Source organism: Lysinibacillus sp. OL1, assembly GCF_004332175.1.
Classification (GTDB): domain Bacteria; phylum Bacillota; class Bacilli; order Bacillales_A; family Planococcaceae; genus Lysinibacillus; species Lysinibacillus capsici.
In genome coordinates this window covers 403700-461370 of record NZ_SJDS01000002.1, presented here as the reverse complement: position 1 = coordinate 461370, position 57671 = coordinate 403700, and the positions used below count along the sequence as shown (strand labels likewise).

Genomic DNA, 57671 nt, shown 5'->3' with positions numbered 1-57671 from the left:
TTTAATCATTAGTGACGAATAGGGGGACTTCTGCGTGAAAAAAGGCATTTTAACACTTATTCTTTTTTTTCTCATCGCTATGATCACCATTCCATTGACCACGAAGGCGAAAACGGTGAATCAGGATAAAGTCGAAGTTGAAATTGGTCTTATAGGTAGTGATCATCATTTTATCTATAAGATTCCGAAGCACCTACATAAGGATATGCCCTATACAGAAATGAAAAATGGTATTCAAGCTTCCTTAGCTAATCATTGGAAAATTGGTGAGACTCGTTATGAGGCCAATAAATCCGATGTTGCCTATACCTTTTATATTCAGGATTTATTTCAAGAAAAGCAGGATGGTCAGTTAAAAGTAGCCATACCCTATCGTCATCTCGTAGGGATGTTTGGCGAGCAAGATCCTATTCAATTGCGTATTTTAGCGAGTAAATTATCCAAGTGGACTGTCAATACAAAGGATTGGACAGCGCTTGGCTTTATGGAGCCCTTTACTTTTTTAAGTGAACGTGAATATGTCTATGAGGGAGCGGTACAAGAGTTATTAAATCAAAGAGTGGGCCATTTTGATGGCACCATTCAAAAAAGTCAGTTGCTTGTATACAGTGTCATTTATTTTTGCTTTATGGCTATCCAACTGCTTGCTTGTCTTATTTTATCCAGACGGTTAAAAAGAAAAATCATTAAAAACCCAGACAATATGCATCAGTTCCGTAAACTCAATTACCTGTATCAATTGGTGCCGATCTTAATCATTGTCGCACAAATCGTGTTTCTTGTATTATCAGGTCTGATTACAGCATTTGGATTATATTTTAGTCCTGGGATTGATTTATTAGTAATCGTTGGACCTGTTTTATTAAATATCATCTTGCTGCCCACTTTTTTCGTCACAACGGAGAGTGAAATTTCGAGGGAGCTCAACAATAATTCGTTGTGAAATGGTATAATGGTCAACAGCAAACTTGAAGGAGCTGTTGAAGAAAAATGACGCATCCAGAATTAGCGTACTTAAATTTACTACAACATATATTAGAAAATGGCACAAAGAAAGAGGATCGTACTGGGACAGGTACATACAGCGTCTTTGGGTATCAAATGCGTTTTGATTTAAGCAAAGGGTTTCCTCTTCTAACGACAAAGCGTGTGCCCTTTAAGCTTGTAGCAAGTGAATTATTATGGTTCATTAAAGGGGATACCAATATTCGTTACCTGTTGCAGCATAATAACCACATCTGGGATGAATGGGCATTTAAGAAATGGGTGGAATCTGATGAGTATACAGGCCCAGATATGACAGATTTTGGTCGACGCTGTTTAGTAGACGAGTCATTTAACGCATTGTATCAGAAAGAGCTTGCTTCATTTTGTGAACGTGTCTTAACAGATGATGACTTTGCACAGCAATATGGAGATCTCGGAAATGTCTATGGCAAACAATGGCGCCATTGGACAACCTCTGATGGCGAGAGCCTTGATCAGCTACAGGATGTCATTCATCAGATTAAGCACCAACCTGATTCACGCCGTATCATTGTCAATGCATGGAATCCTGAGGATGTCATTAATGCGGGCGCAAAGGGCAGTAAAGCTGCATTACCACCGTGCCATGTGATGTTCCAATTTTATGTAGCAAATGGTCAATTAAGCTGCCAGTTAATGCAAAGAAGCCTTGATACATTATTAGGCTGTCCATTCAATATTGCGTCTTACGCCTTATTAACACATTTGATCGCACATGAGTGTGGCTTAGAGGTTGGCGAATTTATTCATAGCATTGGGGATGCCCATATTTATGCTAACCATGTGGAGCAAGTGAAAGAACAGCTATCACGTGAGCCAAGAAACCTACCAACATTGCACATCAATCCAAATAAAGCATCCATCTTTGATATAGAGCTTGAGGATTTATCGATTGAAGGATATGATCCACATCCTGCGATAAAAGCACCGATTGCCGTATAATGCCAACAGCAGCCTTTTTGGTTGCTGTTTTTTCAAACGAATAGCTAGGTCTAACTATTTGTTTTACGAAATAGGTAAGTAGTTGGATGACTGGATGAAAAGAAATTGATTATAGTTATTATGGTGTAATTAGCATTATTTGGTATAATGGCAATAGTCCATTATATTGTAGGGGTGATAGTTGTGAAAAATACAATGGTACTTCTAGTAGATGAATATGATCGACAGCAAAGCGAGCCAGAACAAAGCATGGGTTCTGTTCAACATGCATATTCTTGTAACAAGATCGAATTGTCGCAGCAACAAATTCAAGAAATGATGCAAATCATCGAAGAGATTCGTTTGAAAGGTTATAAAGATACACTATAAATGTAAGCGCCTCCTAAGCTATAATGGCTATGGAGGTGTTTTTTTTATGAACGTTATTTTTATCGATTCTTATTCTGGGGAAGAGCTGCTACATATGGTGTCACAAGATGTAGCAGGCATTTTGGCAGCAGCGCAAGGAGAAAGTGTGACATTTCCTGTAGGTCACTTTAAATATGAATTTCATAATTTAGATTTTTATGAGGACAACGGTCAAATACGACAGGAATTAGTCATTTACGTAAAAAAAATATAAGCGATACATTAGCAACAGCTTAACCGGGAACAATATATACAGGTGACAGTGCTTGACTTTTTTCTGCACCTGTAACTATAATAGTTACAACAGGTGGTGATACATATGGTGAACAGTCGATTTTCGGTGGCGATCCATATTCTTTCGCTCATTGCTACAACCTCTGATAAAAGTCTCCTTACGTCCGATTTTATAGCTGGAAGTGTGAATACCAATCCAGTAGTCGTAAGAAGAATGATTGGTGTGCTAAAAAAAGCAGGCTTACTTTCTTCTCATTCTGGCATGGCTGGCTATGAGCTATTAGTAGCGCCAAAGGATTTAACACTGCTAGCGATTTATCAGGCAATTGATGGGCCAGAGCAGCTATTTGCCATTCATGATGAGCCAAATCCAGCGTGTGCAGTAGGTCAAAAAATCAAGCATACATTGGAGGGTGTCTATACATCTGTGTGGCTGGCAATGGAAGAGCAATTACAAGCACAGACGCTACAGGATGTGCTAGATCAGCTTCGTACTTAGACGGAGATGGTCTTCTTGTATCTAACCTGTAACTAAAATGGTTACAACTAAACCTTAGGAGGAATAAATCATGAAAATTGCCGTAATTGGTGCAACAGGAAAAGCTGGACAAAAAATAGTAGAGGAAGCGGTACAACGTGGTCATGAGGTCACAGCCATCGTTCGTTCCGCAGCAAAAGTGACAGCTGCTATTCCAGTAATTGAAAAAGATGTGTTTGATGTAACGCAAGATGATGTAAAAGGCTTCGATGTCGTTGTCAATGCATTCGGTGCTCCAGCTGGACAAGAAGATTTACATGTCAAAACTGGTCGTCATTTGATCTCAATTTTCCAAGGTATTCCTACAAAATTAGTGGTTGTAGGGGGAGCGGGCAGTCTATTTGTGGACCCAGAGAAAAAAGTGCGTGTGATGGATACACCAGATTTCCCAGCCATGTATTTAGCAACAGCGCAAAATCAAGGACAAAACCTACAGGATTTACAACAATCACCCATTACTTGGACATTTATTAGTCCATCTGCATTTTTCGATCCAGAAGGACCACGTACAGGTCACTATACAGCAGGCGTCGACCACTTATTAGTAAATGATGCGGGGGAAAGCTATGTCAGCTATGCCGATTACGCAGTGGCTGTCGTCGATGAATTAGAAAACCCACAGCACGTTAATAGCCGTTTCACAGTAACGTCAAATAAATAATAAAATGCAACCGAGCGTAGGAAATGCGCTCGGTTTTTTGTGATTTTTTTGCTTTTCTGAAGGATTTTTTTCGTTTACAGAAAAATGACTGTTTACAATACGACTTTTATTAGCTACTATCAAGTGTGAGTATTACATAAAAGGAGACGACAATAATGTCAACACAACGAATAGAAAAAGATTTTTTAGGTGAGCGCGTATTACCAGCAGAGGCGTATTACGGAATTCAAACACTACGTGCTACGGAAAACTTCCCAATTACAGGCTACACAATTCACTCTTCACTTATTAAAGCAATGGGGATTGTGAAGAAGGCAGCTGCATTAAGTAATATGGAAGTACACCTATTATCAAAAGAAATTGGTGAGGCAATTGTCGAAGCAGCACAAGAAGTGATTGATGGCAAATGGGATGCTGAATTTATCGTAGACCCAATTCAAGGTGGAGCAGGTACATCCATCAATATGAATGCCAATGAAGTCATCGCTAACCGTGCCCTAGAAATTTTAGGGAAAGAAAAAGGTGACTATCACACAGTAAGCCCAAACAGTCATGTCAATATGTCACAATCAACAAATGATGCTTTCCCAACAGCTATTCATATCGCTGTGTTAAATTTAATAGATGAATTATTAGTAACGATGGATTATATGCAATCCGTTTTCCATCAAAAAGCAGAGCAATTTGCTCATGTCATTAAAATGGGACGTACGCATTTACAGGATGCTGTGCCAATCCGCTTAGGACAAGAGTTTGAAGCTTATTGCCGCGTGATCAACCGTGACATCGTACGCATTCGTCAAACACGTCCAAATTTATATGATGTGAACATGGGTGCAACGGCTGTCGGTACAGGCTTAAATGCCTTCCCAGACTACATTAAATCTGTTGATGAGCATCTTGCTGAAATTTCTGGTTTACCATTAAAAGGTGCAACGCATTTAGTGGATGCAACACAAAATACAGATGCCTATACAGAAGTATCAGGCGCTTTAAAAATCTGTATGATTAATATGTCTAAAATTGCTAATGACTTGCGTTTAATGGCTTCTGGTCCTCGCGCAGGCTTAGGAGAAATCCTGTTACCAGCTCGTCAACCAGGTTCTTCAATTATGCCAGGTAAGGTTAACCCAGTTATGCCTGAGGTGCTGAATCAAGTAGCCTTCCAAGTAATTGGGAATGACCATACAATTTCTCTAGCATCGGAAGCTGGTCAATTAGAATTAAACGTAATGGAGCCTGTATTAGTGTTCAACCTAATCCAATCGATTAGCATTATGAATAATGTATTCCGTGCGTTTACAGAAAACTGCTTAAAAGATATTGAAGCAAATGAAGAGCGCATGAAAGAATATGTAGAAAAAAGTGTAGGCGTGCTAACAGCAGTTAACCCTCACATCGGTTATGAAGTAGCTGCTCGTCTAGCACGTGAAGCTATTTTAACAGGTCGTTCAATTCGTGAGCTTTGCATTGAAGAAGGCGTCCTAACAAAAGAACAATTAGACTTGATTTTAGATCCATATGAAATGACACACCCAGGTATTGCGGGTTCTAGTATCATGAAATTAAAATAAAACGAGCAATAATGGACTGTAGACATGCCCTAAAAGGCTGTCTATAGTCTTTTTTTGTAGACCTTTTCTCATATAAAATAGAGCGTATCCTTATGTATTTTAGGATTATTCAACTATAATAATGGTATGGAAGACATATTTTAGTTGGGGGAATTTGTAATGAGTTTACGAAAAAAGAGTTTACTTGGCTTTTCCGTTTTAAATGTTTTAATGATCGTTATTTTATTTATCGATTTAGCCAATGTAACGACATTGGATTGGTTTTCTACCGTGTTAACGATTGTAGGAATTGCTATTACACTATCTTACACAGTGTATGTCCACTACAAAGTGATACAGCCTATCAAACAAATCACAGAGGCTGCACAAGGAATTACGGCAGGTCAATTAGATACCGTTGTCATTGAGGTTCGTGATAATGGTGAAATTTCTCAACTAGCACAATCCTTTTTAGAGATGCAGGAACAATTACGAACAATGACACAAAAAATTGCGCACAGCTCTACAGATTTATCGGCAAGCATCGAGGAATTATCTGCGAGTACGAATGAAATTACGCTTGCTGTGGAAGAAGTAGATCAACAAATGGAGAAGACGTCAGAGGGCTTGAAGCAAGCAGCACAATCGGCTAATGATAGTGCTAAATCTATGCAAGAAACCGTTGATGGCATTGAGCGAATTACAGTAGCCACACAAGATGTGTTTGTGCATGCGAAAGATGCTAGCGAGATAGCAGGAAATGGTGCAAATATTTTACATGTGGCAAAAGAGCAAATGCAATTTATTTCCTCTTCAACAGAAAAAACAAGTGGATTGATGCAGCAATTATCCCTTAAAATGTCAGATATTAAATCAATGACAGATATGATTACTACCATTACAGATCAAACAAATCTACTAGCATTAAATGCGGCCATAGAAGCAGCACGCGCTGGGGAGCATGGTAAAGGCTTCGCCGTTGTAGCTGAAGAAGTGCGTCAATTAGCAGAACAATCAAAGCACTCTGCTACGCAAATTGTGGATTTAGTTGTAGGAATAGAAAGTGATACAAAACAAGTAGCCTCATCAGTAGAAGATGATTTGAAAAATGTTCAACAAGGAGTGTATGTCATTGACGAAGCGACAAAATCATTTGGCACAATTTCACAGCATGTTAGTCAGATGACAAGTCAGCTAGAGGATATTTCGACGACAGCTGAGCAGCTTTCAAGTAGCGCCAATGAAGTGGCATCCACTGTGACAACCATCGCAGCTGGCATGGGCAAGCTATCGAATTATACAGAAGCTGTTTTACATTCAATGGATGAGCAAACAGCCTCAATGCAAGCAGTTAATCATGTCACACAGGATTTAAGTGTCCAAGCGGATAACTTACAAAAGTTAACAAATCAATTTCATGTCTAGGTAAGAAATTGATATTTTCAAGATTTTTTAGCCCTGAAATAACTATCACATATTAATAATTTTATAAGTTTTTTAGTATAATTTTTATCTTCCTGTCACACATTCGAGAAGAGGCTTTTTTACAGACGACCAATTTTCTGTAAAATATGCCTCTTTTTTTATTATTTATTTCGTAAACTTGTAAATTAACAGATAAATAAAAATGTTGAATTTTCTAATCGAGTTTCTTATAATGGACTAGCTGTTACCTCTATTACTCACTTCAACTATTGCAACCCGCACTCGCCGGGTCAACAAGTCATTTCTATTTCTCTTCGCATATCCCTTGCGAAATTATAATTTGTAAGACAACAACTAAATGTAACTAAAACTGAATCGTAAGACCATTACAAAAAATTGAAAGGAAGTCATGCCTCGAAAAAATATTATTGAAAGATAATTCTGAATAAAAGAAAGAGAGAGATTGGATTGAAGCTATCACCAGTTGAACAAGAAAAATTACTCCTCCATGTGGCAGGAGAACTTGCGCTGAAAAGAAAAGCTCGGGGCTTAAAGCTGAATTATCCAGAAGCTGTCGCTCTAATTAGCAGTTTTATTATGGAAGGTGCTCGAGATGGTAAAACGGTAGCACAGCTTATGAGTGATGCCAAGCATGTACTGACAGCGGAAGATGTGATGGAAGGTGTCGGGGACATGATTTCAGATGTGCAGGTTGAATGTACATTCCCAGATGGGACGAAGCTGGTCACAGTTCACCGTCCAATTCAGTAAAAGGAGTGTTTGTGGATGATTCCTGGAGAAATTAGACCGAAAAACGGAGTGATTGAAATCAATGTGGGACGAGCAACGAAAAAGGTATTGGTGGCGAATACAGGTGACCGCCCGATACAAGTAGGTTCCCATTTTCATTTTATTGAAGTTAATAGATTTCTAGCGTTTAATCGACAAGATGCGATTGGTATGCACCTCAATATTCCATCAGGTACAGCCGTGCGTTTTGAACCTGGGGAAGAAAAAGAGGTGGAGCTTGTCGAATTTGGTGGTAAACAACATGTCTTTGGCTTAAATATGTTAACAGAGGGCTCTACCCACCATAAGGACGAAATTTTGGACAAGGCAATTGAAGGTGGCTTTAAAGGAGCGGAAGAAAAATGAAGGTAACACATGAAGCTTACGCAAAAATGTTTGGTCCCACTGTGGGGGATAAAGTCCGTTTAGCCGATACGGATTTATGGATTGAAATTGAGAAGGACTATACTTCATACGGTGATGAGGGGGTCTTTGGTGGTGGTAAATCACTACGTGTCTCAATGGGGCAAAATGGTAAAAATACACGCAATGAAGGTGTACTGGATACAGTTATTACCAATGTTATGATTATCGACTATACAGGGATTGTAAAAGCAGATATCGGTATCAAAGATGGTCGTATTATCGGTATAGGGAAAGCAGGCAATCCGAACAGTATGGATGGTGTGGATCAGGATATGATCATAGGTGTGGGAACAGAGGTTTATGCAGGCGAAGGGCTTATTGCAACAGCAGGAGCAATCGACACGCATATCCATTTCATCAGCCCTGATCAGGTGGAAACAGCATTATTAGCAGGGACAACGACATTTATAGGCGGTGGAACAGGTCCAGCAGCAGGCTCAAAAGCGACAAGCTTAACGGCTGGTGAATCGCATCTGCATCGCATGCTACAGGCTGTGGAGGGATTCCCCATCAATGTTGGTTTGCTTGGAAAGGGTAGTGCATCTGATCCTGCGCCTATTATCGAGCAGGTTCGTGCAGGTGCGATCGGGTTGAAAATACATGAGGACTGGGGTGCCACACCAGCTGCACTCGATCAAAGTCTATCGGTGGCAGATGAATATGATATTCAAGTTGCCCTCCACTCCGATACATTGAATGAAGCAGGGTTTGTAGAAGATACAATCAATGCGATTGATGGCCGTGTCATTCATATTTTCCATACGGAAGGTGCGGGTGGCGGTCATGCTCCAGACCAATTAGTGATGGCATCCTTACCTAATATTTTGCCAGCATCGACGAATCCTACGAAACCGTTTACGACAAACACGATTGATGAGCATTTAGATATGCTGATGGTTTGTCACCATCTAAAGCATGATGTACCAGAGGATGTGGCATTTGCAGATTCACGCATACGCCCAGAAACAATTGCAGCAGAAGATATTATGCAGGATTTAGGGATTTTGAGCATCATGTCTTCCGATTCACAAGCGATGGGACGTGTTGGTGAGGTCACAATCCGAACGTTCCAAACAGCAGACAAAATGAAAAAACAGCGTGGTCCATTACCACAGGATGAAGGCAAGGATCACGATAATTATCGCGTTAAGCGTTATATAGCAAAACTAAATATTAACCCAGCTATTGCCCATGGCATAAGCCATGAAGTAGGCTCGCTGGAAGAAGGTAAATTAGCGGATATTGTCTTATGGGACCCAGCGTTCTTTGGGGTGAAGGCGGAAGTTGTCATTAAGGCTGGTATTGCTGTGTATGGCATAACAGGTGATCCAAATGCTTCCATTCCTACACCGCAGCCAATGAAAGGTCGTCCAACATATGGCTTCTACGGTCAAGGGCCACAACATTGCGGCATGACATTTTTACCGAAAATTGCTGTGGAAGAAGGCTTGCCAGAAAAATTAGGCCTAAAACGAATGATTGGCACGGTTTCAAATTGCCGAAATATTCGTAAAGCTGACATGAAGCTTAATAATGCCACTCCGCAGATTGATGTTAATCCAGAAACCTATGAAGTGAAAATTGATGGGGAGCTAGCAACATGTGAGCCAGTGGATGTACTTCCAATGGCACAACGCTATTTCTTATTCTAAGCACATGATATGAGTGTAACAGCGAATACAAAGAAAAAGAGGAGCTAAACCATATGTTAATAGAAAAAATTATTGGCAATATAGCGAATGAAGAAGAACATCCACAAAAGGCAACGGAATGGATTGAGCTAGAGTGGGAGGAATTAAGCAAACGCATTCTTCGCACAGCAACGGATCAAGGAACAGATATCGCTTTACGTATAGAGGGTGAAGAGCCTCTACAATATGGTGACCTATTATTCGAGGATGAGCAACGACGAATTGCAATTCGTACAAAATTGGAGCCAGTTATCGTCATTACACCAAAAGATATGTATGAAATGGGGAAAGCTGCCTTTGAATTGGGCAACCGTCATACTCCTAGCTTGATTGCAAACAATGAAATCATCGTACGAGCAGATCATACGATTAATCCATTATTAGATGAAATTGGGGTGCACTATGAAACAACTGAACGACGCTTCAAGCAACCGTTCAAATACCGTGGACACGCTCACTAATTTATCCTTATTACAATTATTGCAAATTCATGACTCCGCATTTCCAATCGGTTCCTATACACATTCCTATGGTATGGAAACGTATATTCAGGAAGATATCATTCGCACAAAGGAACAATTAGTTGAGTTTTGTCAGGTCTATTTATTTCACAATGTAGTTTACGGTGATGCAATTCTCATGCAAGAGGCATTCCATGCAGCTAAAAGAAGAGATGTTGCTCGTCTTATTGAGCTCGACCAACTTTGTGGGGCAATGAAGCTAGCGAAAGAATCTAGAGATGCTAGTGTCAATGTAGGGAAGCAATTTATGCGAACAGTAGCCCCTCTAATGGAGAGCCCTTTTTTATTGCAATGGAAAGAGAAGATTGACCATGAAGAAGTAAAAGGCCATTATGCAGTTCTCTATGGGATTTATTGTGAAGCACTAGGTGTGAACGTTTTTCATGCAATCATGACCTTTATGTACGCATCAATTAGTGGTTTAGTGCAAAATGCTGTCCGTGCTGTACCGTTTGGTCAAAATACAGGTGTGCAAGCATTACATGAGCTATTAGCCTCTGTGGAGGAAGCAGCCGAAACGGTGTTGACGTTAACAATGGATGATCTAGCCAATAATGCACTAGGTATTGAACTGGCGTCCATGAAGCATGAGTTTTTATTTTCGAGATTATTTATTTCATAGAAAGCGAGAGGATATACATGAAACCAGTACGTATTGGTATCGGTGGGCCTGTTGGATCAGGCAAAACATCTTTAGTCGATCAATTAACACGGGTAATGCATGAACACTACAACGTAGCTGTCATTACCAACGATATTTATACAAGAGAAGATGCACAGTATTTAATCACAAACGGTGTGTTAGCAGAGGAGCGAATTATTGGAGTAGAAACAGGTGGTTGTCCACATACAGCCATTCGAGAGGATGCATCCATGAATTTTGCTGCCATTGATGATTTGAATAAGCGCTTTCCTAATTTAGATATTATATTTATTGAAAGCGGTGGCGATAATCTATCGGCAACATTTAGTCCTGAGCTCGTGCATGGCTATATTTATGTGATTGATGTGGCAGAAGGACAGGACATCCCACGTAAGGGTGGTCCAGCGCTAACGCGTTCAGATTTATTGCTAATTAATAAAACTTCGCTAGCTCCTCATGTTGGGGTTGATCTGGAGCTCATGGATCAGGACGTGAAAAAAATGCGTAGTGGACGTCCATATATTTTTGCGGATGTTCGCTCCCAAACAAATGTAGATAAGGTGGTTGAATGGATTCAGCACCATTTGTTACTTGAAGGTGCCGAAGCAGTTGAAGAAGATGTTTAACCCTAGCAAAGTTAATCATTTTGGCAAATTAGAGATGGCCTTTGAACCGAGACGGGGCTATACACGACTTGTTCATGTGTACCAGCAACCCCCATTAAAGGCCAGTCGTGAATTATACGAAGGCAATCATCCAGCAGCCACCGTTTTTATCATGGAATCCTCAGGGGGCATGGTTGCAGGAGATCGCAATGAAATTACGGTTACACTAGCGCCAGATAGTCAGGTGAAGCTAAAGCAACAATCAGCATTAAAAATTTACCCTTCTCACAATGGTGAGTTTTGTACACAAGCTATAACGGTGGAACTTGCAGAGCAGGCGAGATTAGAATGGCTCCCTGAAGTGACGATTCCATTTGAACGAGCAAAATTTCAGGTACATACAACCATTCGTATGAAGGAAAGCTCGACATTGATCTGGGGAGAAATTGTTGCTCCAGGTAGAGAAATGCGAGGAGAAATCTTTGACTATCAAACATTCCAATCCAAATACAAGATCTATGTAAAGGATACTTTGATAGCTTATGACTCGTTGCAGTTTAAGCCGGAGGAGATGAATTTTGCCAAAATCGGCTTGCTTGAAAAGGCACGCTATATTGGTTCTTTGTGGATTGTCTCTCCATCGGTTAACAAACTTCAAATAAGGGATTTACAGGATCAAATCCAACAGGAAAAGTCCCTTCAGGCGAGTGTGACAAAATTGACAGATCAAGCCATTCATTGTAGATGGCTTGCCAAGGAGCAACGAACACTTCACAAAGAAATAAACCGCATGTTCGAGTACATCGCAGCATTGCTGTAATTTCTGTTGTGATAAAGGAGATAGTAAATTGAAAAAGTTTTCCGTATTGATACTTTTGATGGTGCTAGCGGTAGTTTTTGTGGGCTGCTCGTCTAATCAAGGAGGAGAGAAACAACCGACACCTACATCATCTGCCCAGGCAAATGAGCTTGTTTTTGCCTCAGAGTCTGAGTTTTCAGGCTTAAATCCTCTTTTGGAGGAAACCAATTTAGATGCCTTTTTATTTAGAGGTCTGATGCGCTTTGATGAGCATAATGTACCCATCAATGATATTGCTCAAAGTATTAAAATATCAGATGACCAGATGATTTATACCATTTCGATTCACAGGGATGTAACCTTCCATGATGGGCACCCATTAACGGTGGACGATATTATGTTTACCATTAACAGTATTTTGGATGATGCAAACGGTTCTTATTTAAAGTCTGATTTTAGCCATGTTGTGTCAATGGAAAAGGTCAATGACATGACGATGACTATCCAATTAGATGAGCCATTTACACCGCTATTAGACAAATTAACGGTGCCAATTTTACCAAAGCATGCCTTTGAGGGGCAAGAGATGAGAACCGCTACATTTAACCAGCAGCCAATCGGTGCGGGTCCGTATATGTTTGAACAATGGGACAAAGGGACAAGCCTGACACTAAAGGCATATCCATCTTTCTTTGGCACAAAAGCTTCTATCGAGAAAGTAATTTTTAAATTTATCCCCGATAGTAATGTGCGTGCGCTCCAGCTAAAATCGGGTGAGGTCGATATAGCGTTACTAGACCCGAATCAGGTAGAGGAGCTATCGAAGGTCGAGCATTTAAAGCTATATGAGGTGGAATCAGCAGATTATCGTGGTGTTCTCTTTAATATGAAGTATCCTATTTGGCAAGACGTTGCTGTTCGCAAGGCCATTAGCTATGGGACAGATCGTGCAGGTATTGTCAAAGGCATTTTATATGGATACGGTACAGAAGCATACTCGCCGCTACAAAAGCATGCCTTTGTAAACGCCAACATTGAGCATTATAAATATGACCTTGATAAAGCAAGCGAGCTACTCGAACAAGCGGGCTGGCAACTAGCTGAGGATGGTTTCCGCTATAAGAATAATCAAAAATTAGCATTTACTATTACGGCACCTATTACTGACACAGTGCGTGTGAACATGGCTAATTATGTGGCAGAAGGCTATAAAGAGATTGGGGCAGATGTGCAAGTAGCTGCACTCGATTGGAGCAATATTGTCATTGAAGAAACAGAAGCCTTTATGGTTGGCTGGGGAAGCCCGTATGATGCTGACCATCATACGTATAGTCTCTTCCATTCTGGTGAATCCAGTCTCACAAGTGCTGGCTACAATTACGGTAGCTATAACAATCCGAAAGTGGATGCATTGCTAGAGGAGGGGCGTACAACCGTTGATCCTGAAAAACGTAAGGAAGTCTATGGGGCATTACAGGAGGAGCTAGCACAAGATCCACCATTCGCCTACTTTGCCTATGTGGATGCTGTGTATGGTATTAATCAGCAGATTAGTGGCGTCAAAGAGCGCATTTTAGGTCATCATGGGGCAGGCTTCCTCTGGAATGTCGAGGAGTGGAAATGGCATGATCGCTAAATGGATCGGGAAGCGCGTGATAATGGGGACAATTGTCCTCATTATCGTGAGCTTCCTCTCTTTTTTCCTGATGCATGCGGCTCCTGGTAATCCAGCTGCAGCATATTATGGTGGCAATGCCCAAACGTTATCGACAGCGGAGAAAGAACGCATTGAAACAGCTTTTGGTCTGGATCAACCGATACTCTATCAATATGGTGTGTGGCTCCGTGAAGCGATGCAAGGAAATTTAGGCTACTCGGCAAAAGAAGGCAGACCAGTAGCGACAATTATACAAGAACGTTTACCAAATACATTACAGCTCGTTGTTGGAACTTTAGGCATCGTAGCCATTGCCTCAACATGGCTCGGCTTACAGGCAGGCATGAAGGAGGGTTCGTTATTAGATCGCGGACTTTCCTTTGTAAGTATTGCTAGCTCAGCCATTCCTCCATTTTGGCTTGGCATTTTATTCATCATGGTGTTCTCTGTACAACTAGGCTGGTTTCCTTCATCGGGGATGAAGGATGTACGAGGGGATGGCGGCCTTGTGGACCGACTATACCATATGGTTCTTCCTTTATCGGTCCTTGTACTGGCACATGTAGGGGTATTCGCACGTTTTTTACAGGAAAATGTGAAGGCAGAGAAGCATCGTTATTATGTAGAGGTGGCACGTGCCAACGGAGTACCAGAGCGAGCTATTCGTAGGATGATTTTACGCAATGCCATTATTCCATATATCAATTATGTCGGTGTGACCATCCCATCATTTTTTGGAGGATCCATCGTGGTTGAAACATTATTTGGCTGGTCAGGCTTAGGTCAGCTTTTAGTGAAAGCAGTGATGGTAAAGGACTTTCCTGTGCTGATGGGTGCCATTTTAATCACTGGCGTAGTAGTCGTTATCTGTTTATTTGTGATTGATGTCCTCATGATTTGTCTCAATCCCCGCTTAAGAAGAGGGGGAATCGTATGAGAAAAGAGCAAAAAATGCTCATCTTTTGGCTAGTGATTCTTGGTCTTTTAGTAGGCTTCACCCTATTTTCCTCATGGTTAGTGCCTTTTGAGCCAAACGCGATGGATATGAATCATATTTATGAAGCACCTAATGGAACACACCTCCTTGGCACAGATCAGCTAGGTAGAGATGTTCTTTCCCGCCTACTCGTTGGTGGTAGAGTGACCCTTTTTATCGCTACGTTATCGGTTGTTCTATCCAGCATAATTGGCATTATCTATGGCGGTATAAGTGGCTATTTAGGTGAAGCTATTGATGCAGTGATGATGCGTATACTAGAGGCATTTTTAACAATTCCATCTTTAGTGATTGTGCTTGCTCTTCAAGCGATTATGCAAGGAAGTGTATGGCGCATGGCAATGATTATGGGGTGCACAGGCTGGTTTGTCACTGCCCGTATCGTGCGCTCTGAATTTATCCGGTTGAAGGAATTAGAGTTTATCCACATGGCGAAGATGTTTCGCACGCCGCTGTGGAAGATTCTTTTTCGTCATTTATTGCGTAATAGTCTTCCCGCCATTTTTGTCGTGACGATATTTAATTTTGCTGGTGCTATTTTTACGGAAGTATCCTTAAGCTTTTTAGGTATCGGTGTTCCACAGTCCATTCCATCGTGGGGGACGATGCTCTATACTGCACAAAATGATTTACTTGTCGGGGCTTGGTGGATGGGCCTTTTTCCTGGGATGTTCATTTTCGTAACGATTTTATGCGTGCAAGCTATTGGTAGTAGATTTAAGCAGAGAGGGGGACAGACCCATGTTTAAAATAGAGAATGTTACTGTTCGAATAAACGAAAAATTTATATTGAATGATCTCTCGTTTACGGTGCCAAAAGGTCAGATTACCGTGATGATAGGTGAAAGCGGTAGTGGAAAAAGCACCATGCTCTCTGCCATTCTAGGCATGCTTCCAGCGCAAGCAACAGTTGAAGGCTCAATCTTTTTTAATGGAAGAAATATAGTGGAATTAGCAAAACAGGATCAAGCTGTACTACGCCAAAGGCACTTCTTTACGATTTTTCAGGATGCTGCTAATAGCTTTTCGCCAACGCAAAAAATGAAACAGCAATTGTATGGATTAACTGCCTTACGGATGGGGCAGACAAAGGCAGTATTTCTAGCTGAAATGAAGCATATTGTACAGGATTTACATTTACCAGCAGATGTGTTGGAGCGCTATCCCTTCGAGCTTTCTGGAGGAATGCTACAACGCTGTATGCTTGCCTGTGCTCTTTATCTGGCGCCAGCTGTTTTATTAGCGGATGAACCAACCTCTTCCTTAGATATGCTACATCAACAGGAATTTATTCAACAATTGAAAAGGCTTCATACACAGCTAGAAACAACCGTACTCTTAATTACCCATGATTTAGATGTAGCTGCTTCCATCGCGGATTTTATCCTCGTCATGAAAAATGGAGAAATTGTGGAGCGAGGGCGAGTAACAGAAATCTTTGAGCAGCCTAAGCATCCATACACTAGTCAGCTAGTTGCGCATCATTTTTAGGAGGAGGTGTGGGCTTTGATACTTCAGGTTCACAATATTTGTAAAAGCTATCGAAAGGGACGCCCAATATTAAATCATATTCATCTTACTGTAGGAAAAGGGGAAATAGTCGGCTTAGTAGGAGAAAGTGGCAGTGGCAAAAGCACATTGGCCAAAGTAATTATGCAGCTAGAAGCTCCTGAAAAAGGGGCAGTATACTTTCAACAGCAACCAATAACCAAGCATCGTCGCGCAGCTTTTTATGACAACTGCCAGATTATTTTTCAAAATGCAACAGCCTCTTTAAATCCCATGTGGACTGTAAGGGACCTATTAAGAGAGCCGCTTCAGCATAAGCAACCTATAACGGACACCTATTTACAGACCATGCTGGAGAAGGTCAAGCTACCAACAGATATCTTACATGCCTTGCCCTCTGAGCTAAGTGGCGGAGAAAAACAGCGAGTTAATTTATTACGATCCCTTTTGGTCGAGCCACAATTAATCGTATGTGATGAAATTATTTCAAGCCTAGATCGCTTGATTCAACGAGAAATCGTTGATTTATTAAAGACCTTGAATAAAGAAAGGGCAATGGCCATTCTCTTTATCTCTCATGACTTAAAGGCTGTTTCCTATTTATGCGATCGCATTTATGTGATGAAGGCTGGAACCATTGTTGATGAGAGCAACAAAGAGAATAACGGCTTTACCTTCACGGACAGCTATGCAAAAATGCTGTTTCAGGCAATGGATCATTGATTTGGCAAAACACTTCCTTTGAATGGGAAGTGTTTTTTTTATGAGTGAACGAGCGCAGCTCATTTTTCAGTGAACTCCTCAGATATTGTGTAGATCGTATGCGTATCCTCGACATGCATCAAACTACTGTTTTGCCCTTTATCACCTAACCAAAGATGATAGCGATATTTGTTTCCTGCCTTGTCCACTATTTGTACATCATATTCTGGCGAAGCCATATTGACAACACCCTCGTTTTTGACTGTTGTTGCAATGGCTTGTTGGAATAGTGTAAGTGATTCTTCATCCGTATATTCTTTAAAAAAATCAGTGTTCACCTTGTTAAATTTAGCACCAATAGAAATGCTGACCTTAGCTAATTTATCATCTGGTTTTTCATTACATCCTAGTAAAACAACGGCTAGTAGAGACACTAAGGCAGCTATCATTATTCGCAACCACTCACCCCCTCTATAGGCTAAATAATACCACCATTTCCTGTCGTAGCTCTCACTTCTTTGTAATACATTAAATAAACGAGAGCGAAAGGGGACAGATAGTGGGCTTATTTGATGGATTGATCGGCAATGCAAGCGAGGTGAATTTAGAAAAACTACAGGAGGAGGTCCATAATTTATTAATTCCAAACGAGACAGTCAAGAACGCCTATAAAATTATTAGAGACACGTTTATTTTTACCAATAAACGATTAATCCTCATTGATAAGCAAGGAGTGACTGGCAAGAAAACAGAGTATCATTCCATTCCCTATAAAAATATCGTTCATTTTTCAGTCGAAACAGCTGGAACATTTGATTTAGATGCAGAGCTTAAAATATGGGTGTCTGGCAGTCCATTACCGATTCAAAAAAACTTCAATAAGGCGACAAATATTTATAAGGTGCAAAGCGTCTTAGCACAGTATGTTTTGGGGACGTAATGAAGGTGCTAATAGTACATGTGCACAACCAAAAGCCCGCAGATTTGCGAGGCTTTTCTGTCGTGCCAGGAAGGGGTCCGGTGTAACGGATTTTAAATCAGCTTCATGATTACGGTAAGCTCGAAAATACTGTCAAGTGTAAATAAGAGCGCCTTGGCGAAGTTTTATTCAAATACAATCATTTCTCCGACTTCTTTAAACCCGAAGCGTTTATAAATATTTTTTCCATCCTCTGATGCCTGTAAGACTACGGGCTTTTGCTTATCGATTGTTTGACTGAGTAGGAATTGAAACATCTCACTGCCATAACCCTTGCCCCTATACGCATCTTTTGTCATCACATCATAAATCCCATAGCTATGTTTACTGTCGATTAATAATCCCGTAGCGATAGGTACTTCATTTATACAACCAATAAACATGCGAGCATTTGATGCTAGTTTTTCCTGTGAGAATTGATGAAAGTAAATTTCTAATGCATCTCTTTCTGCTGTTTCTCCAAATAAACTTAGAAAAACTTCCTTATATTGTAGAAGCTCTTCCTTGTTACTTACTTCTGTGATGGTAAGATAATTGGAAATTCGTGGACCTGTGTGAAGTGTATGGTCAAGCTTCATCATCATATTTCGCTCAGCTTCCTGTAAATTGCAGTCTTTTATCAGCTGTAGCCAATCATCGCTTAGATAGTTGACATCCACCCACGTGCTGAAGGGGAGCTTATTCACAATGAAATGATTAATCCTTTGTTTAAGATGATTTTCCTTATGAATTATAGGCGATTTCGCTACTAACAAATTAAATGTATCAGTTGGAATATTTGTATTGGCTATGACAAAATGAGCTTCCTCTATAATTTGTCCAGAAACGGCTCGAGTAAATAGTTTCATTTTTTCCTCTAAATTACTCGTTACTAATTGTTGACTTGTTTTCATATTTTTCATCCTTCCACTATTAGAAGTACACTATCTTTCATTATAAAGTCAATGAAAGATAAAAAATACGCAGTTCACCTTTTTTATATCCCGCTATAACTTTATTAGTAGTTTGGAAAATATTATGATATTTGACTTTAGAAAAACACTACTTTACAATTGATTTTAGTAATCTAATAGGAATGTGGAGTACACTCGATTCCTATGACAACTGAATAGCGTGTAGTAATAGGTGTAAATTGCGTGCAATTTGCTTAAAAGGGAAGTCGGTGTGAATCCGACACTGTCCCGCAACTGTAAATGTGAGCGACTTTTCAGCAACCACTGTCAAATGATGGGAAGGGGAAAAGTGGCGATGACCATGAGTCAGGATACCTGCCTGTTACGAGTACACACCATAAACCTACGAGGAATAGGAGGTGGCATGTTGACAAAACAGAATGCTCTGTTCGTCACAGTACGTCAAACGCCCATAGTAAATGAAAGGGTTCATAATCGAACTCGTTCACACATACTTAGGGTTTGTTTGGCATTGTGTGATGAAAGAAGATAAAATGAAGGATTTCCTCAAAAGTAGGGAGTCCTTTTTGTTTTGAAAATATGTACGCAAAGGGGATGCACGTATGACAAATATTCATGTAACGACAACGTTGGAAACGCCTTATGAAGATCTGAACATTTGTAAGCAACCACGCACAGAAGTTGCCAAGAAAGCGAAAACAAGAATGGTGGTCGAGTCTCTGATCGATCAATTATTAGCAACGAAGCTGATTCGCAATGATCGCTTCTTTGAGCAAATCTTATATAATAAAGAAATTATTTGGATACAAAATGGGGATGTGGACGGTCATCTTTTAGCGAAAGCAGCCATAGCAGATGAACTAAAAACAAAGACGAATAGTTTTATGATGTACATGCCGACCAATCCGATTGTCTATGAGGTCAAAGGAGAAGCGTATCACTTAATTACGCGCATTGATTCTACACGCGCAAAGCCCAACCTCGACCGTCTATCATTGGAGCCCAAGCCTGTTTTAAGTGCCGCTCGTGTCAATGACTTATTATGCTCGATTGTCATGCGCTTTTACGAAACATATTTATATGATTTAGCATCTCATCATGACAAACTCATTGCATTTGTGCAGCAGGAATATGCCCAATTTATTGAAGCGGTGCAAGCGTTAAATGATTATCATTTCAACTGGCATCCACGTGGCAACGGTCACGAGCTTTTACTGCAATTAATTGATCATCTACAACTATTAAAAAGTCAACCTGGTAAGGTACTCATTGATTTTACGAACAAGCATGACTATGTAATAGTTGAACCCGCATATTTGTTGGACAATCCAACAAAGAAAGCTGTCGGTGCACTATAAAAACAAGCCCTCCATTTTTTGGAGGGCTTGTAATATCTTATTGTAGGGTAGAGATATATTGATGCCCAAGCAAGAAATACCCGCGCTAGAGCGATGGATACCCGTGGAAGCCGAGGAAATACCCGAAGCGAGCAGGCTCATCCCATCCTACAGGCAATGCATGGCTGCCTGTGCTTCTTGCCATGGAACCGAATATCCTTTGCCCTTAGCACAAAAGATACTAGAGGAACTATACTCAGGGTCGGCATTTTTATCGTAGCCAATCTGTGCAATCACATCCTCTGTATTATGGCACACATCATAGCCATCAAATTGGAGTGTGAGTGCACCTTTCCCATTTGTATAGGCGGCAAAGGTTGTACTGTAGCTCATTAAAGTGGCAACAGGTGCACGACCTGTTAGGATAACATCCGTTTCGGATAAAATCGGGTCATCGAACGTGCCAGCTGCTTGCTGAATATCAGTCATCATACGACCGATAAAGTCATTTGAAGCTTTCATTTTAAAGCGATAATAGGGTTCAAGTAGGACATTTTGTGCCTGCTCCAGCCCCTGACGCAGGGCACGGAAACTGGCTTCACGGAAATCTCCCCCCGATGTATGTTCATTGTGCCCGCGACCTGTTAGAAGTGTAAAATGAATATCTGTTACAGGGAAGCCTGTCAGTAGCCCATGATGGTCACGCTCAAACAGATGCTTTTCAACAAGGCGCTGATTGCCTACAGATAAATGATCGGCATGACAGGCATTGGTGAAGGTATTACCTGTTCCACGTGGATTTGGCTCCATTAATAAATGAACTTCTGCATAATGCTTGAGGGGCTCGAAATGACCATAGCCCGTTACGGTCGTCGCAATGGTTTCCATGTATAAAATTTGCGGCTCACCAAAGGAGACAGCTAATGAAAAACGCGTCATTAATACCTCTGTCAGGACCTCCAATTGAATGGCACCCATAATATGCACATGGATTTCCTGAAATTTTTCCTGCCAGACCACACGCAAGGACGGCTCTTCTGCTTCGAGTAACCGGAAAATCTGTAGCACTTCCTTGATATGCTGATCACCCTCATATTGAACCTTTGCCTGTAAAGTTGGGACAAGCTCATAGGGCTGTGATAGCATCGTTGTACCGATTCGATCCCCAATGTTTGCCTGGCTCAGTCCTTTGACAGCGAAAATTTCTCCTGCCTCTACCTGTTGAACGGTCTCAAAGCGACTGCCGTTATAAAGGCGAATTTCGGTCACTTTTTCTGTTACTTCGTCAAATGAAAATTCATCTCGTACATGCAACGAGCCCTTGGTTGCCTTCATAAAGGTTAAACGCTGGTGACCATCATGACGAATCTTAAAAACCTCGCCCTCAAATGGGGCATCCTTGTCAAAATGGGAAGCCGTTAACAGCGGGAGCTGGTCAAGAAATTCCTGAATGCCCTCATCCTTTAAGGCCGAGCCAGCAAAGCAAGGGAAGGCACCTTCATTTTTAATCATTTCCTTTAATTGAGCAAGACACTGTTCATGCTCCAATGACTCATATAGAAAGGCATCAAGCAATTTTTCGTCGCGCTCCGCCAGCCATTCCATAATATTATTTGATACATAGTCTGCTCGCAGTGGCTCATCGATGAACAAAACATGCTGAGAGCAATCTTTGCGAAGCTGGCTGATGACAGCCTCCATATTGGCACCCTCACGATCCATTTTGTTGATAAAGAAGAAGGTAGGGACATGGTATTGACGTAAAAGTTGCCACACTGTTTCTGTATGGCCCTGTATCCCTTCGACAGCGCTAATGATAATAATGGCATAATCCATCACACGAATGGCACGCTCCATCTCAGGGGAGAAATCGACATGCCCTGGCGTATCAATCAATGTGTATGTATCATCGCCAATATTCATGCGCCCTTGCTCGGCAAATATCGTAATGCCCCGTCTGCGCTCTAGCTCATGATGATCAAGAAAGGTATCCTGATGATCAACACGCCCCCGTGCTTGAATACTATTTGTATGAAAAAGCACTTGCTCAGAGAAGGTCGTTTTTCCTGCATCCACGTGCGCAAGTACACCGATCGTTTTGTACATAAGAAATCCTCGTTTCTATAGAATGCTATCTTTTTATTGTAACAGAATACTAGCTTCTATATTTCTTGTAAAATAGTTCGTCTTTATGTCGAAATAGTGCTAATATAATGATGATTATACTTTTAGTGTCATACTACTGATTGCGCGATAAATTTTCTTCTGCTAGTCTATCAATAGTATTGACCATTATAGAACGTATTGGTGCAAATGGCATTTGTCATTTGCTTAAAAGGGAAATCGGTGCAATTCCGATGCTGTCCCGCAACTGTAAATGGGGAGTCTATACAGCATGCCACTGTAGTGAAACTATGGGAAGGCGTATAGATGATGAACCTAAGCCAGGATACCTGCCAGTATGTATTTTTTGACTAAGAACCACGAGGATGGGGATAGTGATGAAGGTAATGATACCGTTATTTCACTATGCTACTCTCTTGGCGACAAGAGGGTTTTTTTATGCCCTTCCAACTACCTTAGTAGTAAAGAAGTCTCTGATTTCTTTCTATATTTTAACAGCAAAGGAGAAAAGGACATGAAGAAATGGAAAAGTATATGGCTGATGATGATCATTGCCTTGGTCGCTGTTTTAGGGGCTTGTAACGCAAAGGACAAAACGGAATCAGCTGCACAAGGTGAAAAGGTTGAGCCATCTGAGGCGGCAGCAGAAGTAACCATTGAAAATAATGACACAACTCAAACATATACGGAAGCACCAACAAAAGCGATTAGCTTAAATCAACATGTGACAGAAATCATGCTTGCACTTGGTTTAGAGGATTCTATGGTAGGGACAGCTTACTTAGATGATAAAATCTATGAACCACTGCAAGAGGCATACGATAAGGTCCCTGTTCTTTCCGATCAATACCCAACGAAGGAGCAAGTCATCGATGCCGAGGCAGATTTCCTATATGCTGGCTGGAAAAGTGGCTTTGGCGAAAAGGGTGTAGGCACACCAGAAGAGCTTGAAGAATTAGGCATCCATACGTATTTACATACGGCTTCCAACATGACAAAGCCAACAATAGAAGATATTTTCACTGATATTCGCAATATCGCGAAGATTTTCCGTATTGAGGATCGTGGCGAAGCTTTAATTGAGCAAATGACGAAAGATGTAGAGGCAGTACAAGCTAAATTACCAAAAGATAGCGAAAAATTACGTGTTCTTGTGTTTGATAGCGGTGAAAAGGATGTATTTACAGCTGGTCAAAACTTTATGAATGAGCTTGTGACAATCGCGGGTGGACAAAATATCTTTGGTGATGTGGAATCTGGCTGGACAACTGTGTCGAAGGAAGATGCAGTAGACCGCAACCCAGAGGTAGTTGTCGTGATTGATTACGGTGAAACAACGGCAGACCAAAAGATCCAATTCTTAAAAAATGATCCAGCCTTAAAGGAGATGGAAGCGGTCAAAAATGAGCGCTTTGTCATACTGCCACTTTCAGCAGCGTCTGAAGGGGTTCGTGCGGCAGAGGCCATTGAAATTTTAGCAAAGGGCTTCTATCCTGAAAACTTTTAATCCATTCGAGCTAGCGTTTTGCTAGCTCCTTTTTTATAAGGAGCGATAAAAATGAACGCATTTCAAAAAAATGTACCAGATCAAACATTTGAAACACTGAACGGTCATGGTGAGTTTACCCGTCTAGCCGTTAGCCCTGGCATTATTAATAAGCATTATACTCCTGCACAATTCCAAAAAATAGCCGAAATTGCTGGCGAAAAGGGGGCGATAAAATATTCTGCTTCCTATAGTATACTCGTATCCATACCAACGTGCGATGCCACGGAAGCGGTGCAAGCCTTACAGGAAGCAGGTCTTTATGTTGCTCCCTCTGGTTCAATCATAGCCATGAAGGCCTGCGATTTTTGTGATGGGGAGAAAATGGAGGCTGCTCCGATAACCGAACAGCTCTATCATGCCATAGAGGGGATGAAGGTACCTGCAAGAGTGCGTGTCAATATTAATGGCTGTGCATCAGCTTGCTACAATGCAGTCTATGATGATATTGGACTCGTTTACCAACAAGAAAGCTTTGATGTCTATTTAGGGGCAGTACCAATGGGAGCAAAGGCACAGGCTGGCACGTTATTCGCTAAGAGGGTAGACGTCACACAAATTGAAGATTTTTTACTGCACCTGATAAACCTTTATAAGGAGCATGCTCGCCCAAATGAGCCCTTTTATAAATTTTATCGCAGAACAAAGTCAGCAGAATATTGGGAACTAGTGAAAAATTCAATTCAATAGAGGAATATTACTTAGGGTGTCGAAGTATTGTAGTAAGGCACAGAAAATTACAATACAAAGGAGCAAGAACATGACATCGAAACAAGGGATTCAACCAGAAGATCTTTATCACTTAAAATCAGTAGCAGATCCACAGCTTTCACCAGATGGGACAGAGGTAGTTTATGTAGAGACTCGTATGGACGAGAAGAAAAATGACTATATATCGAATTTGTTTTACATAAACTTGAAGGACAAAACAACACAGCAATGGACATTTGGTGAAGATAGAACGAGTTCCCCTGTTTGGTCACCAGATGGCAGTCAAATTGCATTTTTGTCAACGAGAACAGGTAAGTCGCAAATTTATGTTCTTTCGAAAACAGGTGGAGAGGCAAAACAGGTGACACATTGTAAAAATGGAGCGACCTCCCCTGTCTGGTCACCATGTGGCAAGAAAATTGCTTTTTCAGTCGTGCTAGGGAAAGATGAAACCATCCTAGATAAAGCGGAGGATGAGAAGAAAAAGGATAAAGAACTAAAGCCACTAGAAATCGAGAAAATGAAACACAAATCGGATGCTGTTGGATTTATGGATATGGAGCAGTTTACCCATATTGCCATTGTCAATGTGGCATCAGGAGAGCTAGAACAAGTGACAGAAGGCAAAGAGTACTGCCATCTAGGTACTTGGTCGCCAGATGGCAAATACCTTACGTACTTAGCAAATAAAGCGGAGGATTTAGATTTCTCATTTAATGTGGATATCTATTTATTGGAGTTAGAAACGAAACAGAGTCACAAGCTAACAGAAGGTTCGGGTGCTTATTACCAAACGGCTTGGTCTCCGAATAGTCGCTATCTTTCTTTTGTAGGTGGAGAACGTGAATTTGAAAATGCCACACAAGCAAAGCTTTGGATGTATGACATGGAGCAAAAACTACTAAACTGTGTAACAAGTGAATTTGATGCGCCTGTTGGTGATTATGTCATCGGTGATTTCCTGCAAGGTGTAGCGTCACCACGAGTGCAATGGATGAATGATAATCATAGCTTCTACTTCCAAGTCACAGATCACGGCAATGCGGCGATTTATTACGGAAATGTAGATGGCGAAATTTACCCAGCTATCCATGATGATCAATATGTCTATGGCTTCTCACTTGATGCGCAAAACGATCAGGCTATTGCGGCTATTAGCACAACGACCAATCCAGGCGATCTGTTTTATGTGAACCTAAAAACGGGTGACAAAGAACAGTTGACGTCCATTAATGAAGATTTTTTAAAAACCAAAACATTAGCTGTTCCAGAGAGTATCGAATTTGAAGGTGCTGAAGGCTGGAAGGTCAACGGCTGGATTATGAAGCCAGTTGGCTATGAAGCAGGGAAGAAGTATCCTCTCATTCTTGAAATCCATGGTGGTCCGCATGCAATGTATGGCAATACCTACTTTAATGAATTCCAAATCCTTGCTGCACAAGGCTTTGCAGTGCTTTATACGAATCCGCGTGGTAGTCATGGCTATGGCCAAAAATTTGTGGATGCAGTACGTGGCGATTATGGTGGGAATGATTATGCGGACTTAATGGCAGCGGTAGACTACGCTCTGGAGCACTATGATTTTATTGATCAAGATCGTCTAGGTGTAACTGGTGGAAGCTACGGTGGTTTTATGACCAACTGGATTGTGGGCCATACAAATCGCTTTAAAGCAGCTGTGACGCAGCGCTCCATTTCGAACTGGATTAGCTTTGCTGGTGTCAGTGATATCGGCTATTATTTTACAGACTGGCAAATTCAAGCAGGACTCGATGATATAGAGAAGCTATGGCATCATTCGCCACTGAAGTATGTAGACAAAGTGGAGACACCATTATTGATTTTACATGGTGAAAAAGACTATCGTTGTCCAATTGAGCAGGCAGAGCAATTGTTTATCGCCTTAAAATATCGTAAAAAACAAACAAAATTCGTGCGTTTTCCTGAGGCGAATCATGAACTTTCAAGAAGTGGAAAGCCTACATTACGAATTAATCGACTTGAATATATCCGTGATTGGTTTGTGAAATATCTATAATCGGGTGGCCTAAGAAGAGAACATCTTCTTAGGCTACTTTTAATAGAAGGGCTCTGTTTGATTGTTTATAACGTTTCAATCTTTTGGAACCTTTATTGTAGAGGTACCGAACCTCCTTAGGTAGAATCAACTTTTCCTTACATAAAAAGAATCACACCTTGGTGTGATTCTCGATTGGTTAGTCGATTTTCTGGATGAACACGACCTTCAGATAATTAAATTCAGGGTATTCACGTGGTACACGGAAATCCTTCGGTAAACCGTATTCCTCGACAATTTTATAGCGTGTACGAGTCTCTTTAAAGGCTTGGTCAATAAAGCCTTTGAACTTTTTCATGCCAAAGCTGGCATTATTTGTGGAAGCCACAATGATGCCGTTTTTAGCGGTAATGGCAATCGTGTCCTTTAGTAATTTAGGGTAGTCCTTTGCCGTTGAAAAGGTCATTTGCTTCGTACGTGCAAAGCTAGGTGGGTCTAATACGACAAGGTCAAACTGTAAAGCATGGCGTTGTGCATATTTAAAATAATGGAAGACATCCATGACTTTTATATCCTGTGCCTCATAATCAATATGATTGACACTAAATTGCTCAATCGTTTTGGCTAGACTACGCTTTGCCACATCTACACTCGTTGTCTTGATGGCTCCTCCTAGAGCGGCTGCCACAGAAAATGCTCCTGTATAGGAAAATGTATTCAGCATGTCTGTGTTGTTGGCATAACGCTCTCGAATAGCCAATCGTACCTCACGTTGATCGAGGAAAATCCCTGTCATGGCGCCATCGTTTAAATGCACCGCATAGGTCATACCATTTTCCTTCACCATGATAGGAAATTCTCCTGGCGTGCCCATTACAAAATCATCTTGCTCGATATATTGTCCTTTACTATCAAAGCGTTTTTTCTCATAAATCGCTTGGTAGTCTACTGTCTCAGCAAGCGCCTCATACACCACTTCTTTAAATGAGTAAATGCCCTCACTATACCAGCTTACCATGTAGTAGCTGTTAAAAAAATCAATCGTAAGACCGCCGATGCCATCTCCTTCACCATTAAACACACGAAAGGCTGTTGTGTTTTCATTGCTAAAAAATGCAGCACGATTGTCGATGGCTTTTTTGAATTTTTTTATAAAAAAAGCTTTATCAATTGTTTCATTCGCATCGGTCGTTAGCACCCAGCCAATCCCTTTGTTTTGGATGCCGTAGTAACCTGTTCCAATAAAACGGTTATGATGATCCATGAGTCTGAGGAGTGTTCCTTGCTCAGCAGGTAAACGTCGTGCATCAACCGCATCTTTTGAAATAAGTGGGAAGCCTTTTTTTAATTGATCAGAAAAGGGCTGTTGTACTTGTAGAGCTATTGTTTGTGTCATAGTGTCATCCTTTAAAAAACGTTTTGCTCTATTATCGCACTGTTTGCGCGGGATAGCCAAACTTATTTCAGGAATTGCGCAATTTTTGTCACGGTTGCAATCGTTGCTTCTTCAAAATAATTCATTTTACTGAAATAACTATGGATTAAACCTGGCATTGTAATATGTTCCACTACCACACCAGCAGCCTTTAACTTTTGTGCATAGCTTAGACCCTCATCAAAGAGAACATCTGCCTCTGCAGCTATAATGAATGTTTTCGGCATGTTACGGACTTCCTCTAGCTGAAGTGGGGACACAAGTGGATTTGTGAAGTTTGCTTCCTCTGTATAGTGATGAGAGAACCACTGCATGGCTTGTGTATCTAAGCCGTAATCTTCACCATATGCCAGATAAGATACTGTTGAAAAATCGACATTTGTGACAGGATAGATGAGTGTTTGAGCGTGTAACGATGGTCCCTCGAGTGCAGTAGCTAAGTATGCAACTACAGTAGCCAAATTTCCGCCAGCACTGTCCCCAGCAACTGATAATCGACTTGCATCGCCACCTAAGGATTCCATATGATCGTGCACCCATACTAAGCTATCATAGGCATCATGTAAGGGTGTTGGGAAAGGATATTCAGGTGCTAAGCGGTAATCCACTGATACCACAATCGCCTGTGCCTGGTCTGCTAATAACTGGCAGCCTGCATCGACAGATTCTAGATTGCCATAGACCCAGCCTCCACCATGATAATAAACAATAACAGGTAATGTTTTACCGAGAACGGGCGTATAAAGCCGAACTGTAATTTGTTCGCCATCTCGCACTGTAATTTTGTGATCCTCAATGGATGCTAGCTTCGGTTTGTGTGCAGATTGCCATTGTGTAACCGTCCGCATGGCTCTCGCTTCCTGAGGTGAAACTTTGTAATAAGGTGTACCAGTACGCTGAGCTTCTAGATATTGAACAGCTTCTTTTCTTAAAGTTATCATCTTCATCATTCCTTTATTGAGAGGTTTGTTATTCCTATTATAAACTATTCATATAATTTTACTAGGATTTAGGTGTAACAAATGTTTATTTATTTAAAAATAGGTGAAACAAGCGCATTATGTTTATAATAAAAGGGACGAAAGTATTTGGAGGGACAGTATGATTTCTTTAATTGTGGCACATGATGACAATTACGTCATCGGATATAACAATGGGATGCCTTGGCATTTACCTGGGGATCTGCAGTATTTTAAACAAAAAACAATGGGCAAGCCTATGATTATGGGACGTAAAACATTTGAATCCATCGGTCGACCACTTCCAGGGCGACGCAACATCGTCATTACACGAGACGAGAACTATCAGGCAGAAGGCATTGAAATTGTCACTAGCTTGGAAGGTGCTTTAGCGCTAGCTGGAGATGTACCTGAGGTGATGATTATTGGCGGCGAGCAAATTTTCCGTTTAGTGATGGAGATGGCTGATCGCTTGTATATCACAAAAATTAATCATGCCTTTCAGGGTGACACCTATTTCCCGAGCTATGAGCAAGATTTTGTTCAAGTCTCTTCAGAGGAGCCTGAAACAGCACCAGAAGGTTATACATTCCAATATCAAATTTTTGAACGTAAATAAACGAAAAAGCAATCGCTCCCTTCACAATGAGCGATTGCTTTTATTATAGATAAAAATAAACACACGCATACATGGAGGCACAGCCAGCTAGCACAAAGAGATGCCAGATTGCATGGTTAAAGGGCAGAGAGCGCCATGCATAAAAGATGGCTCCAATCGTATAGAATAGCCCACCTGCTAGCAGTAAAGCAAAGCCATGTAAACCTAAATACAGATAAACGGGCTTAATGGCAAATATAATTAACCAGCCCATGCCAATATAAAAAATTAATGAAAGTACTTCAAAGCGATTAATAAAGAAACATTTAAACAATACACCAAGCACAGCCAATGACCAAATAATACATAGTAGCGTCAATCCAAGGGCACCACCAACGGCAATTAATAAAAACGGCGTATAGGTGCCGGCAATTAAAATATAAATGGACGAATGGTCCAAAATAGCGAAAAAGTGTTTATATTTTTCTGGCATACTGTGTAGTAATGTAGACATTAAAAACAGAATGATGACAGACGCACCGAAAATGCTGAAGGTTGTAATATGTAGGGCATTTCCTGTTTGTACGGCTGCTAACAGTAGAACAACCAGTGCTGGAATACTAGCAATGAAACCAATACCGTGTGTTATGGCATTCCACAGCTCTTCCCTCCATGATTTATAGTCAAATGAATCAACCATTTGAAACACTCCTTTCGTTCGTACATTTACTATACCCCAATAATTTATAGATGAACATTTACATTTGTCATATAGTTCATATCAAAAATGTCATAAGCCTGTCATATTCTTTGAGGGGCATTGATAGACAAGAGGTAGGTGAAAACGCTATAGTATCCAAGGTAGCGTTTACATGCTAGCTAGGACAGAGCTTTGCCTAATGACAAATGTCATGTTTACATAATGATTCATTAGTCTATATAATAAATTTTAATGAAGTAAAAGGATGTGTCGAAGTGAGACGAATTCATATAGTAACGGACTCAACTTGTGATTTAACAAAAGAAGAAGTAGCACAACATGGCATACATATCGTGCCTTTAACGATTCAAATTGATGGTCAAACATATACAGATGGAGTGGACTTAGAGCCACCATCTTTTTTAGGCTTAATGAAAAATGCAAAAAATTTACCGAAAAGTTCACAACCAGCACCAGGTAAATTTAAGGAATTATATGATGAGCTCGGTAAAGATGGCGATCAAATTATCTCCATCCATATGACTGGTGGTATGAGTGGCACAGTAGAATCAGCTCGTCAAGCAGCTCAAATGACAGATGCCGATGTGACAGTCATTGACTCACGCTTTATCGCGATTGGTTTAGCTATCCAACTACGAGAGGCCATCCGCATGCGAGATGAAGGCGCCACTGTGGAGGACATCGTGACACGTTTAGAAAAGGTACGAGACAATACACATTTATACGTTATTGTAGACACGCTCGAAAACTTAATCAAAGGCGGTCGAATTGGTAAAGGCACAGGCTTTATCGGTTCCCTCCTAAACATCAAAGTCATTGCCAACCTTGAAGGTGGCGTATACAATCCTGTGTCAAAGGTACGTAGTCATAAACAAGTAGTCAATTTTTTATTTAAACAATTCCAAGCAGATACAGCTGGAAAAACAGTTAAGGCAGTCGGCATTTCCCATGCAGATGGCCTAGTAACGATGGGCAACCCATTAAAAGCGCTGATCGAAGAAACTGGCTTTAACGATGTTGAAATTGCCTTTACATCTCCAATCATCTCGACACATACAGGTCCAGGAGCAATTGGTTTTATTTATTTTGCAGAATAACAGGAAGGAGCTACTACATAAGTAAATGTAGTGGCTTTTTTATTATGCGTGGAACTCCTAGCAGGATGAGCGGATTATTCAAAGATGAGCAGTTTTTGTTTAGCTGTGATCAGTTTTCCACTAACTATGAGCGTGAGCGGCTTCAATTAAATAGTAATCGTGTTGAACAGTAGCTTCAATCAAACAGTGATCACGTTGCCACCAAAAATAAATCAGACATCCTACTAATTATCATCCCTTCTGCATAAAGGCACACTGTATAAACACACATTTTTCCATACATACACCTGAGGAAATTTGGCAAGCACACAAAATTATGGAGAACTAAGGGGAAGTCACTTTTCATGGCGGCATGAACTATTCTATAATAGAAGTAATAGAAAGGGATGGAAGGTGGTCAAATGGACATTTGGCGATTTATGTTGTCATGTTTGACCGTCTTTGTACTAAGTGGTTGTGCAATATCAATCGATGAACCGAATCCGCAAGCAGAACCTGAAGGTGAGCAAGCAGGAACGGAGCAAGATATACCGCAGGATGAGCAACAAACAGAAGATGAGGAAAAAACATCTAAGAATATGTTGACGCAAATTTTTGAACATTTTTTTGAGCCATCAGCAGAGGATTTATCGCAAATTGATGAAGAACAAGCAAAGCAACTACATTACTTGGCACTGGGAGATTCGTTGACAGATGGTGTCGGTGATGAGTATAGTCAAGACGGTTATGTTGGAAGATTAGCAGATTCATTGCTCGCATGGCCTTCGATTTCGGATGTAGAGGTTGATAATCGGGGCAAACGTGGCAGACGCAGCGATCAGCTACTAAAATTAGTGAAAAAAGGGCATTATGATGAGGAGCTGCAAGAAGCACAGCTAATTTCCTTAACAATGGGTGGCAATGATGTCATGAAGGTCGTCAGGCAGGATTTATTTAACCTGAAACGTGATGCTTTTGATAAGGAATTACTGGCATACAAGGAACGTTACAGCAAAATCGTAGAAGGCATTCGTGCTAAAAATCCGACAGTGCCCTTATTACTCATTGGTTTTTACAATCCATTTTCGATTGTAACCAATGAGGCGAATGAATTTGATACGATTATCACAGAATGGAATAATGTGATAGAGGAAGTAGCCAGCAAGGATTCCAATGCTTGTTACGTATCAGTAGAAGATTTGTTTGATTCAAATGAAGAGCTCGTCTATCATACAGACTTTTTCCACCCGAATGCAAAGGGGTATGAAAAAATGACAGAGCGTATACTAGCAGCAATGGAGCAGTGTGGTATGGAAAAAAAGATTAACAAGGCAATAGGCTTCGAGGAGTGACAAAATGAATAAATGGAAAGTCGCGTTTTTCGCCTTAGCGGGCACAGTGCTTTTTGCAATCCTCCTCGTCGTTTTTTTAGCAACTAGACCAGTGGATGGCGTCCATGTTGCGAAGAGTTCAGCAGGTGAAAGTGAAAGCAAAGGAAATGTACTCGTGGTGCAAACCACAACAAAGGAATTAGAATCGATCTCAAAAAAATACCTAAAGGATGCAGCGAAAGGCTCACCTTTACCACTTGATTTCACAATTGGGGATGATATTCAACTACGTAGCACACTGACAGTATTCTATACGGAAATCCCCATTTCCATGAATTTTGATCCTATTGTGGATGACAAGGGGAATATTATTTTAAAACAGACAGGCATGAATGTAGGGTTATTAAACATTCCACCAGAAACGACAATGAAAATCATGCGCGATTCGGTGGAATTTCCCTCATGGATTACCGTGAATCCGAATAAAGCAGAAATATATATTGATTTATCGCGCATTAACATTGCCTCTGGTTCACGTGTACGTGCTAAAGAGTTGGACTTACCAAAGGATAAAATCTTATTGGAAATTATTGTTCCTGGTGAATAAGGAGTGAAGTGAATGGCAAAGCAATATGCAACATTTGCGGGAGGCTGTTTTTGGTGTATGGTCAAGCCCTTTGACGAAACACCTGGGATTGATTCCGTAATCTCAGGCTATACAGGTGGACATGTTGTAAATCCTACCTATGAACAGGTTTGCTCGGAAACAACAGGGCATGTGGAAGCTGTACAAATCACATTTGATGATGAGTTATATAGCTACGAGCAGCTACTTGCGATTTATTGGACTTTAATTGACCCAACAGATGCAGGTGGTCAATTTTACGACCGTGGAGAATCCTACACAACGGCCATTTTTTATCATAACGAAGAACAACGTGAGCTAGCTGAACGTTCAAAGTCGGATTTACAAGCGTCTGGCAAGTTTGATAAACCAATTATGGTAAAAATTTTACCAGCCACTACGTTTTATCCGGCTGAGGATTATCATCAACAGTATTATAAGAAAAATCCAATGCACTATGAGCGCTATTCGATTGGATCAGGTCGAAGAGCGTTTCAGGAGCAACACTGGGGGAACAAACATGAATAAGGAACAACGTTTAAAAGAACTAACAGAGATGCAATACTATGTCACACAGGAAAATGGCACAGAGCCACCATTCCGTAATGAGTTTGATGACCATTTTGCAGAAGGCATCTACGTAGACATTGTGTCTGGCAAGCCTTTATTCAGCTCACTCGATAAATACAACTCAGGCTGTGGCTGGCCAGCCTTCACAAAGCCGATTGAAAAAGAACAGGTAACCGAGCATTTCGATACATCTCACGGTATGCGTCGTGTGGAGGTACGCAGCAAAGAAGCGGATTCGCATCTAGGTCATGTCTTCCCAGACGGCCCAAGTGAGCAAGGTGGCTTACGCTACTGCATAAACTCAGCAGCGCTTCGATTTATCGCAAAAGAAGATTTAGAAAAAGAAGGCTATGGCGAATACCTAGCACTATTTAAATAGTAAAAACCTAGCAAGGTAGCTCCTTGCTAGGTTTTTTTATGGTCAGGAGAAACAGCAGATTAGAAGGATAGAAATCTGAAAGTGGAGGATAGAACAGAAAAAGTGGCGGATAAGCCTGAAAAAGTAGCGGATAGATTGCTGAAAGTGAGGGATAGCCCAGCAAATTAGGGGGATAGCCCTCAAATAATTGGATAGAAATCTAAAAGTGGAGGATAAAACTTAAAAAGTAGCGGATAGCATGCTCAAAGTGAAGGATAACCCCAAATTAGTAGATAGCCCCGCAAAGTCAAGGGAGAACCAATAAAAAATTGGTTCCCCCTCTCTTTCAGTTCGCTTAAACTTTAAACTCGCTTACGAGGTTACGTAGGCTATCTGCTTGTTGGGCAAGCTCAGTGGCTGCGGCGTTGATTTCCTGCATGGAGGCGGAGCCTTGTGTGGCTGCTGCCGCAGATGTCACGGTATTGGCCGCGGATTGTTCTGCGTAGGCATTGACATGAATGAAGTCACTTGCCACCGCATTACTATTTTCAAGTGTTGTCGCAATTTTATCTACCATGGCCGCGATGATTGACGTTGTTTCTTCGGTATGCGATAAAATGTTGGCTAAGGATTGATTTGTTTCGTTTGTTACTTCAACGCCTCGGATGACCGTTGTCACACCCTCGTGATTTTGAGCAATGATGGATGTGACCTCATCTTGGATAGATGTGACAATCGATGTCACCTCTTTCGCTGCACTTTGGGATTGCTCTGCTAGTTTGCGAACTTCATCGGCTACAACAGCAAAGCCTCGTCCATGCTCACCAGCCCTTGCCGCTTCAATCGCCGCATTTAAAGCGAGGAGATTCGTTTGCTCAGAAATGGCCGTGATTGTACCAATAATGGACGTAATATCCGCAGATTTACGACCTAACGCCTCTACCGTAGATGTTGTAGAAGCCATTGTTTCTTCAATCGATTGCATGACGAGTGATGATTGTTCTACAGAGCGGCTACCTTCATCGGCTGCTTGCTGCATGGCGATAGAGGCACGATGGACAGCACTCGCTTGTTCATTTAATTGATGCATGGAATGCTCTAAGTCGCTCATTTTTTGCTGCGCACTATTCATACTGGAAATCGTATTGTCACTATCACTCGCAATATCTGCTGTCGCATCCGCAATATCCTGAATTGTACGCGCATTTTCATCTGCTAATGACATTAGCTCCTGACTGCTGCTTGATACATGATCCGCTAACTCACTTACGCGTCGAATTAAGTTAGAAATTGACTCAATTAACGTATTCGTGGAGGCTGCAATAATCGAAAATTCATCACGATTATGCACATTTACACGTCTTGTCAAATCGCCTCCTGCTTGCGCAATATCAAGGATAGAGTCATTAATCGCCTGTGTATTACGTTTTAATGATTTAAATAGCATAAAGCCAAAAATTACAATTGCTAAAAAGCCAACGATTGAAACGAGAAAGAATGTAGTGATAGAAATATTTACCTGCTGGTTAAGCTTGTCTAATTTTGTTTTATTGGAATCGTCCATGACAGTATTAATGGTCTCAATGTTTTGGTCGATATGTGTTTTCATTGTTTCCCCAGTAGCACCCATCATCAGTTTACGAGCCTGCTCAAGGCCAAGCTCATCACGCATTGTCATGACTTTATCTGAATAATCAAGGTAATTTTTATAATATTGCTCGATTGCCTGCATATGACCGAGTTCCACTTGGCGATCTTGAAATTGATCTTTCAAAGCGGCTAGCTTTTTATTAATGGTATCTATTTTTAAATGATAAGAAGTAGAATAAATGCCGTTACCCGTAATTAAATATGATTGTTCTAAATTGGTCAGTCTAGCAATCTCATAGGCAAGTTGATTCACCGTTAGTTGCTCCTGCACATTTTTCTTTGTGAAATCTTCCATTTGGTGTTGCAAGTTTTGTATATTGACATAGGACAATATACCCATAATACCGTTAATTACAATAAGAAGTGCAAACATAATAAGCACTTTACCCCGAATTAAATGGTAAAAACGTTGTCGTTTTTCTTTAATAGGAGGGGGATTTTTCCCAGTTTCCCCTTGTGTAGAAGCTTTCCTCTTCTTAAAAAAGCTAAAAGTAAAGAGAGACGGGCGTTTTTTCGCTGTACCATGGGTTTTTTTAGTCTTTTTCATCGCCATCACCTTCCTATTTTTTAAATAATCGATTTCAATTTTATCTTATTTTACTAGATTTTTCTATCTTTATTTCTAAAAATTAAAATTTTTCAGATAAAATAACTATGACAAAAGTCAGGATCGACCATGAAAATAGTTCTAAAATCATAAGTGGGTAAAATATAGTAGTAGTGGAATTTATGACGAATGCTATTTTTTTTGATACACTAGCGAAAAGCCAATGCATAAAAAGGGGAATTTGTTCGATGAAGAAAAGTTTTTATTTATATGTCCTAACCTATCGAGGTGGCGATTGGTCTGACCCTAAAGTACGCTTTGCAGAGGAAGTGTTTCATGAGCATAATTTTCCAAAGCAGAGCACAGACTTTAATGAGTTGTCCGACTATATAGAAACCTATGCAACGGAAAACCTAACAATCCAGACCTTTGATACTTTGTGGACACTTTATGAGGAACAAGCATAATTGTACGAAAACTATAAATAATTTTGTAGTTGCTAGACGTCTAGCATTGCGTAAATGACAGAAACACAGTATTATTTATAGTGATAACTGACAGAAAAGAGGGATTGCAGTATGAGTATTCATATTAATGCAAAAAAAGGTGAAATCGCTGACACAATTTTACTTCCAGGAGATCCATTACGTGCAAAATACATTGCGGAAACATTTTTAGAAGATGTAATTTGCTACAACGAAGTACGTAATATGTTCGGATACACTGGTACGTATAAAGGGAAACGTATTTCTGTACAAGGAACTGGTATGGGTGTGCCATCTATTTCAATCTACGCAACAGAATTAATGCAAGAATATGATGTTCAAAAATTAATCCGTGTAGGTACTTGTGGTGCAATTCAAAAAGATGTAAAAGTACGTGACGTGATTTTAGCACAAGGAGCAACATCTGATACACGTATGAACCAAATCATCTGGGGCGGTGCTATCGATTTCGCACCAATCGCTGACTTTGATCTTTTATTAAAAGCATACAATGCAGGTAAAGATGCAGGTCTTAACTTACAAGTAGGGAATATCTTCACAGCGGATTTATTCTACTCAGATGAGCACCAAAATGAAAAATTAGCGCAATACGGCGTACTAGCGGTAGAAATGGAATCAGCAGCTCTTTACACATTAGCGGCAAAATTTGGCCGTAAAGCACTTGCTGTTCTAACAGTAAGTGACCATATCATCACTGGTGAAGTAACGACAGCTGAAGAACGTCAAACAACATTCAATGACATGATCGTGGTCGCTTTAGACGCAGCGATTCAAGACTAAGCTAACTTTAGCCATAATTAACTTTATAAAGAATGCAGGCAACCGACAAAAAACAGCCCATTTTCTAAGATGGGGTGGAAGTAGTCGGTTGCTTTTTTTAGGGGTAATTATTGACAGATTGTTCCAGTTTTGATACCAGTCGGCCCGTTAAATCCTGGGATTGTGGCAATTACCATGTTTGTTGCTATGTCGATGACAGACACCGTATTGTCTACTTGATTTGTTACATAGGCAAAAGTACCATCTGGCAAGATGGTTACTTGGTCTGGAGATGCACCTACAGGAATAGTTGCAATCACCGTATTGGTGGCTGTATTGATGACAGATACGGTATTATTGCCTTTATTCACAATGTAAACAAGCGTTCCATCAGGGGTAATCGCTGTTCCTACAGGTCCTGTACCAACAGGAATGGTAGCCACTACTGTATTGGTAGTGGTATTAATAACCGATACGGAATTGCTATTTTCATTTGTCACATAAGCAAATTGCCCGCTTGGAGTCAAAACAATGGATCTAGGACGAATTCCCACAGGGATTGTAGCAATCACCGTATTGGTTGCAGTATTGATAACAGATACTGAATTGGAATTCTCGTTGGCAACATAAGCAAACGCACTGTTTGGCGTAAAGGCAATACCTTGAGGTTGCAGCCCTACTGGAATAGTGGCTGTTACGGTATTGGTGGCTGTATTAATGACCGATATAGTGTTCGATCCGTGATTGGATACATAAGCAAGTGTTCCATTTGGTGAAATGGCGACACCAAGGGGGTCAATGCCTACAGGAATGGTAGCGATTGGCAAGTTTGTGGCAGTACTAAAAACCGTTACATTATCCGAGAAGAGCGCTGGAACATAGCCGAAAGCGCCATTAGGTGTAATCGCTACTTCTAGCGGAGCAGATCCTACTGGAATGGTAGCGACGATTGTGTTTGTTGCGGTATCGATCACAGAAACTCTATTATCAGGTGTTGCGAGCTGCCCAGCATCTGTCACATAGACGAGATAATGACAACTTGGTGGTATGGGTAAAAATGGCGGCTTACATTTACAACGACAACAAGGACAACAACAGCGACAATGACAATTTGGATTTGACGTAAACTTGAATTTTTGAAAATATTTATGTTCTTTCCCCACACAGGACATCCTTTCAGTCATATATGGCTACTTTATGCGTAAAGAGCTAGGCTTGTTGTACGTTTACCTAGCCATTCCCTTTTACCATTTTTACTTGTTATTGGAACAGTTCTAAACTTCTGAGTACGGTTTATGCAGTATGAAGAAACTTAAAAGCATGGGAGCAATGAAGATGTTTAGCTTGATTAAAAATGATATAAGATTCATTGAAATTGAATATGATCTTCGTTATAAGGAATCTTCGAAAACATTTTCCTGATTTGACGATAAAAATCAATTTTATTACATTAGCTTTCCAATAGCTTCTTCGATATCTTTTCATTCGTACACCGACTCTTTTAACACTTTCCCACCAATTGTAATTTCTAAGCTTCGCCCCATAATGTTCATAAAAATAACGTGTTTTATTCTATAACTAAGACTTCGACAAATTTAGTTTGGTAGTTCTTTTGGATTTCCTTCAGCAATTGTTTTCCTATCCCTTTTTGTGATAGTTTTCTAAAAGATAGAGCGTTTCTACATAATTGGAATGGGGAAGGGTTTGAGTCTCTTTTACTTGCAGATGTGAAGCCAATAATGTCGCCTAATTCATTTTCAGCTACTAGTACATACTTCATTTTTGTCGGCAATTTGTTGTGTCCATTGTTCGTAGGATAATTTATTTTAATATTTTGCTAGCACAATATGCTTATAGCTTGTTCATCAATTATCAACAGGTACTTTTCTAATACCTTTCGCATCTTTATAGTTGCCTTTCTAATGATCAAATTTATCACCTCCTATTAAATCTTTATAAACAGAATGATAACATCTTCTACAGTTTATTTACTTAATAAGGTAAAATATGAAATGTATAGGTTTAGAGAGGGGGTATATTTTTGGAAAGTAAGTATATGTGTACGATTAAAATTAATTTAGAGGGTGGAGATATTCAATTTGATGTGTCAAATGAAGAGCAACTTTTTAGTTTAAGATCTGGTTTAGCCTTTATAGCCATCCCGCAATTTTTCTCCACGCTCACCAGTTTTTATCTAGGTAATACAAATGAGGTAAAAATAGATTGTCACGGAAACTATGATTACTATATTTTTTCCAGCGATGGTGAATACATATTAATTGAACATAAAAGTCATTATCCTATCGAAAGAATATTTAATTATCAATTTTCTCTTAAGGGGTATATGGAGGCTATAGATCAAGGCTTCAAGAAATATTTGGAGCAATTAGAGAATGAAGGCATCTTCCCATTGGAAAATCATGTATTTGCTGATCCTTTAGGAGAAGATGTTTTAAATGCTTTCTATAACTTTTCTTCATTATTAAAAGCTTGAATAGCAATGAAAAAAATAAACGTATGACCGCTTCAAAATAGAAGCTCTCTTTTACAGATAAATTGCAGCAGCCGATTCTTAACCAGACAAGGAGGATGGTGAGCTTTGAAAAAAATAGGTATACTCATAGCAGCTCTTTTCGTAGTAAGTGGGGTCTTTATTGATAGCAATAAATTATTATACCCTCCTTTGCCAATCGATTCCCTTACACCAAAGGAAGCCATACAAAAATTAAATGCATCCCCCTTTGATTTAGTGGCGCTCTCCAATGATAAGAAGGCAACTTGGTACCTCGCAGCCATTTCTGCTAGGGGCATACAGAAGGTGGACGAGGACATTCAGCAAATGATGGCTAATGAAGGATGGGCATTTCTTGAAAAAGAGGGGAGTGGATTATTTTTCGAAAAAAATGGGGAACGTTCTATTGTGACAACGGAAATGTGGACGAAGCAGTATGTGCTTGTTCAAATTCAGAAATGAAGTGCTCTATGGAAGTCTGGGATCTCTATGATAAAAATCGCCAAAAAACAAATAAGCGTCATGTACGTGGGACAGCATTAGCAGCTGAAGATTACCATATCGTTGTGCACGTATGGATTCACAATAACAGGGGAGAATTCCTTTTAACAAAAAGACATCCCAATAAACATTATCCTCATTTATGGGAATGTCCAGGAGGCTCTATAGTAACGGGTGAAAGCAGTTTGGACGGGGCTATTCGTGAGGTGGAAGAGGAAATAGGGATATCATTATTGAGGACCAATGGACAATTAGTAAAGAGTGAACGACGTGATTGTTTCAATGATTTTTATGACGTTTGGTTATTTGAGCAAAGCTTTGAAATTAGTGACACCAAACTTCAGGAGAAGGAAGTGACAGTAGTTCAATGGGTCACAAAGCTAGAGCTTGAAAAGATGCTTCACGCCAATAACGTAGTACCGACACTTCGCTACTTTACGTCCATTTTTAACGATAAGACTACGCCATGTTAGTGTTATGTGTCAGCATAATTCTGATTCTGTAGGTTAACCTATACCTAAATAGGTTAGAGGAGCGGTAAAATGAACAAGCGTATTCTTATTGGACTAGCTTTATTTACGTATGTTTCACCTTTTAATTTGGTTTCTGCAAAGGACAGTGATGCGCCACAACCTCTTGAAGAATTTCTTCCTGAAATCGGCTATAAAACAGTTGAAATAGCCGTAAAAGAGTTCGAATACCACTATAATAAAGAGCTGAAGCTACCCCTACGAGTACCGCCAATCAGCTTTACGCATCACTTTGGAAGGTTTAGTGATTTAGACGGAGAAATGAATGATCAGCTGGAGGTGGTAATGATCAGTGATCAATTGCCACAAAATCATTTCAAAATCAAGGTTCGACCAGTTCAGCATAAAATGTCATTTGAAAAATATAAAACAGATGTATTTAAGTTGAAAAATGGCAGTGAGGCAGCCTATATTGAAAATCCACGAATTGGTTTTCATTTACTTGTATTTGAAAGAGACAATTGGCAATATGTCTTTAGTATTGATCGAGATGTGGCAGATCAAGTAACGGCTGAAGTCTTGATTGATATTGCTAATTCAATTGATTATCCAAAGCAAAAGTATTAGCCCCTCTAATTTTTATTCTTACCTTTCAGCTCTTCTCGTAATTTCTTTAGTTCCTCCGTTTGCTCCAAAATAGTATTGTTAACTCGTCTAATCGAATCATATATAGCAAAAATCCCCACAAAAATAAGAATGATAACTAATAATTCCATCTTGCACCTACTTTCTATTTATACAATGATTGTAACAGGAATTTCTAAATGTTCGAAGAATTAGTTAGGTGGAGGTGCTTGTCATGCAGAGATATGTTTATCATATGGTTCCAAGGGAAATGGTGGGTCTTGAGCTCATGCCTTTAAATAGGTTAGGGGCAATGTATCCACATTTATATGAACGATATTCGAAAAAATATTTTGATCATCCAGAGAGGCCGAAATTATTCATGAAAGAAATTCCTCACTTAAATTGCTTGTGGAATGATGTTGTTCATTTCCTACCAATCCATCCTAGTCATCTATATAAGGCTTTAACAGAGCTTGGTATTGCAACGAGAGAAAGCCTAATGTTTTATCAAATTCCAATCCAAAAACTAGCGGCAAATCGTAATGCGATGTACCTGTATTCCAAGGAACACTATAAAGGGCCAGCAGGGGCAATTGCTGCAGAGGATATAAAACTACTGTCGTTACCTGATTATAGAGAACTAGAACAGCTACCATCAGCAACAGTAGACTATTTCCAAACGGAGAAAGAAAAAGGGAAGAACTTTGGGCTTTTTGCGTATATTCCCCATCTCTTGAGCTTAGGCAATGTCAACGTAGACGAGGCGAAAATTATTTCATGGAATCAACATAATCCTAGTATCAATACTAATTGAAGTGGGAAAAAAATAGGGTTTGCCGAATAGCAGGCTACCCTTTTTTGTCGCAAATTGAATAGCGGTGGAAAAACGATACACCCCTCTTCTGGAAAACTTATTAAACCTTCATAATTAATCATAAAAGGATTCTTTCAATGGCGCAAACACGCCTTCTGTCTCCAGCTCATTAGCTATTGTTCCTAGTAAACTTTTGAAAAACGAGTTGAAGCAAATAGACAATCAATCGAAATATAAGTAGATAGAAAAAGGCCTCAATAAAGCTTGTTGCTAGTATTATTACATAACGACCGAAATCTTCTAACTCATGAAAAGTATAAGTTTGTATGTGCCAATCAAAAAACAATGCTTTGTAACTCGTCCCCACAAAGATAGGGATGAAAAGTAACCAATAAAAGCGAGGTAAACTAAATTTATAGCCTTTAGCCAGCAAGGTACTCCCTCCCCATTTTTTTAGCCATCATAACATAAAAGAAAATATTTTAGTATATTATGGAAGTATTAAATGATAATTCGAATACGTTATTTACAATTATAGTAATTTAAAGGTATTATTAGTAAGTTGAGACGATGTCCAGAAAGGTAGAAGTCCATGAAAATGATCCATTCAAGCAAGATACATCCCGAAGTGAAAACATTATTATCCTATGCCACATCCGAAAAGAAAGTGGAGAAGGAATACTCATTGTACATTGCATGTCCAGAAAGAGTATTGTATGGCTATACCTTTGCACAAGACACTATCGGTTGTATTGGGATTGTTAAAAGAGAGGCAAATCAATGTGAAATTAAACATATAGCCGTATCGCCTGCTTATCGTGGAAAAGGCATTGGACGTGAGATGATTCGGTATGTAGAAGAACATCATGCTTTTTCTTCCATTTATGCAGAAACTGATCAAGAAGCCGTACTGTTTTATAAAAATATTGGCTTTCATATTACAAGTTTAGGAGAAAAATACCCTGGAGTGGAGCGTTTTGGCTGTCTATTAACCTTCACTACATAGCGGTTAAATTCGTTGTGCTGTCGATAAACGTCCACTTATGTACTTTTTACGCCCTCTTATTTGTCTGTAGTAAAAGATAGGAAATTTGAATGGTACGATAACATAGAAAGGAGCTATAAAAATGAAACAAAAATTGTGGTGGATTGTATGGGGCTTGGCATTGTTCATAGCAGGCTATTCGGTTGTTCAATATTTACTATTCGATGCACGGCAGGCGGGATTTGTTCAATTAAAGCTTATGCTTAGTGCAACATTGAGTTCATTTTGGTATATCATGCTCTATATACATATTGTATTCGGTATATTAGCACTAGTCATCGGTCCTTTTACGTTGTCATCAAAGTTACGAGAGAAAAATGTGAAACGCCATAGACTACTAGGCAATATCTATATGGTTAGTATTTTGTTTGGTGGCTTGGCAGGACTTTATTTAGCGCTGAACGCAACAGGGGGATGGGTAGCACAGCTAGGCTTTGCTTTATTATCTATAGGGTGGCTCTTCACCATGTTTCAAGCGCTGGTCCATATTAAAAAAAGAAATATCCAAGGCCATCAGAAATGGATGCTAAGAAATTATGCATTAACCTTTGCAGCTGTCACATTGCGAATTTGGCTCCCTTTGTTTACGGTAGTATTTGGCTTTGATAATTTTGAGTATAGTTATGCCTCTATCGCTTGGCTATGCTGGGTGCCAAATTTAATCGTGATGGAATGGTATATCCAGCAGAAACTACCAAAATTTGAAAATTACCAAAAAATGGTAAAGACAAATGGATAATGTTGAAATATATTATTGAGCATTGGGTTCTATATGACCTAATGTTCTTTTTATTTTAAGATACATAGTTAATTCATTCTAATATTCTAGGTACATTAATTATCTCAATAAGTAGACTTATGAATATGATAAAAAGGGACAGGAGGTGAAGTCGCATTGAGGTTTAGTTACAATCGTAATTTTGATAATTTTAAATGTGATGCAAAATGTAATTATCCAATGAAATATAAATGTAATGAATTTGGGTGTAATGGCTACCCATATGTTTATGGTATTGAAGATCCAATCGGTGTAACAGGAGCTACAGGAGCTACTGGTGCTACAGGAGCACAAGGTCCCCCAGGAGCACCAGGACCTCAAGGAGTAGAAGGGGTAACGGGAGCAACGGGTCCACAGGGAGAAATGGGTCTCCAAGGAGTAACGGGAGCAACAGGTCCACAGGGAGAAATGGGTCTCCAAGGAGTAGCAGGAGTAACGGGAGCAACGGGTCCACAGGGAGAAATGGGTCTCCAAGGAGTAGCAGGAGTAACGGGTCCACAGGGAATAATAGGGGCCACTGGACTTCGAGGACTTGCGGGAATAACAGGAGCAACAGGAGAACGGGGACTAGCAGGAATCACAGGGGCAACAGGAGCCCAAGGCGTAGCAGGAAATACAGGAGCAACTGGTTCACAGGGAATAACAGGGGCAACAGGAGCCCAAGGAGTAACAGGAAGTACAGGAGCAACTGGTTCACAGGGGATAACAGGGGCAACAGGAGCCCAAGGAGTAACGGGAAGTACAGGAGCAACGGGTCCACAGGGAATAACAGGGGCGACAGGAGTCCAAGGAGTAACAGGAAGCACAGGAGCGACTGGCGCAAGAGGGACTACTGGTGTTACTGGAACAACAGGTCCAAGTGGTTCAGGTTTGATGGAAGTTTTCCTCTCTACAGATCAATCAGTTGGTAATAATGATTTTCTGGGTACTGGTAATTCGTCAGCTTCATTCGTGAGAAGTTCAATTGTGATTCCTGAAAATGCTACAATTAGAAGCTTAACATTGAATATTCGCGACCATGCTCTCATCGCAGGTCAAACCGCTTCAGCACAAATATTTATCAGCACAAATTGCGGATTTACTAGCGTTGCTACAGGTATCATTGCGAGCGTATCAGGACCAAATTCATCTACAACACCCAATTGTTGTGCAAAAGTGATTGCAAATTACCCAGTTAATAGTTGTACACTTCTCTCTGTACAAGTAAGTACAACGGGAGGAGCATTTTCAAACGGTGTTTCAGCAACGATACTTTTTAATACAGTTTAATTACGCGTTTTAATTTGTGAGTTTTTTGAGGGAAAGTTAATAAGGAAAGATATGCAATTTATTATTCTGGTTGATTGTTGCTAATAGGACATCCTTTACATCAATGTTATAAGTTGAAAGTTGGTCTTTTAACCAACTCTCGGTTAGCGTTGTTTTATTCAACTCATGGTAATCAATTTTTCCCTCTTTAATAAGAACGGTGGGAAGAAAAAAAGGATTAGCTTGTACATTTATATCTGCTCGTGTTGGTGTTTGGTAGGGTGTATGCAAAAAACTAGAGATCGATCCGTCTGGTTCCCATAACGCGAGTGCTACATTTTGAATTTCTTCAATTTTTTCCTTTCTTAACTCTGATAAAAGTAAATCCACAGATATTCTAGCCTTTTGTAAGTTGGCGCTAATAATTTGCCCATTTTTAATCAGGGGAATCGGCGGGGAGTCTATTAAATGACGAAAGGCAACCCATTTTAGGCTCAAAAAAACACCGATGAGGTAGAGCGCAACTAAAACGGCCATGGTAATCATGGAACCCTTCATTCCTAACCCTTCATCAGATAAGGGATGTGCGATAATATTCCCAAGTGTGATAGCCATTGCAAAATCCAGCATTCTTAACTGAGAAATAGAGCGCTGTCCCATAATTTTTGTTGCGAAAAGTAGGAAGAAAAAAGCGACAATGGCTCGGAGAATCCATTGAATAGCAGTAAGTGATTCTTGACTATGAAAAAATTCCACAGCGACACATCCTCTTTTTTCTTATTGTTTCCTTCCGTTACATGATTATGCGGATCTTCAGGATTGAAACGAAATAGACTTGTAAAAATATGTTCAAAACGATATTGTTAAAATAAAAAAGCTATTATTTAGTAATTTTAAGAAAATCAGGAGAATATCTATGCAATCAAAATTACAAAATATTCTTATCGACATACAAGAGAAGGTTAATTTTTCAGGAACGGTGCTAGTAGAAAATCAGGAAAAGATTGCCTTAGTCAGCCAAAGTTTTGGCTATGCGAATCGCTCAGAACAAATCGACAATCATACCAAAACTCGTTTTGGCATTGCCTCTGGCTGTAAAATTTTTACTGCAGTCGCTATTTGTCAGCTTATTGAAAAAGAGAAGCTAGCATTTGACACGAAATTATGCGATTGTCTGCCTCAACTATTTAAGCACTTCGATGAGCAAGTAACCATCGCTCATCTGCTAACACATACGTCAGGAATACCCGATTATTTTGATGAGGAAGAAATGGAGAATTTTGAAGTGTTATGGGTTGAAAATCCGATGTACCAGCTTCGAACATTGCGAGATTTCTTACCATTATTTCAGAATCGTCCAATAAAGTATAAAGTTGGTGAGCGATTTCACTATAATAATGCAGGATATATTGTATTAGGGTTAATTGTAGAGCATGCAACTGGTATGGATTTTTCCGCTTACATTCAACAACATCTTTTCGATCGGGTGAATATGACGGAATCAGGCTATTTTTCGTTAGATTCTTTGCCAGCTAATACAGCATTAGGGTACATAGACAACCCAGATGGAACTTGGAAAACAAATATCTATTCTTTACCTGTAAAAGGGGGTTCTGATGGGGGAGCATTCGTAACAGGGAAGGATATGGCAAAGTTCTGGAGTGCACTTATGAATTTCGAACTTTTAAATGAAGAGTTAACGAATCAACTGTTAATGCCTCATGTCGAACTGAATGAAAATGATTGTTATGGCTATGGTGTATGGATTAAGAAGAATAGTGAACAAGCAATACTGAAATACCATGTGATGGGGTATGATCCTGGCGTGTGCTTCCATTCAGCCTATTATCCTGCTTCTTCCATCAAAGTTGTCGTATGTTCCAATAAATCTAAGGGCGCTCTTGATATGATGAAAGGAATAGAGGCTATCCTATAATAGGATAAGGCTTGTCTGTGAAAAAGATTACAGGCAAGCCTATTGCTAGTTATTAAGTAATGCCACCATGGATATTACAATAATACTCGATCTCAATAATATGAGGTGAGGATACACCATTATATGAATAGTAGCCACCGATTGCAATATTGTAAGCACTGCCTTGATCTTTAATGGAAGGGTCATACCCCGTTTGCGTCCAGTAGCCTTTACCCTGTTCAATTTTAGAAGACAAGGAATGCATAACCGAAAATAACTGTCTTCCACCAGAAATGTTCATGCTTAGTTGGGTGTCAAATGAACTATCCACACGAATGATTGTTCGATGTGCCCCCATATGTAATTCAACGAATTTTGGTACTTTAACGGGAGAAAAAACTTCCTTATTATCGGCCACGACATAAGAAGTGTCTATTCTGCCTTTTAACATGTCTTCAAAATCTTTTAATTCAAGCCAATAATTTGCTGAAAATGTTGTAATGGGATCTAGCTTAAAGCCTGTACCATACTCTTCATTTAGTTTATTGACAATAGTCGAATATTCTTTATAGTAGTATTCTTTCTGTGGTAGCGTTAAAACTAATGGAACAGGTGCCATGACAGATTCCGTTGTTATTATTTGTTTATCTACTGATGTAGATAGTGGTGAGGCTGCTTTGTCATCCTTTTCACAGCCTGTCAGGAAGATGGCTCCTACTACAATGCTTGTCACCAAATATCTTTTCAACACCTTCACCTCCCAAAAAATGAATAAAATCTATTATAACATACATAAATATTTATAATTTCATTTATTTGGTAAAATTATAGTTTCGTAGTATATTCTAGAGGGAACGACGATTTAGCAAGTGTAAGGGGCGGTATAGTGGCAATTTTAAAAGATGATTCAAGTGATCCGAGCTGTGAGGTAGAGCTAGATATTTTAATGGTGAACAGGGAGAGTGTAAAGTTTCGTATTGAATTTCGCTTTGGGCCAGCTTTCCCAGCAATAAATACGGAGATTTATTGTTTAAAAAGAGATTTCCTTCAATTATTAGAAGACATAACACAATTGGAGCCTGCTTATTTGAGTATGCTGGAGCCGCATGATCCTGGTCTATGCATCTATCATATCCCTCATTATGGAGAATATTTTTTTCCTGGATACGGTATCTTTCAAATTCCTGAAGAGGAGAGGGAGGAAGCAGAGCCTCGTTATAAATTAATATTTGTACTAGATGCTTATGAGAAGAATCATCATGGTGCAAGAGAATGTGGACCTGCATTATGTATTATTGTGACGATGGAACAAATCCGAGTGTTCATTACCACTTTGCGAGAACAAGTAAAGAAATTTTAAAGTAAAAGGTGATACAACGGTCATTCATTCTCTTCTACAACGATGCTATAGGATAGGTTGAGACGATCACATACCCAATTTTTAAATAGATGATCAATTTGTTTTTTTATTTCATCGCTAGGTAATTGCTCATTCATCCCTAATTGTTCAAACGAAAATGTTTCCTGAATTTGATCGGTATATTTCGTATTAAAGGTAAACGTAATGAGTTTAGACACGTTGATTTTCCTCCGTTTTCTAGTGTGTACATTCATGAGCGAATTATTAGAAATTGAATGTCGATGATATTTGTAAATAAACTTTTTTTCTTTGGATAAAAAGAATAGAAAATGCTGTCTGCTGAATTATCATGAATAGAGACAGTGTAAGTAGCATAATTTTCTAGCAATTGTTTTAACGGTTAGATTATTTGTTCATTCGGTGTTTCAGCTTTTGTTTCTTTTGCTAGTTCAAGAGTGATTGCTGCCGTCATATTTAGTATATCTTGGCTTGCAGGGCGCTTGAATTTTTTCTGTCTAGCTCAAATAGCATTGTTTTCTTTAGGTGTAAGATCTCGTTCAGAAATATTTTTTCCTCCTCTCCAATTCATTGTTTGTCAAAAGGTAATGTAACAAGTATGAAATTTATAAAGTATTTTTGTTAAAATTTAGTATAAACTTTTGTGCATGTAGGTGCAATAGTTACCATTAAGGAGCAGTATACTTCTGTTTTCTTCGCTTCTTTTGCTTATAGGTAAGATAAGAAGTTTTTAAGGAGGCATAACTTCCAATTGCTGCATAGCCATAAAACCAGCCCATGAATAGTCCTGCAAGAAGATTATGTCGGTGGCTGATGAAAATAGAAATGAATAAGCCGACAACTAGTGCAATGGTTGGAACCCAAAAAGGCTTTATATGACACATTTTCTTAATGAGTTGGGTAATCATCATAACTACAGGGACTGCAACGACGGCATCCCAAAAATTTGTATGTATGAGTGGAAAGTGTTCCATTCTGCTCACCTCTCATTGACTATTTTGAACTTATTGTGGACATATAGGGAAATTTTATACATTAGTGTAGTGTGCAATCATTGGGGATTTGTAGAGAGAATGTATAGATAGCTCTGGTAGACTTACTCTGTCGGGATGCACAAGCAAACTAACACGCACAAAAAGGGCAGGGCAACTAGCCTTGTCCTTTTAACAAAGTGGCATCAAATGGAAATAGAGATTGCAATAGCTAGTTGACAAATGTAAAATTTGATTAATAAATCTACAATAAAAGAGGTATATGATGTTTCCAATTTTACATACTGAACGATTAGTGTTAAGGGAATTGACAAGTTCTGATGGACAAGCTCTTCTTGCGTGCTTTTCGAATCCTGAAGTTTTGCGCCATTATGGTCAACAACCTTTAACGAGCTTAGTTCAAGTGCAGCAAATCATTCAAAATTTCGCCAACAATTTTGCCGAAAAACGTGGCATTAAATGGGGCATTGCATTAAAGGATCAAGAAGGAATTATTGGTACAATTGGCTTTCAAGAGTGGTCAATAGAGCATCGAAGAGCGGAAATCAGCTACGCCCTTTTTCCTGAAAATTGGGGAAAAGGCTATGCTCAGGAAGCTGTAAAACGAGCTATTTCCTATGGTTTTGAAGAAATGGATTTAGTACGTATTGGAGCCATTGTATTTAAAGAAAATGAAGCTTCCAATCTACTATTGCAAAAAATAGGCTTCGAACAAGAAGGCTTATTAAAAAAATATATACATCAACATAATGTGTCCCATGATACTTATATATACGCACTTTTAAAATAATAGGGAGACCAGATTCCTATAATATGATAAGGACATCTGGTCATTTTTTTATTGTTTCTGTAAAAGTTTTTCGACCTGGATTGATTTTGGCTACATCCACATCAATTTTACTAATCGAATCCTCTGATAATGGGATTTTTCCATCTTTCTCAAGCTTTTTCCAAGCCTTGACGTTATCGCGGTAGAGATATTCTGACAATCGATAGATATCCACATCTAATTTTAGGCCTTCTTTAAAGGTTTCCTGGATTTCCTTTTTCACTTCTTTTACAATAAGCTCTTTCAGCTCCTGCTCGGTTACTTTTCCTTTAAAACCATTGATGGTCGCATTGATTCTCAATTTGACTTCAAATGTAACAGCCTCTTGTTTGACAAATGGTTCCACATCGACATGTATTTTCTCAATACTGACCGTTAGTTCTTCCTGGTCACTTGTGTTTAATTGAAAGGTAATCTCCCCACGATTTGTATAGTTATGCATCCATTGACTGCCGCGAGCCGCAGTGTCTTGCACGAACCCCTTAAAGCCATCTTTCGATAGGACACCAACCCCTGAAAAATAGGTTTCCTCAACTTGCTCCTCATCTGTTTCCCAATCGTCTTTAATGGACACATAAGGAATTGTTACTTCATGACTTGGTTCATTTAAGCCAATGACAACATCTCTTAAGTCTTTTGGTTCAATAAATGTTTCTTGTTCTGTTGGGTTGATTGGGTTACTTAATTTTGATGAGGATAACGAATTTCTTAAGATAGGTGTGACAAGCAGTATGTCTTCTACTGGGTTTTTTGTACAATACACCCAAATTTGATACCTAGTATCGCGAAAGCGTATGAATGTATCGATGACAGGAATAATGCGTTCATTTTCCATAGCCTGCTCTGAAAAGACCATATATCGCATATGCCCCCAAAAAATTTCTTGATCCGAGGAGCGATATAATTTGTAAATGGCCTCTTCTACTGTTTTACCAGTGGCACGTCCTACTTCAGCAGGCGCCACCGTTGCGCTAGGTTGTATAGATTTCGCGACATCAGCGAAATTAATCACTTGTAAATAGACAATATACTCGTCGTTTTCATAGTCTACACCTACTGCATTTATATAGTACATTCTTTGCGGCTCTGTAATATCCCAGCATCCAGCGAGTAAGGTCGTCAATCCGATGATCATTATAAATTTGAAATAAGTTTTCATGGTTTCTCCACTCGAATTGCTCTTCGGTTGTATTTTATAGTGTTAGCTTAGACAAAAGATGGCTTTTTTATAAAGTGCTAGCTGAGGAAATGGGACTTGGAAAATTATATCCAATAAGACGATTTTTAGGTATGATGAGGTAAGGAGGGAAGAACGTGACTAGTATTTCATATTGTCTAATTAATACATTTACGAATGAACTATATAAAGGGAATCCTGCAGCAATATGTCTATTAGATGAAGAAGTTTCTGAGGAGGCCATGCAAAAAATTGCACAGGAGATACCTGTCCCGACAACAGCCTTTATTGAAAAAAAAACAGGTTGATTTTTCGCTGAAATGGTTTTCACCAAATAGGGAAATACCCATTTGTGGTCATGGCACCCTTGCTAGTGCCTTTGTGCTTTGGCAGCAAGGAATTGTGCCAAAGGAGCACACAATTACATTTCATACAGCAAGTGGTCCTTTACATGCCAAGTGGCAACATGATCGAGTGGAAATCGCCATCAAAACGTATCCAATTGCTGAAATGGAATGTCCTTCAGCATTGGAGGAATGGTTAGGATGTAAGCCCATCTTTGTAGGGAGGACCGAATTGGATTATATCGTGGAAGTAGGCAATGAAAGCCTAATTGCACAGTTTAAACCTGACTTTTCTGCGATGAAGCAGTTTCCTGTTCGAGGTATATGCCTAACTAGTCAATCGAAGGAAGTAGGTATTGATATCGTATCTCGCTTTTTTCTCCAGCACAAGGCATTGATGAGGATCATGTAAATGGATCAAGTCATGGCGCACTAGCTCCTTATTGGTGTGAGAAATTATCTAAACAACAGCTTGTCAGCAAGCAGCTTTCTAAACGTGGAGGTGTAATCTATGTGACCCCTCATCACAACAAGGTATTAATTGCAGGCGCAGCAGTTACAGTATTGCATGGGGAATTAAACATCTAGATACGGTTTAGAAGGAGATTTGTATTCAAAGTAAACAGTTCGTTTCCTATATTTTTTCCTTATTTTGGTTATTACTATGATTGCGAAAAGCGAGAGAAAAATTTGAAATTTGTTGTAACCTTTTTCAATGGTAAACGACTACTCTATTAGTAGAATACAAATTAAACTAAAGTAAGTAGTAACATTCACTTTTCACAAAATGACCAGGGCTCAATTTTGAGTGCCTGGTTATTTTGTTGTCATAATAAAAGGAGGGCACGCACATATGGCATGCCCTCTGTTTATTCGCTCAGCATAGCTTTTAATGTTCGTTTTTGCCAGCCTAGCTTGAAGTATGCGTATTGCATAATGAAATGGACGCAGAAGGTGATTGGATAGGCTAACCAAACACCATTTAGTTCTAGTGACGTATGGTGAGATAGTAGAAACGCTAATGGTACCTGCACAACCCAAATCGTAATGACTAAGAAGATGGTTGGCCATAATACGACACCAGTGGCACGCATTGTAGCAGAAACAGTTTGTGTGTGTCCGAAAATTAAATAGCTCCAAAAGGCGATGTATAAATAATTCTTGGCAATAAGTACAGTCTCATGTGAATCAATAAAGAAAGCCAAAATAGGCTCTGCAAACAGATACATAATGAGTATGATCGCGCCACCTAGAAGATAATTAATGCGCACACCCATTTGTCGGATTTTTTTAATCATCTCTGTAGAATTAGCCCCTAACGCCTGTGCTACAAAGACAGATGTTGCAATGGCAATACTCATTGCTGGGACTTGAGCATAGCTAGCTACCTGATTGACAACGCCATAAGCGGCAGTAGCATCCGAACCATAGCCATTTACAAAGCCAATAACGGCAATTTCGGCTACTGAAATGGCAACCATGCTAATACTGGCTGGAATGGCAAGCTTTAATAAGGACGTTAAAATATCTTTCTTTAATTTAAAATGCTGTAAGATCGTTTTATCAAAACGTAGTAAATGCTTTGTTTTATGCAAATAGGCTAACAACAGGATCATTGTCACCAGGTTTGATAACACGGAAGCATAGGCAGCCCCATTTAAGCCGAACGCAGGCACCCCCAACCACCCGAATACTAAAGGGGGGAGGAAGGCGATATTTAACACAACACTAATTACTAAAAATAGAAAAGGTGTTTTGGAATCGCCGACTCCTCGCATAAAGGTTGTATACACCAAATACCAAAACATAATCGGTAACGTGAAGAAAAGTATTTGGGCATAACTAATACTCATGTCTAAAATATTCGCAGGTGTCTGCATAAAACGTAAAATCCATTCGATGAAAAAGCCACCAAAAATCGCGACAGCGATGGATAAAATAGTTGTAAAGGCGAGTGTTACACCAACAACCTCTTTCATTTTGGCATGATTACCAGCCCCAAATGTTTGCCCGACTAAAATAGAGCTTCCTGAACCAATGCCAATTGCAAAGGCCATTAAAAAGAAGAAAAATGGAAAAAATGCCGAAATGGCTGCTAGGGCATCGACCCCTAAATTGCGTCCGACGATAAACATAGCAAAAACTTGGCCAACAGATTGCAGCACATTCGCTAGCATCACGGGAATTAAGAAATTAAAAAAAGCTTTGCGTAGCTGTTGATCATCCTGTAACATTTGTTCGTTCATCATTAAGTTCCTCTTGAGTTTTAATAACCCATTTCTTTTAAGATTCTTGATAGTGTGCGTAGGCGTTCACCAATGAGCTCACCATCATTATTAAGTGCTTGCTGAAAAAGCTGAATATCCTCTTTAATCTGTTCATTTTCTGTGCAAACTTCCACTGTCATGGCATCTCCCTGTAGGCCTACACGATTAATTACAGGGTTTTCTTCATCATATAAATGCTCATGACGATAAGCCTCCTTAAAATAAAGTTCCGTTTCACACACTAAAATAGCGAGATCAAGTACGCGGTGTAGGGGAAGTTCTTCTGATTGGCGAGACCACTTGCCACCTGTATGCCGCCAAACCTTCGCAGAAATATCAACCTTTCCTCTATCATTCCATTGTGCCAGACCAAGGGAAAGCCCTTGTGCATCTGTTTGATAAGCTGTGCGCCCATCAATATTGGCATAATTTTCTGCCACGATGACAGGTTTATGTTTTAAATGTGTTGGAATTTTCATGTATCCGTACTCCTTATCATTTCGAATTTAGTAATTTAGTAAATTACTGCTTTAGTAAATTTAGCATTAAACGCTTCTATAAGTCAATCGAAAAGGGCAAAGTTTGAACCCTTTCTTTTAAGACCAGCTAAAGATGGGCTTAGAGTAAGGGATTCATTACAATAAACGTTCAAAATCTGCCGTGGTTTTTACAAAATAGTAAGTTATAATTTATAGAAGTATGATTGATTGGAGAGAAATAGGATGGAAACAGCTAAATATCACCGAATGGTTTATACACGTATATGTGAAAATTTACAAAAATGGGCTAATAGTGACTTTGTTAGAGAAGACGAGCTCTATTCATTTTTACATACGTTAAAAGGCACCGCTGGATCAATCGGTTTACATGAATTAATGTCGATTGCTCATGAAAAGCTAGAGCTTTTGAATGAAGACAGCAACAAGCAATGGACCCAATCAGAATGGAAAAAGTTTCTTGCTCCATTTATTGAAAGCGTCCATTTTTATAAAGAAAATGATTCAATGACACAACATATGGAACATCCTACAACCATCATTAAAAATCCAGCAAAACAAGATTTTATTCTGATAATAGATGATGATGTTGTATTTATTTCCTATTTAAAAAATGTTTTAGAGAAAAAGGGCTACTCTGTCATTGCAGCTCATAATGGTAAACGAGGATTAGCGTTAATTTATGAATTGCAACCATCCATCGTATTTCTAGATATCATGCTTCCAGATTCTAATGGCTTTTCTATTTTAGACAATATTAAAAAGACGAAAAAAGAGCTCATGTTTGTGACAGTGATTAGTAGTAATGATTGTAAAGAAAATCGTATTCGCACATTGGAGATGGGTGCTATGGATTTTATGGCAAAGCCCATTGATGAAGAGGTATTAATCGCTTATGTTTCCAATCGCTTAGCCTATAAAAGAGAATTAGAACAGGCTATCGTCATTGACGAATTAACCCAAATTTATAATCGTAAATTTATGGAATCGCAAATGAAGCTTTTCATTAAACACCATCAGCAAAACAAAGAACATTTTTCAATTGCGATGATCGATTTAGATTATTTTAAAAAAGTAAATGATACATATGGTCACCTAGTGGGGGATGAGGTGCTCAAGGGTTTTGCTTCATTGGTGAAGGAGCTAAAAGGGGCTGACGAAATTGCTTGTCGCTATGGTGGAGAAGAATTTGTGATTTTAATGCCTCGTACAACTAAAAAAGAGGCATTTATTTTTATTGAAAAACTTCGTACCTCCATGGAGGTAAAAACATTCATAGCAAATGAAAATAAATTCCATGTTACATTTTCGAGTGGAATTACGGAAGCCACTTCTACCAATTTACATCCTAAAAAGATGCTAGAAGAGGCAGATCAAGCACTTTATACGGCCAAGCAACTAGGGAGAAATCAAACGATCATCTTTGATAACGTAGCTGCTGTGGAGAAAAGAAAGGTGAAAATCAAGGTCGTTGTCATTGATGATGTGTATATTATTCGTGATCTGATTACCAATCATTTTAAGCATTTGGAGGAAAAGGACGATTATAGGATTGAAACACTGGCATTTCCTGATGGCATTAGTTTTCTAGAATCCAATTGGTATGACCCTACATGCAAATACATTATCTTATTAGATTGGATATTGCCGAAAATGGACGGCATCGAGGTGCTGAGTAAGATAAGAGAGCAGCATGCTTCAAGTAATGTAATCGTCTCCATGCTAACTTCACGTGTGGGGGAAGAATACGTCATGAAGGCTTTCATTAATGGGGCGGATGATTATATTGTGAAGCCGTTTAATGTGGCTGAAGTATCAGAACGTATTGTTCGTTTAATTCATCAAATGTTTCTTTAATGGGAAAGGGAGAAAAAGACAGGATGGCTAGAATTTTAGTAGTAGATGATGAAGAAATATTACGCATGTTAATACGTGAAACATTAGAAGATTTAGAATTTGATATTGATGAGGCAGAGGATGGCGAAGAAGCCCTAAAAAAAATGATGGAAAGCTCCTATGATTTAATGATACTCGACTATATGATGCCGAATTTAACAGGAATTGAGGTGATCGAGCTTCTCCCACAAGAGATTAAAATGTCGATGCCTATTCTCATGCTGACAGCAAAATCACAGGAAAGTGATCGTCAAAAGGTATTTGATTTAGGGGCAGATTACTTTATGTCCAAACCGTTTAGTCCCATTAAGCTAATGAATCTGGTGGAGGACATCTTAAATGATTAAGTCGACACCCTTGCTGAATAAAAGTATACGCAGCCAATTCTTTAAAATGCTGCTTTTTCTAGTTGTTAGCTTTTTAATCATCATTGCTGCCTTTCTTGTCGTAGTCAATGCAAGTCAAAATGCCCTACAGCAGAAGAGAGAGCAA

Annotated in this window: 64 protein-coding genes, 1 pseudogene and 2 riboswitches (1 of these 67 cut by a window edge); of the genes and pseudogenes, 48 read left to right on the top strand and 17 right to left on the bottom strand. The window is 39.6% G+C overall.

From position 1 onward, the window contains the following. Positions 1 to 34: 34 nt before the first annotated feature. The 20 genes from EW028_RS06680 to EW028_RS06585 all read left to right on the top strand — a co-directional run bounded on the left by EW028_RS06680 (position 35) and on the right by EW028_RS06585 (position 17147). The gene (locus EW028_RS06680; RefSeq protein ID WP_131520318.1) at positions 35 to 943 is read left to right on the top strand and encodes a hypothetical protein; all 909 of its coding nucleotides are present in this window, start codon (positions 35 to 37) and stop codon (positions 941 to 943) included. A gap of 47 nt (positions 944 to 990) precedes the next feature. Further along, positions 991 to 1968 (top strand): thymidylate synthase, encoded by a 978-nt coding sequence (locus EW028_RS06675; protein ID WP_131520317.1) that lies wholly within the window; start codon positions 991 to 993, stop codon positions 1966 to 1968. Positions 1969 to 2151: 183 nt separating this feature from the next. Further along, entirely contained in the window at positions 2152 to 2337 is a 186-nt protein-coding gene (locus tag EW028_RS06670) for a hypothetical protein (RefSeq protein ID WP_048394492.1), read from the top strand. A gap of 46 nt (positions 2338 to 2383) precedes the next feature. After that, positions 2384 to 2590, top strand: a complete 207-nt coding sequence (locus EW028_RS06665) for a hypothetical protein (RefSeq protein WP_036080672.1) — start codon at positions 2384 to 2386, stop codon at positions 2588 to 2590. Between the two features lie 105 nt (positions 2591 to 2695). Further along, the gene (locus EW028_RS06660) at positions 2696 to 3109 is read left to right on the top strand and encodes an Rrf2 family transcriptional regulator (protein WP_131520316.1); all 414 of its coding nucleotides are present in this window, start codon (positions 2696 to 2698) and stop codon (positions 3107 to 3109) included. 70 nt (positions 3110 to 3179) lie between these two features. Next, on the top strand, positions 3180 to 3809 hold the full coding sequence (locus tag EW028_RS06655; protein ID WP_131520315.1) for an NAD(P)-dependent oxidoreductase: 630 nt from the start codon (positions 3180 to 3182) through the stop codon (positions 3807 to 3809). Positions 3810 to 3964: 155 nt separating this feature from the next. Continuing rightward, on the top strand, positions 3965 to 5383 hold the full coding sequence (gene aspA, locus EW028_RS06650; protein WP_004230240.1) for an aspartate ammonia-lyase: 1419 nt from the start codon (positions 3965 to 3967) through the stop codon (positions 5381 to 5383). 159 nt (positions 5384 to 5542) lie between these two features. Then, positions 5543 to 6787, top strand: a complete 1245-nt coding sequence (locus tag EW028_RS06645) for a methyl-accepting chemotaxis protein (RefSeq protein ID WP_048394485.1) — start codon at positions 5543 to 5545, stop codon at positions 6785 to 6787. Between the two features lie 468 nt (positions 6788 to 7255). Further along, complete coding sequence (gene ureA / locus EW028_RS06640) at positions 7256 to 7558, top strand: urease subunit gamma (RefSeq protein ID WP_036080666.1); 303 nt, start codon at positions 7256 to 7258, stop codon at positions 7556 to 7558. A 15-nt stretch (positions 7559 to 7573) separates the two neighbouring features. Further along, a complete protein-coding gene (locus tag EW028_RS06635) occupies positions 7574 to 7942 on the top strand; it encodes an urease subunit beta (RefSeq protein ID WP_016992588.1) in 369 nt (122 codons plus the stop codon). Beyond that, positions 7939 to 9654 (top strand): urease subunit alpha, encoded by a 1716-nt coding sequence (gene ureC, locus EW028_RS06630; protein WP_131520314.1) that lies wholly within the window; start codon positions 7939 to 7941, stop codon positions 9652 to 9654. The genes EW028_RS06635 and ureC overlap by 4 nt, the downstream gene beginning before the upstream one ends. A 53-nt stretch (positions 9655 to 9707) precedes the next feature. Further along, a complete protein-coding gene (locus EW028_RS06625; RefSeq protein WP_048395740.1) occupies positions 9708 to 10154 on the top strand; it encodes an urease accessory protein UreE in 447 nt (148 codons plus the stop codon). After that, positions 10096 to 10836 carry an urease accessory protein UreF gene (locus tag EW028_RS06620; RefSeq protein ID WP_227744882.1) on the top strand — a complete coding sequence of 247 codons (741 nt, stop codon included), beginning with the start codon at positions 10096 to 10098 and terminating at the stop codon, positions 10834 to 10836. The genes EW028_RS06625 and EW028_RS06620 overlap by 59 nt, the downstream gene beginning before the upstream one ends. Before the next feature lie 17 nt (positions 10837 to 10853). Further along, positions 10854 to 11483: an urease accessory protein UreG gene (ureG, locus tag EW028_RS06615; RefSeq protein WP_054549250.1), complete on the top strand. Its 630-nt coding sequence runs from the start codon at positions 10854 to 10856 to the stop codon at positions 11481 to 11483. Beyond that, positions 11476 to 12282 (top strand): urease accessory protein UreD, encoded by an 807-nt coding sequence (locus EW028_RS06610; protein WP_131520410.1) that lies wholly within the window; start codon positions 11476 to 11478, stop codon positions 12280 to 12282. Before ureG ends, EW028_RS06610 begins: the two co-directional genes overlap by 8 nt. A 28-nt stretch (positions 12283 to 12310) precedes the next feature. Beyond that, the gene (locus EW028_RS06605) at positions 12311 to 13897 is read left to right on the top strand and encodes an ABC transporter substrate-binding protein (protein ID WP_227744881.1); all 1587 of its coding nucleotides are present in this window, start codon (positions 12311 to 12313) and stop codon (positions 13895 to 13897) included. Then, a complete protein-coding gene (locus EW028_RS06600; protein ID WP_131520313.1) occupies positions 13887 to 14855 on the top strand; it encodes an ABC transporter permease in 969 nt (322 codons plus the stop codon). The genes EW028_RS06605 and EW028_RS06600 overlap by 11 nt, the downstream gene beginning before the upstream one ends. Beyond that, positions 14852 to 15664, top strand: a complete 813-nt coding sequence (locus EW028_RS06595) for an ABC transporter permease (protein WP_131520312.1) — start codon at positions 14852 to 14854, stop codon at positions 15662 to 15664. Before EW028_RS06600 ends, EW028_RS06595 begins: the two co-directional genes overlap by 4 nt. Continuing rightward, positions 15657 to 16406, top strand: a complete 750-nt coding sequence (locus tag EW028_RS06590; RefSeq protein ID WP_131520311.1) for an ATP-binding cassette domain-containing protein — start codon at positions 15657 to 15659, stop codon at positions 16404 to 16406. Before EW028_RS06595 ends, EW028_RS06590 begins: the two co-directional genes overlap by 8 nt. A 15-nt stretch (positions 16407 to 16421) precedes the next feature. Further along, positions 16422 to 17147, top strand: a complete 726-nt coding sequence (locus EW028_RS06585; protein ID WP_131520310.1) for an ABC transporter ATP-binding protein — start codon at positions 16422 to 16424, stop codon at positions 17145 to 17147. Between the two features lie 59 nt (positions 17148 to 17206). On the opposite strand, the gene EW028_RS06580 is transcribed toward EW028_RS06585, so the two are convergent. Next, positions 17207 to 17575 (bottom strand): YhfM domain-containing protein, encoded by a 369-nt coding sequence (locus EW028_RS06580; RefSeq protein WP_131520408.1) that lies wholly within the window; start codon positions 17573 to 17575, stop codon positions 17207 to 17209. Positions 17576 to 17685: 110 nt separating this feature from the next. Between EW028_RS06580 and EW028_RS06575 the strand changes: the two genes are divergently transcribed. After that, positions 17686 to 18066: a PH domain-containing protein gene (locus EW028_RS06575; protein WP_048395723.1), complete on the top strand. Its 381-nt coding sequence runs from the start codon at positions 17686 to 17688 to the stop codon at positions 18064 to 18066. A gap of 164 nt (positions 18067 to 18230) precedes the next feature. On the opposite strand, the gene EW028_RS06570 is transcribed toward EW028_RS06575, so the two are convergent. Continuing rightward, positions 18231 to 18998 (bottom strand): GNAT family N-acetyltransferase, encoded by a 768-nt coding sequence (locus tag EW028_RS06570; protein WP_131520309.1) that lies wholly within the window; start codon positions 18996 to 18998, stop codon positions 18231 to 18233. 213 nt (positions 18999 to 19211) lie between these two features. Beyond that, a riboswitch (cobalamin riboswitch) is annotated at positions 19212 to 19395 on the top strand. Between the two features lie 226 nt (positions 19396 to 19621). Between EW028_RS06570 and EW028_RS06565 the strand changes: the two genes are divergently transcribed. Next, entirely contained in the window at positions 19622 to 20377 is a 756-nt protein-coding gene (locus EW028_RS06565; protein WP_131520308.1) for a hypothetical protein, read from the top strand. Between the two features lie 147 nt (positions 20378 to 20524). Here the strand turns inward: EW028_RS06565 and EW028_RS06560 are convergent, their stop codons facing one another. Beyond that, complete coding sequence (locus EW028_RS06560) at positions 20525 to 22462, bottom strand: elongation factor G (RefSeq protein ID WP_131520307.1); 1938 nt, start codon at positions 22460 to 22462, stop codon at positions 20525 to 20527. A 182-nt stretch (positions 22463 to 22644) separates the two neighbouring features. Continuing rightward, positions 22645 to 22831, top strand: a riboswitch (cobalamin riboswitch). Between the two features lie 163 nt (positions 22832 to 22994). Here EW028_RS06560 and EW028_RS06555 point away from each other — a divergent pair. The 3 genes from EW028_RS06555 (at position 22995) to EW028_RS06545 (ending at position 26775) form a co-directional block, all read left to right on the top strand. Next, on the top strand, positions 22995 to 23987 hold the full coding sequence (locus tag EW028_RS06555; RefSeq protein WP_131520306.1) for an ABC transporter substrate-binding protein: 993 nt from the start codon (positions 22995 to 22997) through the stop codon (positions 23985 to 23987). Between the two features lie 51 nt (positions 23988 to 24038). Beyond that, positions 24039 to 24716, top strand: a complete 678-nt coding sequence (locus EW028_RS06550; RefSeq protein ID WP_131520305.1) for a precorrin-3B methylase — start codon at positions 24039 to 24041, stop codon at positions 24714 to 24716. Between the two features lie 70 nt (positions 24717 to 24786). Next, positions 24787 to 26775: a S9 family peptidase gene (locus tag EW028_RS06545; protein WP_131520304.1), complete on the top strand. Its 1989-nt coding sequence runs from the start codon at positions 24787 to 24789 to the stop codon at positions 26773 to 26775. A 178-nt stretch (positions 26776 to 26953) separates the two neighbouring features. Here EW028_RS06545 and EW028_RS06540 read toward each other — a convergent pair whose 3' ends face one another. Together EW028_RS06540 and EW028_RS06535 are read right to left on the bottom strand one after the other, a co-directional pair. Then, positions 26954 to 28150: a class I SAM-dependent rRNA methyltransferase gene (locus EW028_RS06540; RefSeq protein ID WP_131520303.1), complete on the bottom strand. Its 1197-nt coding sequence runs from the start codon at positions 28148 to 28150 to the stop codon at positions 26954 to 26956. A gap of 62 nt (positions 28151 to 28212) precedes the next feature. Continuing rightward, positions 28213 to 29130: an alpha/beta hydrolase gene (locus EW028_RS06535; RefSeq protein ID WP_131520302.1), complete on the bottom strand. Its 918-nt coding sequence runs from the start codon at positions 29128 to 29130 to the stop codon at positions 28213 to 28215. Between the two features lie 160 nt (positions 29131 to 29290). Here EW028_RS06535 and EW028_RS06530 point away from each other — a divergent pair, with 160 nt between their 5' ends. Continuing rightward, on the top strand, positions 29291 to 29767 hold the full coding sequence (locus EW028_RS06530) for a dihydrofolate reductase (protein ID WP_131520301.1): 477 nt from the start codon (positions 29291 to 29293) through the stop codon (positions 29765 to 29767). A gap of 43 nt (positions 29768 to 29810) precedes the next feature. On the opposite strand, the gene trhA is transcribed toward EW028_RS06530, so the two are convergent. Beyond that, positions 29811 to 30446 (bottom strand): PAQR family membrane homeostasis protein TrhA, encoded by a 636-nt coding sequence (gene trhA / locus EW028_RS06525; protein WP_131520300.1) that lies wholly within the window; start codon positions 30444 to 30446, stop codon positions 29811 to 29813. 275 nt (positions 30447 to 30721) lie between these two features. Between trhA and EW028_RS06520 the strand changes: the two genes are divergently transcribed. The 5 genes from EW028_RS06520 to msrB all read left to right on the top strand — a co-directional run bounded on the left by EW028_RS06520 (position 30722) and on the right by msrB (position 34448). Beyond that, positions 30722 to 31564 (top strand): DegV family protein, encoded by an 843-nt coding sequence (locus EW028_RS06520; protein WP_131520299.1) that lies wholly within the window; start codon positions 30722 to 30724, stop codon positions 31562 to 31564. A gap of 401 nt (positions 31565 to 31965) precedes the next feature. Further along, complete coding sequence (locus tag EW028_RS06515; protein ID WP_227744879.1) at positions 31966 to 32895, top strand: GDSL-type esterase/lipase family protein; 930 nt, start codon at positions 31966 to 31968, stop codon at positions 32893 to 32895. A gap of 4 nt (positions 32896 to 32899) precedes the next feature. Continuing rightward, positions 32900 to 33481 (top strand): YpmS family protein, encoded by a 582-nt coding sequence (locus EW028_RS06510; RefSeq protein WP_048395694.1) that lies wholly within the window; start codon positions 32900 to 32902, stop codon positions 33479 to 33481. A gap of 12 nt (positions 33482 to 33493) precedes the next feature. Further along, positions 33494 to 34027, top strand: a complete 534-nt coding sequence (gene msrA, locus EW028_RS06505; protein ID WP_004230216.1) for a peptide-methionine (S)-S-oxide reductase MsrA — start codon at positions 33494 to 33496, stop codon at positions 34025 to 34027. Beyond that, complete coding sequence (gene msrB, locus EW028_RS06500; RefSeq protein ID WP_048395692.1) at positions 34020 to 34448, top strand: peptide-methionine (R)-S-oxide reductase MsrB; 429 nt, start codon at positions 34020 to 34022, stop codon at positions 34446 to 34448. Before msrA ends, msrB begins: the two co-directional genes overlap by 8 nt. Before the next feature lie 334 nt (positions 34449 to 34782). Here the strand turns inward: msrB and EW028_RS06495 are convergent, their stop codons facing one another. Continuing rightward, positions 34783 to 36624 (bottom strand): methyl-accepting chemotaxis protein, encoded by a 1842-nt coding sequence (locus tag EW028_RS06495; RefSeq protein ID WP_131520298.1) that lies wholly within the window; start codon positions 36622 to 36624, stop codon positions 34783 to 34785. Positions 36625 to 36872: 248 nt separating this feature from the next. On the opposite strand from EW028_RS06495, the gene EW028_RS06490 reads away from it, so the two are divergent. Together EW028_RS06490 and deoD are read left to right on the top strand one after the other, a co-directional pair. Continuing rightward, the gene (locus EW028_RS06490; RefSeq protein WP_048395688.1) at positions 36873 to 37091 is read left to right on the top strand and encodes a YozE family protein; all 219 of its coding nucleotides are present in this window, start codon (positions 36873 to 36875) and stop codon (positions 37089 to 37091) included. A 111-nt stretch (positions 37092 to 37202) separates the two neighbouring features. After that, a complete protein-coding gene (gene deoD / locus EW028_RS06485) occupies positions 37203 to 37910 on the top strand; it encodes a purine-nucleoside phosphorylase (RefSeq protein ID WP_048395686.1) in 708 nt (235 codons plus the stop codon). A 107-nt stretch (positions 37911 to 38017) separates the two neighbouring features. Here deoD and EW028_RS06480 read toward each other — a convergent pair whose 3' ends face one another. Together EW028_RS06480 and EW028_RS25560 are read right to left on the bottom strand one after the other, a co-directional pair. After that, entirely contained in the window at positions 38018 to 39061 is a 1044-nt protein-coding gene (locus tag EW028_RS06480; RefSeq protein ID WP_483869242.1) for a beta-propeller fold lactonase family protein, read from the bottom strand. Between the two features lie 395 nt (positions 39062 to 39456). Then, entirely contained in the window at positions 39457 to 39669 is a 213-nt protein-coding gene (locus EW028_RS25560) for a GNAT family N-acetyltransferase (protein WP_227744878.1), read from the bottom strand. Between the two features lie 261 nt (positions 39670 to 39930). Between EW028_RS25560 and EW028_RS06470 the strand changes: the two genes are divergently transcribed. From EW028_RS06470 to EW028_RS06455, 4 genes are all read left to right on the top strand, one after another. Then, on the top strand, positions 39931 to 40383 hold the full coding sequence (locus tag EW028_RS06470; RefSeq protein WP_131520297.1) for a hypothetical protein: 453 nt from the start codon (positions 39931 to 39933) through the stop codon (positions 40381 to 40383). 105 nt (positions 40384 to 40488) lie between these two features. Then, complete coding sequence (locus EW028_RS06465) at positions 40489 to 40863, top strand: hypothetical protein (protein WP_131520296.1); 375 nt, start codon at positions 40489 to 40491, stop codon at positions 40861 to 40863. Positions 40864 to 40871: 8 nt separating this feature from the next. Then, positions 40872 to 41375 (top strand): NUDIX hydrolase, encoded by a 504-nt coding sequence (locus EW028_RS06460; RefSeq protein WP_131520295.1) that lies wholly within the window; start codon positions 40872 to 40874, stop codon positions 41373 to 41375. A 69-nt stretch (positions 41376 to 41444) separates the two neighbouring features. Continuing rightward, the gene (locus EW028_RS06455) at positions 41445 to 41999 is read left to right on the top strand and encodes a hypothetical protein (RefSeq protein WP_131520294.1); all 555 of its coding nucleotides are present in this window, start codon (positions 41445 to 41447) and stop codon (positions 41997 to 41999) included. 5 nt (positions 42000 to 42004) lie between these two features. Here the strand turns inward: EW028_RS06455 and EW028_RS25190 are convergent, their stop codons facing one another. Further along, positions 42005 to 42148, bottom strand: a complete 144-nt coding sequence (locus EW028_RS25190) for a hypothetical protein (protein WP_167334368.1) — start codon at positions 42146 to 42148, stop codon at positions 42005 to 42007. Between the two features lie 83 nt (positions 42149 to 42231). Here EW028_RS25190 and EW028_RS06450 point away from each other — a divergent pair, with 83 nt between their 5' ends. The 4 genes from EW028_RS06450 (at position 42232) to EW028_RS25970 (ending at position 45905) form a co-directional block, all read left to right on the top strand. Next, entirely contained in the window at positions 42232 to 42813 is a 582-nt protein-coding gene (locus EW028_RS06450) for a group-specific protein (protein ID WP_131520293.1), read from the top strand. Between the two features lie 592 nt (positions 42814 to 43405). Next, positions 43406 to 43819, top strand: a complete 414-nt coding sequence (locus tag EW028_RS06440; protein WP_131520291.1) for a GNAT family N-acetyltransferase — start codon at positions 43406 to 43408, stop codon at positions 43817 to 43819. Positions 43820 to 43940: 121 nt separating this feature from the next. Further along, positions 43941 to 44597 (top strand): DUF2306 domain-containing protein, encoded by a 657-nt coding sequence (locus tag EW028_RS06435; protein ID WP_131520290.1) that lies wholly within the window; start codon positions 43941 to 43943, stop codon positions 44595 to 44597. 156 nt (positions 44598 to 44753) lie between these two features. After that, positions 44754 to 45905 carry a collagen-like domain-containing protein gene (locus tag EW028_RS25970; RefSeq protein ID WP_305036174.1) on the top strand — a complete coding sequence of 384 codons (1152 nt, stop codon included), beginning with the start codon at positions 44754 to 44756 and terminating at the stop codon, positions 45903 to 45905. Positions 45906 to 45941: 36 nt separating this feature from the next. Here EW028_RS25970 and EW028_RS06425 read toward each other — a convergent pair whose 3' ends face one another. Further along, positions 45942 to 46640, bottom strand: coding sequence for a DUF421 domain-containing protein (locus tag EW028_RS06425; RefSeq protein WP_131520289.1), 699 nt, complete (start codon positions 46638 to 46640; stop codon positions 45942 to 45944). Positions 46641 to 46800: 160 nt separating this feature from the next. On the opposite strand from EW028_RS06425, the gene EW028_RS06420 reads away from it, so the two are divergent. Beyond that, complete coding sequence (locus EW028_RS06420) at positions 46801 to 47820, top strand: serine hydrolase domain-containing protein (RefSeq protein WP_131520288.1); 1020 nt, start codon at positions 46801 to 46803, stop codon at positions 47818 to 47820. A gap of 52 nt (positions 47821 to 47872) precedes the next feature. Here the strand turns inward: EW028_RS06420 and EW028_RS06415 are convergent, their stop codons facing one another. Next, the gene (locus tag EW028_RS06415; RefSeq protein ID WP_227744877.1) at positions 47873 to 48550 is read right to left on the bottom strand and encodes a hypothetical protein; all 678 of its coding nucleotides are present in this window, start codon (positions 48548 to 48550) and stop codon (positions 47873 to 47875) included. Between the two features lie 135 nt (positions 48551 to 48685). On the opposite strand from EW028_RS06415, the gene EW028_RS06410 reads away from it, so the two are divergent. After that, on the top strand, positions 48686 to 49159 hold the full coding sequence (locus tag EW028_RS06410; RefSeq protein ID WP_131520286.1) for a hypothetical protein: 474 nt from the start codon (positions 48686 to 48688) through the stop codon (positions 49157 to 49159). Between the two features lie 20 nt (positions 49160 to 49179). Here the strand turns inward: EW028_RS06410 and EW028_RS06405 are convergent, their stop codons facing one another. Next, positions 49180 to 49377 carry a hypothetical protein gene (locus EW028_RS06405; protein WP_131520285.1) on the bottom strand — a complete coding sequence of 66 codons (198 nt, stop codon included), beginning with the start codon at positions 49375 to 49377 and terminating at the stop codon, positions 49180 to 49182. Between the two features lie 468 nt (positions 49378 to 49845). Next, complete coding sequence (locus EW028_RS06395) at positions 49846 to 50151, bottom strand: hypothetical protein (RefSeq protein ID WP_048392961.1); 306 nt, start codon at positions 50149 to 50151, stop codon at positions 49846 to 49848. A 283-nt stretch (positions 50152 to 50434) separates the two neighbouring features. Here EW028_RS06395 and EW028_RS06390 point away from each other — a divergent pair, with 283 nt between their 5' ends. Then, positions 50435 to 50959, top strand: coding sequence for a GNAT family N-acetyltransferase (locus EW028_RS06390; RefSeq protein ID WP_131520284.1), 525 nt, complete (start codon positions 50435 to 50437; stop codon positions 50957 to 50959). A gap of 40 nt (positions 50960 to 50999) precedes the next feature. On the opposite strand, the gene EW028_RS06385 is transcribed toward EW028_RS06390, so the two are convergent. Then, on the bottom strand, positions 51000 to 52157 hold the full coding sequence (locus EW028_RS06385; protein WP_131520283.1) for a Ger(x)C family spore germination protein: 1158 nt from the start codon (positions 52155 to 52157) through the stop codon (positions 51000 to 51002). A gap of 155 nt (positions 52158 to 52312) precedes the next feature. Between EW028_RS06385 and EW028_RS06380 the strand changes: the two are divergent. Next, positions 52313 to 53107 (top strand): annotated as a pseudogene (locus tag EW028_RS06380) (PhzF family phenazine biosynthesis protein). A 281-nt stretch (positions 53108 to 53388) separates the two neighbouring features. Here EW028_RS06380 and EW028_RS06375 read toward each other — a convergent pair. Next, a complete protein-coding gene (locus EW028_RS06375; RefSeq protein WP_131520282.1) occupies positions 53389 to 54768 on the bottom strand; it encodes an MATE family efflux transporter in 1380 nt (459 codons plus the stop codon). Positions 54769 to 54785: 17 nt separating this feature from the next. Beyond that, complete coding sequence (locus tag EW028_RS06370; protein ID WP_016994140.1) at positions 54786 to 55265, bottom strand: DUF6530 family protein; 480 nt, start codon at positions 55263 to 55265, stop codon at positions 54786 to 54788. A gap of 243 nt (positions 55266 to 55508) precedes the next feature. Here EW028_RS06370 and EW028_RS06365 point away from each other — a divergent pair, with 243 nt between their 5' ends. The 3 genes in view from EW028_RS06365 to EW028_RS06355 are tightly spaced (at most 23 nt apart) and all read left to right on the top strand, a layout consistent with a single transcriptional unit that may run on beyond the window. After that, the gene (locus EW028_RS06365; protein ID WP_131520281.1) at positions 55509 to 57140 is read left to right on the top strand and encodes a diguanylate cyclase; all 1632 of its coding nucleotides are present in this window, start codon (positions 55509 to 55511) and stop codon (positions 57138 to 57140) included. A gap of 23 nt (positions 57141 to 57163) precedes the next feature. Then, positions 57164 to 57526 carry a response regulator transcription factor gene (locus EW028_RS06360; RefSeq protein WP_048392951.1) on the top strand — a complete coding sequence of 121 codons (363 nt, stop codon included), beginning with the start codon at positions 57164 to 57166 and terminating at the stop codon, positions 57524 to 57526. Then, positions 57519 to 57671 carry the 5' portion of an ATP-binding protein gene (locus EW028_RS06355; RefSeq protein WP_131520280.1) on the top strand. Its footprint extends 2643 nt past the window's final position, so only the first 153 of its 2796 coding nucleotides appear in the window; it begins with the start codon at positions 57519 to 57521; the stop codon falls past the right edge of the window. The genes EW028_RS06360 and EW028_RS06355 overlap by 8 nt, the downstream gene beginning before the upstream one ends.

Bases quoted from the DNA above. Each gene is read 5' to 3' on its own strand.
- EW028_RS06675 (WP_131520317.1), top strand. From the start codon at position 991: ATGACGCATCCAGAATTAGCGTACTTAAATTTACTACAACATATATTA.
- EW028_RS06665 (WP_036080672.1), top strand. From the start codon at position 2,384: ATGAACGTTATTTTTATCGATTCTTATTCTGGGGAAGAGCTGCTACAT.
- EW028_RS06660 (WP_131520316.1), top strand. From the start codon at position 2,696: ATGGTGAACAGTCGATTTTCGGTGGCGATCCATATTCTTTCGCTCATT.
- EW028_RS06655 (WP_131520315.1), top strand. From the start codon at position 3,180: ATGAAAATTGCCGTAATTGGTGCAACAGGAAAAGCTGGACAAAAAATA.
- aspA (WP_004230240.1), top strand. From the start codon at position 3,965: ATGTCAACACAACGAATAGAAAAAGATTTTTTAGGTGAGCGCGTATTA.
- EW028_RS06645 (WP_048394485.1), top strand. From the start codon at position 5,543: ATGAGTTTACGAAAAAAGAGTTTACTTGGCTTTTCCGTTTTAAATGTT.
- EW028_RS06635 (WP_016992588.1), top strand. From the start codon at position 7,574: ATGATTCCTGGAGAAATTAGACCGAAAAACGGAGTGATTGAAATCAAT.
- ureC (WP_131520314.1), top strand. From the start codon at position 7,939: ATGAAGGTAACACATGAAGCTTACGCAAAAATGTTTGGTCCCACTGTG.
- EW028_RS06625 (WP_048395740.1), top strand. From the start codon at position 9,708: ATGTTAATAGAAAAAATTATTGGCAATATAGCGAATGAAGAAGAACAT.
- EW028_RS06620 (WP_227744882.1), top strand. From the start codon at position 10,096: ATGAAACAACTGAACGACGCTTCAAGCAACCGTTCAAATACCGTGGAC.
- ureG (WP_054549250.1), top strand. From the start codon at position 10,854: ATGAAACCAGTACGTATTGGTATCGGTGGGCCTGTTGGATCAGGCAAA.
- EW028_RS06610 (WP_131520410.1), top strand. From the start codon at position 11,476: ATGTTTAACCCTAGCAAAGTTAATCATTTTGGCAAATTAGAGATGGCC.
- EW028_RS06600 (WP_131520313.1), top strand. From the start codon at position 13,887: ATGATCGCTAAATGGATCGGGAAGCGCGTGATAATGGGGACAATTGTC.
- EW028_RS06595 (WP_131520312.1), top strand. From the start codon at position 14,852: ATGAGAAAAGAGCAAAAAATGCTCATCTTTTGGCTAGTGATTCTTGGT.
- EW028_RS06590 (WP_131520311.1), top strand. From the start codon at position 15,657: ATGTTTAAAATAGAGAATGTTACTGTTCGAATAAACGAAAAATTTATA.
- EW028_RS06580 (WP_131520408.1), bottom strand. From the start codon at position 17,575: ATGATAGCTGCCTTAGTGTCTCTACTAGCCGTTGTTTTACTAGGATGT.
- EW028_RS06570 (WP_131520309.1), bottom strand. From the start codon at position 18,998: ATGAAAACAAGTCAACAATTAGTAACGAGTAATTTAGAGGAAAAAATG.
- EW028_RS06565 (WP_131520308.1), top strand. From the start codon at position 19,622: ATGACAAATATTCATGTAACGACAACGTTGGAAACGCCTTATGAAGAT.
- EW028_RS06560 (WP_131520307.1), bottom strand. From the start codon at position 22,462: ATGTACAAAACGATCGGTGTACTTGCGCACGTGGATGCAGGAAAAACG.
- EW028_RS06555 (WP_131520306.1), top strand. From the start codon at position 22,995: ATGAAGAAATGGAAAAGTATATGGCTGATGATGATCATTGCCTTGGTC.
- EW028_RS06550 (WP_131520305.1), top strand. From the start codon at position 24,039: ATGAACGCATTTCAAAAAAATGTACCAGATCAAACATTTGAAACACTG.
- EW028_RS06545 (WP_131520304.1), top strand. From the start codon at position 24,787: ATGACATCGAAACAAGGGATTCAACCAGAAGATCTTTATCACTTAAAA.
- EW028_RS06540 (WP_131520303.1), bottom strand. From the start codon at position 28,150: ATGACACAAACAATAGCTCTACAAGTACAACAGCCCTTTTCTGATCAA.
- EW028_RS06535 (WP_131520302.1), bottom strand. From the start codon at position 29,130: ATGATAACTTTAAGAAAAGAAGCTGTTCAATATCTAGAAGCTCAGCGT.
- EW028_RS06530 (WP_131520301.1), top strand. From the start codon at position 29,291: ATGATTTCTTTAATTGTGGCACATGATGACAATTACGTCATCGGATAT.
- trhA (WP_131520300.1), bottom strand. From the start codon at position 30,446: ATGGTTGATTCATTTGACTATAAATCATGGAGGGAAGAGCTGTGGAAT.
- EW028_RS06515 (WP_227744879.1), top strand. From the start codon at position 31,966: ATGGACATTTGGCGATTTATGTTGTCATGTTTGACCGTCTTTGTACTA.
- EW028_RS06510 (WP_048395694.1), top strand. From the start codon at position 32,900: ATGAATAAATGGAAAGTCGCGTTTTTCGCCTTAGCGGGCACAGTGCTT.
- msrA (WP_004230216.1), top strand. From the start codon at position 33,494: ATGGCAAAGCAATATGCAACATTTGCGGGAGGCTGTTTTTGGTGTATG.
- msrB (WP_048395692.1), top strand. From the start codon at position 34,020: ATGAATAAGGAACAACGTTTAAAAGAACTAACAGAGATGCAATACTAT.
- EW028_RS06495 (WP_131520298.1), bottom strand. From the start codon at position 36,624: ATGAAAAAGACTAAAAAAACCCATGGTACAGCGAAAAAACGCCCGTCT.
- EW028_RS06490 (WP_048395688.1), top strand. From the start codon at position 36,873: ATGAAGAAAAGTTTTTATTTATATGTCCTAACCTATCGAGGTGGCGAT.
- deoD (WP_048395686.1), top strand. From the start codon at position 37,203: ATGAGTATTCATATTAATGCAAAAAAAGGTGAAATCGCTGACACAATT.
- EW028_RS06480 (WP_483869242.1), bottom strand. From the start codon at position 39,061: ATGTCCTGTGTGGGGAAAGAACATAAATATTTTCAAAAATTCAAGTTT.
- EW028_RS25560 (WP_227744878.1), bottom strand. From the start codon at position 39,669: ATGAAGTATGTACTAGTAGCTGAAAATGAATTAGGCGACATTATTGGC.
- EW028_RS06460 (WP_131520295.1), top strand. From the start codon at position 40,872: ATGGAAGTCTGGGATCTCTATGATAAAAATCGCCAAAAAACAAATAAG.
- EW028_RS06455 (WP_131520294.1), top strand. From the start codon at position 41,445: ATGAACAAGCGTATTCTTATTGGACTAGCTTTATTTACGTATGTTTCA.
- EW028_RS25190 (WP_167334368.1), bottom strand. From the start codon at position 42,148: ATGGAATTATTAGTTATCATTCTTATTTTTGTGGGGATTTTTGCTATA.
- EW028_RS06450 (WP_131520293.1), top strand. From the start codon at position 42,232: ATGCAGAGATATGTTTATCATATGGTTCCAAGGGAAATGGTGGGTCTT.
- EW028_RS06440 (WP_131520291.1), top strand. From the start codon at position 43,406: ATGAAAATGATCCATTCAAGCAAGATACATCCCGAAGTGAAAACATTA.
- EW028_RS06435 (WP_131520290.1), top strand. From the start codon at position 43,941: ATGAAACAAAAATTGTGGTGGATTGTATGGGGCTTGGCATTGTTCATA.
- EW028_RS06420 (WP_131520288.1), top strand. From the start codon at position 46,801: ATGCAATCAAAATTACAAAATATTCTTATCGACATACAAGAGAAGGTT.
- EW028_RS06395 (WP_048392961.1), bottom strand. From the start codon at position 50,151: ATGGAACACTTTCCACTCATACATACAAATTTTTGGGATGCCGTCGTT.
- EW028_RS06390 (WP_131520284.1), top strand. From the start codon at position 50,435: ATGTTTCCAATTTTACATACTGAACGATTAGTGTTAAGGGAATTGACA.
- EW028_RS06385 (WP_131520283.1), bottom strand. From the start codon at position 52,157: ATGAAAACTTATTTCAAATTTATAATGATCATCGGATTGACGACCTTA.
- EW028_RS06375 (WP_131520282.1), bottom strand. From the start codon at position 54,768: ATGATGAACGAACAAATGTTACAGGATGATCAACAGCTACGCAAAGCT.
- EW028_RS06370 (WP_016994140.1), bottom strand. From the start codon at position 55,265: ATGAAAATTCCAACACATTTAAAACATAAACCTGTCATCGTGGCAGAA.
- EW028_RS06365 (WP_131520281.1), top strand. From the start codon at position 55,509: ATGGAAACAGCTAAATATCACCGAATGGTTTATACACGTATATGTGAA.
- EW028_RS06360 (WP_048392951.1), top strand. From the start codon at position 57,164: ATGGCTAGAATTTTAGTAGTAGATGATGAAGAAATATTACGCATGTTA.